The organism is Pseudomonas sp. PS01270, assembly GCF_029959775.1.
GTDB classification, from domain to species: Bacteria; Pseudomonadota; Gammaproteobacteria; order Pseudomonadales; family Pseudomonadaceae; genus Aquipseudomonas; species Aquipseudomonas atacamensis.
In genome coordinates, this window is record NZ_JASCPT010000016.1 from 1 (window position 1) to 57,671 (window position 57,671).

Here is a 57,671-nt window from a genome sequence, read left to right on the forward strand (position 1 = left end):
CCTGTTACATCGCTTTCGCGAGCAGGCTCGCTCCCACAGAAAAACGCATTCCAAATGTGGGAGCGAGCCTGCTCGCGAAGAGGGCTGCACTTGTTTCAGGCCTTCTTCTTGTAGGCAATGCAGTCAATCTCAACCTTGCAATCAACCATCATGCTCGCCTGCACACAGGCCCGCGCCGGGGCGTGTTCGGGTTTGAAATACTCGGCGAAGACCTTGTTGAAACTGCTGAAATCCCGTGGATCGTCCAGCCAGACGCCGGCGCGGACCACGTCTTCAAGACCATAACCAGCCTCTTCGAGAATGGCGATCAGGTTCTTCATGGTCTGGTGGGTCTGTTCGACGATGCCGCCAACGATGATCTCGCCATCCACCGCCGGTACCTGGCCGGACACATGCAGCCAGCCATCCGCTTCAACTGCGCGGGCGAATGGACGAGGCTGGCCGCCGGCGGCGGTGCTGCCGGTGCCGTAACGCGTAATGCTCATGGGTGTTTCTCCTGATTGCAAAAGTGCAGATTCAAAACCGCGTGCTCTTGAGAAATTCCGCCAGACGCGGCGATTGCGGGCGTTCGAACAGTTCCTTGGGAGGTCCCTGCTCTTCGATCCGCCCTTGATTCATGAAAACGATCTTGTCCGAGACCTCGAAGGCGAAACGCATTTCGTGGGTCACCAGCAACATGGTCATGCCGTCTTCGGCCAGCCCCTTGATCACGTTGAGCACCTCACCGACCAGTTCCGGGTCGAGGGCTGAGGTGACTTCGTCAAAGAGCATCAGGCTCGGGTTCATCGCAATCGCCCGCGCAATCGCTACGCGCTGTTGCTGACCGCCGGACAACTGACCGGGAAAGTGATTGCGCCGCTCCAGCAGGCCGACACGCTCCAGCCATTTTTCGGCAAGCACCACGGCTTCGTCCTTGTGCATTTTCTTCACCTTGAGCAGGCCCAAGGTGACGTTCTGCAACGCGGTCAGGTGCGGGAAGAGGTTGAATTGCTGGAAGGCCATGCCGGTCATCGCACGATGGCGGGCAATGACCTTTTCCGCATGGCGCACACGTTTACCGTTGACCTCGTCGTAGCCGATGGACTCGCCGTCGAGCAGGATCTGCCCGCCCTGGAATTCTTCGAGCATGTTCACGCAACGCAGCAGCGTGGTTTTGCCCGAACCGCTGGAGCCGATCAGCGTGACGACGTTGCCGCGCTGCATGCTCAGGTCGACACCCTTGAGCACTTCCACCGTGCCGTACTGTTTGTGCAGGCCGCGAATATCCAGCAATGCCTGATCCTGTGAAGCAACTTGAGCTTGAGTCATGGCAGGGCCACCCGCTTTTCAATGTGCCGGCCGAGTAATTCGATGCCGTAGTTGATGACGAAGAACAGAAAACCGGCGAACAGGTAGAACTCCAGGGTCATGAAGTTCCGGGCGATGATCTGTTGCGTGCTGAGCAGCAATTCGGCGACGCCGATCACCGAGAGCAAGGTCGACGCCTTAACGATTTCGGTGGACGAGTTGACCCAGGTCGGCAGGATCTGCCGCAGCGCCTGAGGTAACAGTACGTAGCCGAGGGATTGATAGAACGTCAGGCCGATGGCTTTGCCCGCCTCCATCTGCCCGCGCGGCAAGGCTTGCAGCGCACCACGAACGATTTCGGCGACGTGCGAGCCGCAAAACAGTGTCAGGCCCAGGGCTCCAGCCTGAAACGCACTGATCTGCCAACCGAGCGCCGGCGCCATATAAAAGCAGGCCAGCACCAATACAAACACCGGCGTGCCGCGAATCAGATCGACGTACAGCCGAAACGGCGCGCGCATCCAGAACTTGCCGTAAGTCAGGACCAGGCCGGCAACCACGCCGAGCATGGTGCCCAACACAATGGCCAGCGCCGAGACCTGCACACTGGTCAGAAAGCCCTGCCACAACGGCTCGCGCGCGACCCACAATTCATGCAACCAACTGGGAGATTCGTACATCGCAGCCTCCTATCGGCGGATCGCCAGACGCTGCTCGAGGTAACGCAGCAGCATGGCAATGAGGTAACAGGCCGCGACATACAACGCCGTGGTCACCAGCCAGGTTTCGATCACCCGGTAGCTTTCGACGTTGATCTTGCGCGCGTAATAGGTCAGCTCCGGCACCGCAATCGCAGCCGCCAGCGAGGTGTCCTTGAACAGCGAAATGAAGTTGTTCGACAGCGCCGGCAACACGTTGCGCAGCATCACCGGCACGGTGACGTAAGCCTTGACCTGCCATTCACCGAGACCGATTGCCAGCCCGGCTTCGCGCTGGCCTTTGGGAATGCTCAGCAAGCCGCCACGGAAGACTTCGGTCAGGTACGCGCCGGCATACAGCGACAGCGTGATGATGAACGAAGGAATCTTGTCCAGACGAATGCCAAGGCTGGGCAGTGCAAAGTAGATCAACAGAATCAACACCAGGATCGGCGTGTTACGCACTACCGTGACGTACACCGAGGCCAGCACCCGCAAGGCGCGATGCTTCGACAGCAAGGCAAACGCCATCAGCAGGCCGATCACGCAGCCGATGGCGATCGACACCAGCGCCAGTTGCAAGCCCAGACCGAGCCCCGCCAGCAAGGTGTCGAAATCGCGCCACACGGCGGCAAAGTTCAACTGATAGTTCATGGTCAGCAGTACCTTGAGCGGGGCGACGGTCATCGCCCCACTCTCACGGGATCATTTGAATTCGACTGGGAAACCGATGGCTGGAGATGGCAGATCAACACCGAACCATTGTTTGAACGAGGCGGCGTAGGTCGGGAACTCAACACCGGTCATGGCTTCATGCAGCGCGGTGTTGACGAAGTTCAGCCAGTCCTGATCGCCACGTTTGACGGCGCAGGCGTAAGTCTGCGGGCTCCAGGCATAGCTCGGGCTGCGGTAGCGGCCAGGGTTCTGCACCATCAGGTATTTGACTGAGGACTGATCGGTGGCGGCGGCATCGGCGCGGCCGGAGTTCACGGCCTGGTACATCAGGTCAACGCTGTCGTACTGATCGACCTTGGCTTTGGGCAATGCCTGATGCACCAGTTCTTCGGCGTAGACGTTCTGCAGCACCGCAACGGTGACGTCATCGCCCGCCGCCTGCAGGTCTTCGATTTCCTTGTACTTGCTGTTGTTCGGCAACAGCAGCCCAACACCTTCGCGGTAGTACGGCAGGGTGAACGCGACTTGCTGTGCGCGGCTGGCGGTAACGGTGATGAACTGGCAGCTCATGTCGACCTTGTCGGTGAGCAGATTGGGAATCCGCGCATCGGACGACTGCACCACGAACTCGACCTTGCTCGGGTCGTTGAACAGCCCTTTGGCCACGATCCTGGCGATGTCGATATCAAAACCCTGCAACTTGCCGTCCGCGCCCTGAAAGTGCCACGGCGCATTGGTGCTGCCGGTGCCCACGATCAACTTGCCACGGGCGAGAACACTGTCGAGCTTGCTGTCGGCAGCCTGGGCCAGGCCCATGACCGAGGAAGAAGCCGCAAGAACAAAAACACACGCTTTGAACAAAGAAGGACGGCGATGCATGGCAAGCACTCCAGAATTGTGTTTATTCCGCTATACCGGAACACGGTTTGTTACTACGGAATAAACAGCAGAAAGTGTGCCACAGGAATCTCGCGAAATCTGTAACTGCTTTGAACGCTATTGGAATCAACAAGATATGGTTCGTGGACCAAAGGGTTTGGCCCGACTTAGAACGAAGGAAAGACCTGACACAGCCATTAAAGGGGTAATGCGTTCCCAACTTGGGTCAGATCGCGCCGTTGTGGTGCGAATCAGGGTGACAGTTGAACAAGACCCGGTATCAGCGCTTTAGCGCCTGCCTGTAGACATCCCCACCCTGCCGTTTCCCGACGGCTATCACCGTCACGACAGCACTTCTCGTGGTTACGCAGCCCACCTGTAATTTCTGACAGTAGACCGCGACGCCCCTGCTCCTTTAACGTCAAGGTGCCTACCCGCTCGTTGAAAAGGACCCTTCGATGAACGCCACAAACACAACTTCCGCGCTGGCCCCGGTTTACCGCAAAGCCCTGAAAACCTGGCGTCCGGTCATTCTGTATTTCGCCAATGAACACTGCCCCGCCTGCGAATGGGCCGGGCCGATCTTTCGGCAGATTGCCGAGCCTTACCGACTGCGCGCCAACATTTATATGCTCAACACCAGCCAATCGCCCAAGCACCCGAATGTCACGGGCACGCCAACAGTGCTGTTCTATAAAAACGGCAGGCTGCTGAAAAAGCTCAAAGGTATCGGCACCGAGGAAACCCTGGCGAAGGATATGGCCCGGCATGTCGGCAGAACAAAGGCTCCCGCAACGCCACGCAAACCTCACCATGATCTGGCCTGGCTGAGGCGCACGCTCAAGTCGTTGCGCACCGTCACTGGTTCGCGCCACCGGCTTCTGCGCTGAACCCGACCGGGATTGGACAACCCGCGGTCTGCCTGCTTTGCTGTTGAGCGAACACATTGCGCGCCGCCCGCCGGTTCGGGTGGTTGCCAGGATCGGCGCAGACAGCGGGACAAGCATGTTCGAAACCATTGAAGCGCAAGCGTTGAAGGAAACCGCGTCTAACGAGTTGAGGGAAGAGTTTCTCCAGCGCGAATTCGAACGGCTCAAACCGTTCAGCTTGTTGATCTATGTGGTCAGCATTTTCATGTGGCTGCTGTTTGATCTGATCGTCAGTTTTCTCGGCGGCCAGGGTTTCACGTGGCGCTCGATGGCGTTTCTCGCTGGTTTCGCGCTGTTGACGGTGGTGCTCGGTTTTACGCGCAGGGCTAGCCATTTCGATGTGCTCACCCTGTTGCTGGTCCTGGGATTGACCGTCGGTGTGCGAATGATCGTCGACGGCCTCGCGCCTGCTTCGCACAGCTTGTGGCTGGTGCTGGCCGCAGCGAGCATGTTGTACAGCGTGTCGGTACTGCCGCTGCGGCGCTGGGCGTTCTTTGCGGTACAAGTTGTGATCTGGGTGATCCTCAACCCGTTTCTCGCCACCACTACCGAAATCACTGAACTGCGCGGCGTCCTGACTGCCTGCTACAGCGTGTTCCTCTGCGCGCTCACGGTGTACACCTTTTTGAAATTTCGTGAGGCCAAGCTGAACAACTACCTGATGTCGCGGCTGCTGCTGGATCAGGCCTATAACGACCCGCTGACGCAGATTCCCAACCGACGCTCGTTCATGACCCACGCAGGGCAACGGCTGCTGGCAAGCCCGCGCGAGCGCGATCATTACCTGATGATGATCGACATCGACAACTTCAAGAAGGTCAACGACACCTACGGGCATGACATCGGTGATGAGGTGCTCATTCGCGTCGCTGCCGATATCAAGACAGTGATGATTGCGTTTGACTACGCGCGTATGGGCGGTGAGGAGTTCGCGATCTATCTGGCGGGAGTGCGGCGCGAGGACGTTGAAAGCCTTGCCACGCAACTGTGCCAGTCAGTGCGTGAACAGCCCACCCAGCACCCGGTCACCATCAGCATCGGCATTACCCGGGTGGCTGAGGGTGACTCGTTGAATCAGGCGCTGATCAAGGCGGATGCGGCGTTGTACGAATCAAAGCATACGGGCAAGGACCGCTTTACGTTTCATCAGTAACAAGCGCAGCGACCGCTGCGCCATTCCGCGAATGCTCAAGCCACCTCACGCTCCAGCAACACGCGCGTCACCCGCCGCTCTTCGACCGCTTTGACGGTCAGTTGCCAGCCCTCGTATTCCAGCCGATCACCGGTCATCGGCAACCGATCCAGCAGACTCATGACCAACCCGGCCATGGTCTGATAATCCTCGGTCGGCTCGGCATCGAAGCCGGTACGCTGGCGAACGCGAGCCAAGGGCAGCGCGCCGCTGACCAGAAACCCGCCGCGCTCTTCGACCACATCAGGGCCTTCGATTTCACTGGCATCGGGCAACTCACCGGCGATCGATTCGAGGATGTCGGTCATGGTCAATACGCCGACGAAATCGCCAAACTCATTGACCACGAAGGCGATGTGCGTCGATGCCGCGCGCATCTGCTCCAGGGCATTGAGGATCGAGTAACTGTCGAGCAGATTGACGGTCTTGCGTGCCAGATGCTCAAGGTTCGGCTCGTTGCCCGCCAGATACTCCTTGAGCAGTTCCTTCTTGTGTACGAAGCCAAGCGGCTCGTCCACCGCGCCATCGCGAATCAGCGGCAAGCGTGAATACGACGAATGCATCAACTTCGTGCGAATGGTTTCGGCGTCATCGGCAAGATCAATCAGGTCAACGTCGGCGCGCACCGTCATCAGGTTGCGAATCGGCCGCTCCGCCAGTTGCAGCACACCGCTGATCATCACCCGCTCACGACGGTCGAACAGCTCGGCCACCGGCGCTTCACCGTTGTCCAGCAGGTCGGAGATTTCCTCACCAACCTCCTCCGCCGCCAGCTTGCGGCCACCGAGCAGACGCATCACCGCATGGGCCGTGCGCTCGCGCATCGGGCGCACGCCCTGCATCGAACGTTTGCGCCGAGCCCGGGCGATCTGGTTGAAGACTTCGATGAGGATCGAGAAACCGATGGCGGCGTACAGGTAACCTTTCGGGATATGGAAGCCCAGACCTTCGGCGGTCAGGGCAAAACCGATCATCATCAGGAAGCCCAGACACAGCATGATCACGGTCGGATGCGCGTTGACGAAGCGGGTCAGCGGCTTGCTGGCGACGATCATCAGGCCGATGGAAATGATCACGGCGATCATCATCACCGCCAGTTCATCGACCATGCCCACAGCGGTAATCACCGCATCGAGGGAGAACACCGCGTCGAGCACCACGATCTGCGCCACGATCGGCCAGAACAGCGCGTAGGTTGTGTTGGTCGAGCGCTCGCCGACATGGCCTTCGAGCCGTTCATGCAACTCCATCGTCGCCTTGAACAACAGGAACACGCCACCGAACAGCATGATCAGATCACGCCCGGAGAAGCTCTTGTCGAACACCTCGAACAACGGCTGCGTGAGCGTAACCAGCCAGGAAATGCTCGCCAACAGGCCCAGGCGCATGATCAACGCCAACGACAGGCCGATGATCCGCGCGCGATCGCGCTGATGCGGCGGCAGTTTGTCGGCAAGAATTGCGATGAACACCAGGTTGTCGATACCCAGCACCAGTTCCAGCACGATCAGAGTCAACAGGCCTAACCAGGCTGTGGGATCTGCTAACCATTCCATAAAACGTCTCGATCTCTCTTCAGTGAATTCAGGCGGCCGTACACGGCGAAGTGCAACGCGAAGGCTCAAGAGCCGCGTTATCAACCATAGTCGGAAGTCGGAAGACGGGATGCTGCGAAAGGATCAAGACCGCGCGAAGGCGTGCTGGAGAGTGCTGACTGGGAGGCTCCGAGAGGGTGTTCATGTAGATCCTGAATGAAAAATGGCCTTCGAGCGTACAGCGTCGACCGGCCTGTTCTACAGCGGCAAATCATTTCAAAATCTGTACGAATCAATGTAACCGAAGATTTTCAGCGTTGCTGAAGAAGCCTTCGCGAGCAGGCTCGCTCCCACAGGGTTTGAGCAGCGCGGCGGATTTCAGCGCAAACCCAGCTCATCGATATGCTGATACTGCGCTTGCAGCGCGGTCGCAAGATCCTTCGCCCGGCCCAGTCGAATCGGCCCGCGCTCAATGTCGATCAGCAATCCCGGACACGCCAGCACCGGCAACGCCGACAGTTCTTTCACGCGACCATCGGTCACGATCAGGCAGCGTTGCTGTTCGGCGGGAAAGCGCTTGCGTCTAACCGTCAGCCATTGCTGCGCCTGGTCCAGCGCCGCGAGCAACGGCGTGCCGCCACCGGCGCCCAGACCGTCGAGCCAAGCGCTCAGGCCGCTTGAGGCCTTCAAGCCTTGCACCTGCCATTTCGGCGCAGAACCACTGGCAGTCAGCAACGCCAGCCGCGCCCGCTGGTGGTAAGCATCGTCGAACAACTGCGCGAGCAGGCCCTTGGCATCGCTCAAGGCCTGATGGCGACGGGTCGAAGCCGACGCGTCGACGATCACCAGCCAAATTTCATGGGGCGAACGGGTGCGCTGTTGAAACAGCAAATCGGCGCGGCGCTGCGGGCGGCCATTGAGCAGCGTGCCCGGCCAGTTCACCGAACCGCTGCTGGCGCTCTGGCGTTGGCCCTGGCGGCCATTGTCGAGTTGTCCGGCACGGGGTCTGGCATTCGCCCCCGCGTCGGATCGAGGGCGAATGCCTAGGGCTTTTTTGCCAGTGGCGGCCAACTCGGAAGTTCGCGGCGGGCACCGGTGGCTTGCGCCGTTGCCGGCATCTCGCCCCACTGGCCCTGGCCTTCGCCGGATTTGCTGTCTGTGCCTGACGGAGATTGCGCTTGTGATTGGGCGCTGGATGAAGGGTGTTCGCGACGGCGATGGCGCAGGGCAAATTCGGCCACCGCGTCGATGTCCTCTTCAGCAATCGCATCCGCCCCACGCCACGCCGCATGGGCGCGGGCCGCGCGCAACCAGACCAGATCGGCGCGCAAGCCATCGACGCCAGCAGCGAAACAACGCTCGGTAATCAACGCCAATGCCGCGTCATCCAGCGGGATGGCTGCCAAGCGCTCGCGGGCGCTTTCACAGCGCGAACGCAGGATGTGTTGCTCGCTCGCCCACTGCGCGCAGAACCCTTGTGGATCGCTGTCGAAATCCAGCCGCCGGCGAATGATCTGTCCGCGTTCGGCGGGCGCGGTGTGGCCGCTCAGGGCAACGTTCAAGCCGAAGCGGTCAAGCAGTTGCGGCCGCAGCTCGCCCTCTTCCGGGTTCATGGTGCCGATCAGGACGAATTTGGCCGAATGCCGATGGGAAATGCCGTCACGCTCGATCAGATTGGTACCGCTGGCGGCGACATCGAGCAGCAGGTCGACCAAGTGATCGGGCAGCAGATTGACCTCATCGACATAGAGCACGCCACCGTCAGCCTTGGCCAGAACACCGGGCGAAAACTGCGCGCGACCGTCGCTGAGGGCAGCATCGAGATCGAGGGTGCCGACCAGCCGCTCTTCGGTAGCGCCCAACGGCAAAGTGACGAACTGGCCGCTGGCGAGCAGGTCCGCCAGGCCCCGGGCCAGCGTCGACTTGGCCATGCCGCGCGGACCTTCGATGAGTACGCCGCCGATTTTCGGGTCGATGGCGGTCAGGCACAGGGCGAGCTTCAGGTCATCGGCGCCGACCACGGCGGAGAGTGGGAAATGCGGGGTGTCGGTCATTTGGGTTTTCCCTTTCGTGGTCTTTGGTGTGCTTGAGTTTTAGTGGCGTGTCAGTTGGGTGGCCCTCACCCTAACCCTCTCCCAGAGGGAGAGGGAACTGATCTGGGTGCTCTTGCAAGTTGCGCCGACCTGAATTATCGAGTTGAACTCAGGCCTCAAAACCAACACAAATCGGCTCCCTCTCCCTCCGGGAGAGGGCTGGGGTGAGGGTAGCTTTTTAGCGGCTACATATCTTCCTCGATATCCAACAGCAAATTCTCCAGCGCCTCTTTATAAGCCCCAGGCTCCTGCCACATCCCGCGCTGCTGCGCTTCGAGCATGCGTTCGGTCATGTCGCGCAGAGCATGCGGATTATGTTCACGAACAAAATCCCGGGTCGCCGGATCGAGCAAATATGCCTCCGCCAGCAACGCGTACTGATGGTCATCGATCAACTGCGTGGTCGCATCGAAAGCGAACAGATTATCAACCGTCGCCGCCAGTTCGAACGCGCCTTTGTAGCCGTGACGCTTGACCCCGTCGATCCACTTCGGATTCGCCGCGCGCGAGCGCACCACACGGTTCAACTCTTCCTTCAGGGTACGAATCTTCGGCAGATCCGGCTGGCTGTGATCACCGTGATAACTGGCCGCCGCTTCGCCGCGCAGCGTCTCCACCGCCGCGAGCATGCCGCCATGGAACTGGTAGTAATCGTTGGAATCGAGCAAGTCATGCTCGCGGTTGTCCTGGTTCTGCAGAACTGCCTGGACTTGGCTCAGACGCTGGCTGAACTGCTCGCGGGCAGCCGTGCCCTCGTCGGCGCCGCCGTAAGCGTAGGCGCCCCAGTTCAGGTAAACCTCGGCGAGGTCTTCGCGGGTCTGCCACAGACGCCCATCGATGGCGCCTTGCACCCCGGCGCCGTAAGCTCCCGGTTTTGCGCCGAAGATGCGCCACCCGGCCTGACGCAGCGCGGTATCTTCATCGACGCCCGACTGCAACAGCGCTTGGCGTTCGGCGCGCACCTTGGCGGCCAATGGGTTCAAGTCATCCGGCTCATCCAGCGCGGCCACCGCTTGCACGGCGGCGTCGAACAGGCGGATGAGATTGGCAAACGCATCACGGAAAAAGCCCGAAACCCGCAGCGTCACGTCGACCCGGGGACGATCGAGCAGACTCAGCGGCAGAATCTCGAAATCATCCACGCGCTGACTGCCCGTGGCCCAGACCGGACGCACGCCCATCAACGCCATGGCCTGAGCGATGTCATCGCCGCCGGTGCGCATGGTTGCGGTGCCCCACACGGACAAGCCGAGTTGGCGCAAGTGATCGCCGTGGTCCTGCAAGTGTCGTTCAAGGATGAGCGTCGCCGACTGGAATCCGATGCGCCACGCGGTGGTAGTCGGCAGATTGCGCACGTCCACCGAATAGAAGTTGCGCCCGGTGGGCAGCACGTCGAGACGACCACGGCTCGGAGCACCGCTGGGGCCGGCGGGGACGAAACGACCGCTGAGGGCGTCAAGCAGACCGCGCATTTCGGCCGGGCCACAAGCGTCGAGCCGTGGGGCGACGACTTCGCGCAGATGCTCGAGTATCGAATTAACCTCCGCGTACCCCGACCCTTGTGGGAGCGAGCCTGCTCGCGAACTCGGTGTGTCATTCAACAATGATTTACCTGACGCACCGCTTTCGCGAGCATGCTCGCTCGCACAGGGGACATTCAGTGTTTGGGAGATCAGGTCTGCGGCAAATAACTCGAGGCGTTCGCGGGTGTCGCCGGCGGTGCGCCAGACTTCTGCGCTGAGGGTCTGCAACTCGGTCGGACGCGGGCCGTTCCAAGGATCGGCCAAGGCGCAATCCAGCGGATCAAAACCGAGATCAAACGCTTTGGCCAGTGCTCGCAGCAGACTCGACTGCGAGCCTTTGCCGTCACCGCGCGGGATGCGCAGCAACGCCAGCAAGGTATCGATACGCAAGCGCCCGCTCGGCGATTCGCCAAAAATGTGCAACCCGTCGCGAATCTGCGATTCCTTCAGGTCGCACAGATAAGTGTCCAGACGCGGCAACCAGATCGCCGCATCGGCATCGCTGTCCAGCGCGGCATCCAGTTGCAATTCGCGGTCGATTTGCGTGTCCCGCACCAGTTGCAGAATGTCGCGTTGCAACTCACGGGCGCGGCGCGGATCGAGCAGTTGCGCCTCGTAATACTCGTCGGCGAGCAGCTCCAGATTGCGCAGCGGCCCGTAGGTTTCGGCGCGGGTCAGTGGCGGCATCAGGTGGTCGATGATCACCGCTTGCGTGCGCCGTTTGGCCTGGGCGCCCTCGCCCGGATCGTTGACGATAAACGGATAGATATTTGGCAGCGGGCCGAGCAACGCATCCGGCCAGCAGTTTTCCGATAGCCCAACGCCCTTGCCCGGCAGCCATTCGAGATTGCCATGCTTGCCGACGTGGATCACGCCGTGGGCACCGTAGGTGTTGCGCAACCAGAAATAGAACGCCAGATAGCCGTGCGGCGGAACCAGATCCGGGTCGTGGTACACCGCGCTCGGATCGACCTGATAACCGCGTGCAGGCTGAATGCCGACAAAGGTCAGACCGAAGCGCAGACCGGCGATCATCAGCCGGCCGTCGCGACACATCGGATCGTTGTGTGGCGATCCCCAACGCTCGACTACCGCAGCGCGATTCGCCTCCGGCAACGCGTTGAACATTGCCAGGTAATCGTCCATCGCCAGGCTTTGCTGGCACGGGCGCAGGTCGAGACTGTCGAGGTCGTTGCTGACACCGCCGAGCAATTGCTGGATCAGCTCGGTGCCGCTATCGGGCAACTCGGCCGTGATCGGATAACCTTCAGCACGCAATGCGCGGAGGATATTCAGCGCCGCCGCCGGCGTATCGAGGCCGACGCCATTGCCGATGCGGCCGTCGCGGGTCGGGTAGTTGGCGAGGATCAACGCGATGCGTTTTTCGCCGTTCGGCACGTGTGCCAAAGCAACCCAGCGCCGCGCCAGTTCGGCGACGAAATCCATGCGTTCGGGCTGGGCGCGATAGCAGACCACATCGGACTGACTGCGCTCGCTGCGCCACGCCAGATCCTTGAAGCTGATCGGTCGGCTGATGATGCGCCCGTCAAGCTCCGGCAAAGCAATGTGCATCGCCAGATCGCGCGGCCCAAGGCCCTGTTCGCTGTCGCGCCAGCCGGGCTCATTGTCCTGGGCGCAGATCGCTTGAATCACCGGAATGTTGCGGCGAAACGGGCGCAGATGCGGCGCTTCGGGGCTGGACTGGGCAAAACCGGTGGTGTTGAGAATCACCCCCGCCTCGACTTCATCCAGCCAGTCCTCGACAACCGACAGACAACCGGGTTCTTTCAGACTGGCCACCGCGATCGGCAGCGGATTGAGCCCGGCTGCCTGCAAACGCTGACAGAACACATCGATGAACGCGGTGTTCGCCGCCTGCAAATGCGAGCGATAAAACAACAGCGCCGCCACCGGTTGACCGGGCAGCCATTCGGCTTGCCAGTCGCTCAGGGCAGCGCTGTTTTTCTGTGGGTGATAAATCGCCGTGCGCGGCAGGGTTTGCGGCTCGTTCCACGGGTAATCGCGGGCGAACCATTGGTTGCCCAGGCAACGGAAGAAATCCAGCGCATTGCCCATGCCGCCCTGACGCAGAAATTGCCAGAGTCGATCGCGTACTTCGGCGCTGACCGTGCTCAAGTCACTGAGCTCGGGGTCCGGGCGGTCATCGCCGGGCACCAGAATCAGTTGCACGCCGCGTTCGGACAACTCGACCAGCCGCTCGACACCGTAGCGCCAATAGGCAATGCCGCCATGCAGGGAGATCAGAATGACCTTGGCGTGGCGCAGGACTTCGTCGACATACAGATCGACCGAGGCATGATTCTGCACCTGCATCGGGTTGGCCAGACGCAGGCTCGGATAGTCATCCGGCAATTGCTGCGCAGCCTCGGCAAGCAGCGCCAGGCTGGAATCGCCGCTGCACAGGATCACCAGCTCGGCGGGGGTTTGTCCGAGGTCGGCAATGTTGTCGTCCGAGACGAATCCGCCGGGCTGGGTCCTGAGCAGGTGCATGGCTTAAACGCTGAGCGCAGCGCGCAATTGCGCTTCGAGTTGTGCGGCATCGAGTTCCTGACCGATCAGCACCAGACGCGTGACGCGCGCTTCTTCGGCGCCCCACTGACGGTCGAAATGCTTGTCGAAACGCGTGCCCACACCCTGGATCAACAGGCGCATCGGCTTGTTCGGAATCGCCGCGAAGCCTTTCACGCGCAGAATGCCGTGTTGCACCACGAGTTGCGTCAGCGCATCGAGCAGCAGGCTTTCGTCGGCTTGCGGCAGTTCGATGGAGATCGAATCGAAGGCGTCGTGATCGTGGTCGTCGTCATCACCGTCGTGATGGTGATCGTGGTGACTGTGGCGGCTGTCGATGTGTTCCTCGGAGCCGGCACCGAGGCCGATCAACACGTCGAGCGGCAGGCGGCCATTGCTGGCTTCGATGATTTTCACTGCTGGCGGCAGCTCTTCGGCGACTTCAGCGCGCACCCGAGCCAGATCTTCCGCGCTGGTCTGGTCGGCCTTGTTGAGGATGACCAGGTCAGCACTGGCCAGTTGATCGGCGAACAATTCGTGCAGCGGCGACTCGTGATCAAGGTTCGGATCGAGTTTGCGCTGGGCATCGACCTGATCCGGGAACGCGGCGAAGGTGCCAGCAGCGACGGCCGGGCTGTCGACCACGGTAATGACTGCATCGACGGTGCAGGCACTGCGAATTTCCGGCCACTGGAAGGCTTGCACCAACGGCTTGGGCAGGGCCAGGCCGGAGGTTTCGATGAGAATGTGATCGAGGTCACCTCGACGGGCGACCAGTTCGCGCATCACCGGGAAGAATTCTTCCTGCACGGTGCAGCACAGGCAGCCGTTGGCCAGCTCATAAACGCGGCCGCTGGCCTCTTCTTCGGTGCAGCCGATGGTGCATTGCTTGAGGATTTCACCGTCGATGCCGAGCTCGCCAAACTCGTTGACGATCACCGCGATGCGCCGGCCCTGAGCGTTATCGAGCATGTGCCGCAGCAGCGTGGTTTTGCCCGAACCGAGGAAACCGGTGACGATGGTGACGGGGAGTTTGGCCAGTGTTTTCATCGGTATGCCCTTTGGCAAGCGGCGGGCATACGGGACGAGAACCGGCAGCGCGCATGCACGCCGGAAGCATTCGCCACCGGATCACCCCGCCCGGTTGTAGTGAGAATCTGTGACGAGGCAGGTCTCCTGGCTGACGGCGTTCAGGCGCTGGGCCTGGCGTCCATTGCGCCTTCCCGCTGGCTCATCGGTTGAGCTGGCAGTGGCGTGGCAACGAACATCACCGTTCACAGTTGCGGGGGCAGCCGCGGCTTTGACCGCGTTCCCTTCTTAGCTTCGGCGAGTGCCGAAGAACCTCGAAAGCGCAAGGCTACGCATGGGTCCGTCGTGGGTCAATGGTCGGTGAGTCTGAAACTGGGGGTATATCCGTTGCTGCGGTAACGGCTTCTTAAGGTTTTGCTCTTACAGCGAGTCCCTTTTTCAAACGCCGGAGTGCCGGCACAGCAAAAAGGAACCAAAAGGCTTTGCCCCGGCGTACGGCCCGCTCGCTGGGGCTCGGGGTACCTTCGTTACGGGACCGATCCGGGCGCAGCCTGCTGAAGGGGCAAAAGATCAAAGCCAAAGCAAAAGCCAGATCTAGAGCCCCTCACCCTAGCCCTCTCCCCGAGGGAGAGGGGACTGACCGAGGTGTTTAGGCGAAATACGCCGACTTGCGATATCGAGTCGAATGCAGATTCTGAAAAGCCCGCAAATCGGCTCCCTCTCCCTCGGGAGAGGGCTGGGGTGAGGGGAGAATCCAACACAGATCCAAAGCAGACCACACGCTTTTCACCACTCAACAATGAGCGTTAGCTCGAGTGCTCTTGATCTTGATCCACCGGCGACGTCGGAAGGCTGAGCGGAGGGATTGATCCGGGCGTGGGAGCGCAGCGACCGTACGACGCAGTCGTACACAGCGGAAGGAGGTGCAGCGAAGCAAACCGTAGCCGCTGCGCCCGGATCAGTCCCGCAGCGAAGGAACCCGAGCCTGCGAGGGCCGAACGTAGGAGCAAGCCTTTTTGGGTACTTTTTCGGCGTTTGGAAAAAGTGCCTCGCCGTAAGGGCGAAACCGTAATCAGCAACACCCGCAGCAACGGATATACACACAAAAACATCAGAAAAATACCCCCACTGCAGCACCGAAAACTCCCCGAAAATTGACTAAAAACCCAAACCCATGTTCTCCTGCCCACCTTGTTACGGGTGCCCTTCACAGGGTGAAACGGGAAACCGGTGAATCATGTGCTTTACTCAAAGCCATGTCAGTCCGGTGCTGCCCCCGCAACGGTAAGCGAGCGAAGCGTCAGACCACTGTGCCCCGGCATGGGAAGGTGACGCTTGCAGGTCGGCCTCGTGCCAACCCCTCGCAAGCCCGGAGACCGGCCCGCAACACCCAGCACGCGCAAGCGCCGCTGACCACAAACAAACCCGCGGTGGGCGGGCGCTGTTCGAAATCCCTGCGTGCCCGGCTCGCAGGGATTTTCATGCGCTCTGTTTACCCGCTGACATTTCAGAGGGAAGCGCTATGTCGATCATCAGCAATACCGTCAGCCACACTGACCACATCTCCAGCAGCACCACACTCGGCCAACGCGTGGCCGCCGCCCTCTTCGCCTCGATCCTCGGTGCCAGCCTGGTCTGGTTCGCCGGTTTCTCGCACATCGAAGCGGTGCACAACGCCGCCCACGATACCCGCCACAGCGCCGCGTTCCCGTGCCACTGAGGCTTGCCGAGATGATCAAGCGTATCGCGCAAACCGCAGGCTTCACCGGCTTGCTGGCCGCCCTGCTGCTGACCCTGCTGCAGAGTTTCTGGGTATCGCCACTGATTCTGCAGGCCGAAACCTTCGAGAAATCCGAACCGGTCGCGCAAGTTCACGAACACGCCGCCGGCACCGCCGCCCACAGCCATGATGGCGAAGCCTGGGAGCCGGAAGACGGCTGGCAGCGCGTGGTATCGACCACTGGCGGCAATCTGGTGGTGGCGGTGGGTTTCGCCCTGATGCTCGCCGGCCTGTACACCTTGCGCGCGCCGACCAAGACCTCGCAAGGGCTGCTCTGGGGTCTGGCCGGTTACGCGACGTTCGTTCTCGCGCCGACCTTGGGCCTGCCACCTGAATTGCCGGGCACTGCGGCCGCCGATCTGGCATCGCGGCAGATCTGGTGGATCGGCACTGCCGCTTCGACCGCCGTCGGCCTGGCACTGATCGCCTTCAGCCGCCACTGGCTGATGAAGCTTCTCGGTGTGGCGATTCTCGCCGTGCCGCATGTGATCGGCGCGCCGCAACCGCAGGTGCATTCGATGCTTGCCCCAGAGGCACTGGAAACCCAGTTCAAAATCGCTTCGCAGCTGACCAACGTCGCGTTCTGGCTGGCCTTGGGCCTGATCAGTGCATGGTTGTTCCGCCGCAAAAGCGCAGGCCCATATCAGGCATGACCGATGACCGCGCAGCGCCGACCCTGGTGGTCGGCCTCGGCTGCCAGCGGGGCTGCCCGGCCAGTACGTTGCGTGCGTTACTCGATCAAGCGTTGCAGGCGCACCGCATCGAGCTGCGAGCGGTCAAGGCTTTGGCGAGTATCGACCTCAAGCGCGACGAACCGGGGTTGCTGGAACTGGCCACACAATTGAACCTGCCGCTGCAGTATTTCAACAGTGCCGAACTGGCGCCCTATCAGCAGCGCCTCAGCCATCAATCGCAGATCGCCTTTGAGCGCACCGGCTGCTACGGCGTGGCGGAAAGCGCCGCGCTGGCTCTCGCCGAGCAACTGATTCAGGCGCCGGCGAAACTGCTGATCCACCGGCAGAAATATGCGCAGGCCACGCTGGCATTGGCCGGCGCTGCATAAAATCCCGATAATCCCCGCCATTGATCATGAGCACGCTTCATCTGCAGTGGGGCTGCGCCTCTTCACAAGGATTCAACGATGACCGTCTACTTCATCGGCGCCGGCCCCGGCGACCCGGAACTCATCACCGTCAAAGGCCAACGGCTGATTCGCAGCTGCCCGGTGATCATTTATGCCGGTTCGCTGGTACCCGCAGCGGTGCTGGAAGGTCATCAGGCCGAAACCGTGGTCAACAGCGCTGAACTGCATCTGGAACAGATCATCGACCTGATCAGGACGGCCCATGCCAAAGGCCAGGATGTTGCCCGCGTGCATTCGGGGGATCCAGGTCTGTACGGCGCGATTGGTGAGCAGATCCGCTACTTGCGTGAGCTGAGCATTCCTTTCGAGATCATTCCGGGCGTGACCGCCACGGCTGCATGCGCAGCGCTGCTGGGCGCCGAGTTGACCCTGCCGGACATTTCGCAAAGCGTGATCCTGACCCGTTACGCCGACAAGACCGCGATGCCCGTTGGCGAGGAGCTGGCCAGCCTGGCGCAGCATGGCGCGACCATGGCCATTCATTTGGGGGTCAATCATCTGGAAAAGATTTTGGTTGAATTGCTGCCGCATTACGGCGCGGACTGCCCGATTGCCGTGATTCACCGCGCGACATGGCCGGATCAGAACTGGGTCGTCGGTACACTGGCGGACATTGCCGCAAAGGTCGAGGCCAAAGGGTTTCGGCGTACGGCGCTGATTCTGGTCGGGCGGGTGCTGGGCAGCGAGGTGTTCAGCGAGTCTTCGTTGTATCGCGCCGGGCATGCGCATTTGTACCGACCGTGAGTGGAACGCGGAGCGTCCCGGGCTGCATGCCCACGCGGAGCGTGGGCATGATCAAGCCACAGGCATAAAAAACGGCGCTCACGGGCGCCGTTTTTCATGTTCGCAGCGAACGCCTTAGTAGTAGGCGTTTTCTTTCTGCGTGTGGTCGGTCACATCGCGAACGCCCTTGAGCTCCGGGATGCGCTCGAGCAGAGTGCGCTCGATGCCTTCCTTCAAGGTCACGTCGGCCTGGCCGCAGCCCTGGCAACCGCCACCGAACTGCAACACGGCAATGCCGTCCTCGACCACATCGATCAGGCTGACCTGACCGCCGTGGCTGGCCAGCCCCGGGTTGATCTCGGTTTGCAGGTAGTAGTTGATGCGCTCGTTGACCGGGCTGTCGGCATTGACCATCGGCACCTTGGCATTTGGCGCCTTGATGGTCAGCTGGCCGCCCATACGGTCGGTGGCATAGTCGACAACGGCGTCGTCAAGAAACGCTTCGCTGAAGGAATCGATGTAGGCGGTGAAGCTTTTCAGCCCCAGCGCGGTATCTTCGGGTTTCTCTTCGCCTGGCTTGCAGTAGGCAATGCAGGTTTCGGCGTACTGGGTACCAGGCTGGGTGATGAAGACACGGATGCCGATGCCCGGGGTGTTCTGCTTGGAGAGCAGATCGGCCAGGTAATCATGGGCGGCGTCGGTAATGGTAATAGCGGTCATAAAAACTCCTCGCAGGCTTGGGCGCAGTTTACGCCAATCGGCGCGGCTGACAAAGTCCTAGTATTTTTGTCGGGAAAGAATCCCGGCATATGCCTGCGAATGCTCAAAGGTTCTCGTACCGGTTCATATCCAGCACACCCTCTTCCACCGGATCGGTTTCGTGGATGTACTGGCTCAGATCGTGGAAATACAGCCAGAACTGCGGATGACTGCGACGAATGCCCCAGCGTTCGACGATTTTTTCGAACCGATTGGCATCCCTGGCATTCTCCATGGCATCGACAAACGCTGGCACCTGCTCGGCCGGTACGTTGAACATGAAGTTCGGGTAACTGCTGAGTACGCCCGGATAGATCGTCAAGGTGTCGAGACCCGGTTGATAGCGCAGCGACTCACCGAGCAGAAACGCCACGTTGCTGTGCGCGCGGTTGCGCAGCACGCTGTAGACCTCGCGCTTGCCGCTGGCGGTTTCGACACGCAGCAAGGTCGCTTCGGGCATCTGGTCGATGACTTTCAACCCTGCGGCCGGTCGCGAGGCCAGACGGCTCAGGGCCTGCTCGGCGCTCTGCAACGCCGGATCAATATTCGGTCGCGAGCAATAAGCGCCGTCGCAGCGATTGATCGGGTCTGGCCGCGCGTTCAGATCACCGTAGCGCGCCAGCAACTGCATGGCGAAATCATGTTTCGGGTCTTTTTCGTCGAGTTTGAGCGCGGTCGGTTTGTCGTCATCGATGGCCTCGTAATCGAGCCACATCTTGAACTGGCCGCCGTCCTGGTACCAATCGTTGAGGTAATCCTCGCGCGAGTCAGCGGGCATCAGGCGCAGGAAGTTCTGCTCGGCGCCGTTACGGATCAGGTCGAAATACAGACGGGTCTGCGCCTGATGGGAGACGTTTCCGAACACGTCGAAATTGACCGCGAGCTGATAGTAGGTGCGCTCGAGCAGTGGATAGTCGAACAGCCACATGGTTTGCGGCACCTCACCGATCAGCCCCTTGGTCACCGAAGCGCTGTCGAAGTGGCGGAAAATGCTCAGCAAGGCGTTGTCGTTGCCGGCCCACAGCGTCGACCAGCTCGGCGCCGGCAGATCGGCGTAGCTGTCGCGGCGCAAGGCTTCGTATTCGTTGCGCTTGTCGCGGTAGTTGCGCCACAGGCTCAGCACGCTGCCGACATCGTCGTTCTGCCCCGGCATCGCCAGCAGCGGCGTGGCCTGGCCACGGTAGTTCGGGTCGGTGATGTAGAGGTCATGCTCCGGGGCCTGGAACAGCGCCCAGAAGTTGTCGCGGATCACGTCGGTCGCGATCTGCCCACGGCACACCGGGCCGCGAATGAAGGTGCGGACGAAGTATTCGGCGTTATCGAGCATGAATTGATAGCGCGCCTGCGCCGGAATCGCCTCGAAGGTGGCAAACGGATTGGCGCGGCTTTGCGGCCCGTAACCCGGCAGCGCATTGACCTGCCAGTTGCCGTTGTAGAACAGGCTCTTGATCCGCGCCATTTTCGCCGCGCTCAGCGGATAAGTGATGTGCGTCTTGTGCACGATCACCCCCTGCACCGGCCACAAGCGGTAATACACCTGCGTGCCCGGGTCGTCGTTGGGGCGGCGCGTGGCGATCAGGTCGATCGGCTGGCCGCTCGGAGTACGCGACCGCACCCACTGGAAATAATGCCCCGGCTCGCCGTCCTTGAAATAGATGTGCGCCAGATACCAGTGTTCGAACAACCAGCGCCCCACCAGACTCTGCCGCGCACCGGGAGCATTGAGCAGGTTTTCCCACTGCAGGATCTGCATGGCCTCTTTGGCACTCGGCGCCAGGCTCTGCTCGTCGATCGGCGCGCCAGACGCCAGCCAGCGCTGCAGGGTCTGGTATTGCTGGTCGGTCAGGCCAGTGACCGCCAGCGGCATGCCCTCTTTCGGGTGCGCGCCGGCATATCCGTCGAACTCCGCAGGCATTGCGCATAGATTGTTGCGATTGAGCCCCAGGACAATGTCTTCGGGCAGCTTGGCATTCGGCGTCAGCGGCGTCTTGTGGCCGAGTTCAAGCATGCGTGCCATCAGCGCAGCCTGACTGCCTTGGGCGTCGAGCACCGAATAGAAGTCTTTCTGCTGCCAGGCGCGCTTGCCGAAGGCGTCGTAAAACAAGCGCGTGGTCGGTGCAGCCTGGGTGCGTTCGCCGTCGTACACCGGCATCTTGCTCGCGCCACGGGCGGCGCCTTCACCACTGCCGAGATTGAGCTGACAGGCCGAGTCATAGCAGGCATGGCAGGCTACGCACTTCTCGGTAAAGATCGGTTGGATATCGCGGGTGTAGGAGATGGAAGAAGAAATGGCAGGATCTTGCGCCGCAACGCTCCCGCTCAGGACCAGCAACCATAAACTGATGAAGCGGTGCGGCATGCTGCTGATCTCGATGATAAAAAAGGCTGCGATTCTACCGTTATGACGCTCGTACCAACATGAGCGATATTCATGCAAAAGCTGCACATGCTCCAAAAGCGCACAGGTTTGCTATGATCCCGCTCCTTCGTAATGGTCTTTCCGAGTAGTCCACATGTCCGATCGCAGCGTCCGCCTTCAAGCTCTCAAGCAAGCCCTCAAAGAGCGCATCCTGATTCTCGACGGCGGGATGGGCACGATGATCCAGAGCTACAAGCTCGAAGAACAGGATTATCGCGGCAAGCGCTTCGCGGACTGGCCGAGCGACGTCAAGGGCAACAACGACCTGCTGGTGATCACCCGTCCGGACGTGATCGGCGGCATCGAAAAAGCCTATCTGGACGCCGGCGCCGACATTCTCGAAACCAACACTTTCAACGCCACGCGCATTTCCATGGCCGATTACGGCATGGAAGAGCTGGCGTACGAGTTAAACGTAGAAGGCGCACGTCTGGCGCGCAAGATTGCCGACGCCAAGACCGCCGAAAACCCGGCCAAGCCGCGCTTCGTTGCCGGCGTGCTCGGCCCGACCAGCCGCACCTGCTCGCTGTCGCCCGACGTCAATAACCCCGGCTACCGCAACGTCACCTTCGATGAGCTGGTGGAAAACTACACCGAAGCCACCAAAGGTCTGATCGAGGGCGGCGCCGACCTGATCCTGATCGAAACGATCTTCGACACCCTCAACGCCAAAGCGGCGATCTTTGCCGTACAAGGTGTATTCGAAGAGCTGCACATCGAATTGCCGATCATGATTTCCGGGACCATCACCGACGCCTCCGGTCGTACCCTGTCCGGCCAGACCACCGAAGCGTTCTGGAACTCGGTGGCCCACGCCAAGCCGATTTCCGTAGGTCTGAACTGCGCCCTCGGCGCCAGCGAACTGCGTCCGTACCTGGAAGAGCTGTCGAACAAGGCCAGCACCCACGTTTCCGCGCACCCGAACGCCGGCCTGCCGAATGAATTCGGCGAGTACGACGAACTGCCCTCGCAAACCGCCAAAGTCATCGAGGAATTCGCCCAGAGCGGTTTTCTCAACATCGTCGGCGGTTGCTGCGGCACCACGCCGGGCCACATCGAAGCCATCGCCAAAGCCGTGGCCGGTTACGCGCCACGTCAGATTCCGGACATTCCCAAGGCCTGCCGCCTCTCCGGTCTGGAGCCGTTCACCATCGATCGCAGCTCGCTGTTCGTCAACGTTGGCGAGCGCACCAACATCACCGGTTCGGCAAAATTCGCCCGCCTGATCCGTGAAGACAACTACACCGAAGCCCTCGAGGTCGCTCTGCAGCAGGTCGAGGCCGGCGCGCAGATCATCGACATCAACATGGACGAGGGCATGCTCGATTCGAAGAAGGCCATGGTCACCTTCCTCAATCTGATCGCCGGCGAACCGGATATCTCGCGCGTGCCGATCATGATCGACTCGTCGAAATGGGAAGTCATCGAAGCCGGCCTCAAGTGCATCCAGGGCAAGGGCATCGTCAACTCGATCAGCATGAAAGAAGGCGTCGAGCAGTTCATCCATCACGCCAAGCTATGCAAGCGCTACGGCGCTGCGGTGGTGGTGATGGCCTTCGACGAAGCCGGCCAGGCCGACACCGAAGCGCGCAAGAAAGAGATCTGCAAACGCTCCTACGACATTCTGGTCAACGAAGTCGGCTTCCCGCCGGAAGACATCATCTTCGACCCGAACATTTTCGCCGTCGCCACCGGCATCGAAGAGCACAACAACTACGCCGTCGACTTCATCAATGCCTGCGCCTACATCCGCGATGAGCTGCCGTACGCGCTGAGCTCCGGCGGTGTGTCGAACGTGTCGTTCTCGTTCCGTGGCAACAACCCGGTGCGTGAGGCGATTCACTCGGTGTTCCTGCTCTACGCGATCCGCGCCGGGCTGACCATGGGCATCGTCAACGCCGGCCAGCTGGAGATCTACGATCAGATCCCGGTCGAGCTGCGCGACGCGGTCGAAGACGTGATCCTCAACCGCACCCCGGACGGCACCGACGCCCTCCTCGCCATCGCCGACAAGTACAAGGGCGACGGCAGCGTCAAGGAAGCCGAGACCGAAGAGTGGCGTAACTGGGACGTCAACAAACGTCTGGAACACGCGCTGGTCAAGGGCATCACCACGCACATCGTTGAAGACACCGAAGAATCCCGCCAGTCGTTCGCGCGGCCGATCGAAGTGATCGAAGGCCCGTTGATGTCCGGCATGAACATCGTCGGCGACCTGTTCGGCGCGGGCAAAATGTTCCTCCCGCAGGTGGTGAAATCCGCGCGCGTGATGAAGCAGGCCGTGGCGCACTTGATTCCGTTCATCGAACTCGAGAAAGGCGACAAGCCGGAAGCCAAGGGCAAGATCCTCATGGCTACGGTCAAGGGCGACGTGCACGACATCGGCAAGAACATCGTCGGCGTGGTGCTCGGTTGCAACGGCTATGACATTGTCGACTTAGGCGTGATGGTTCCGGCCGAAAAGATTCTGCAGGTTGCCAAAGAACAAAAGTGCGACATCATCGGCCTCTCCGGCCTGATCACTCCGTCGCTGGACGAGATGGTCCACGTTGCCCGCGAAATGCAGCGTCAGGATTTCCATCTGCCACTGATGATCGGTGGCGCGACCACGTCGAAAGCGCACACCGCGGTGAAGATCGAACCGAAGTACAGCAACGATGCCGTGGTCTACGTGACCGACGCCTCGCGCGCCGTCGGCGTGGCGACTCAGTTGTTGTCCAAGGAACTCAAGGCCGGTTTCGTCGAGAAGACCCGCCTGGAATACATCGACGTGCGCGAGCGTACGTCGAATCGCAGCGCCCGTACCGAACGCCTGAGCTACGCCGCCGCGATCGCGAAGAAGCCGCAATTCGACTGGGCCAATTATCAGCCAGTCAAACCGACCTTCACCGGCAGCAAGGTGCTCGACAATATCGATTTGAAAGTGCTGGCCGAATACATCGACTGGACACCGTTCTTCATTTCTTGGGATCTGGCCGGCAAGTTCCCGCGCATCCTCGAAGACGAAGTGGTCGGTGAAGCCGCCACTGCGCTGTACAAGGACGCGCAGGAAATGCTTGCCAAGCTCATCGACGAAAAACTGATCAGCGCCCGTGCGGTGTTCGGTTTCTGGCCGGCCAATCAGGTCAACGAAGACGACATCGAGCTGTACGACGACAACAGCAAGCCGCTGGCCAAGCTGCATCACCTGCGTCAGCAGATCATCAAGACCGACGGCAAGCCGAACTTCTGCCTCGCCGACTTCGTTGCGCCCAAAGACAGCGAAGTCACCGACTACGTCGGCGGCTTTATCACCACCGCCGGCATCGGCGCCGAAGAAGTGGCCAAGGCTTATCAGGACGCTGGCGACGACTACAACTCGATCATGGTCAAGGCCCTCGCCGACCGCTTGGCCGAAGCCTGCGCCGAATGGCTGCACCAGCAAGTGCGAAAAGAGCACTGGGGTTATGCCAAGGATGAAACCCTCGACAACGATGCGCTGATCAAAGAGCAATACCGTGGCATCCGCCCTGCTCCCGGCTACCCGGCCTGCCCGGATCACACCGAGAAAGCCGCGCTGTTCACCCTGCTCGATCCAGAGGCTGCGGAAATGCGCGCCGGGCGCAGTGGCGTGTTCCTCACCGAACACTACGCAATGTTCCCCGCCGCAGCGGTCAGCGGCTGGTACTTCGCCCATCCGCAGGCGCAGTACTTTGCCGTGGGCAAGATCGACAAGGATCAGGTGCAGAGTTACACCGCGCGCAAAGGCCAGGACCTGAGCGTGACCGAGCGTTGGCTGGCGCCGAATCTGGGTTACGACAGCTGAGTCGAGCCGACCTGGGAGTGCCCTGCTCCCAGGTCCGCTCGATCACTCAGTCGCGGCGCCACGAAGGCCCGGGTTTCGGTGACGACGGGGGCGCTGGCGACGCTCCCGCATCCTGCGACGCCAGGCTCTCCAGCTCTGTGCGAGTCAAAGCCTTGAGTTTCTCGATACGCGCATCCGCCAGTTCGATTTCAAGCACCCTCATCGCGTCCAGATAATCGCTGTTTTCTCTGTCCGGGTAGGCATCCTCGACCGCTTCGTGCCGCCTGGTAGCGTCGCGTTCAAGTGCCTCGAACGCCTCGGCGTGGCGATCCTGCAGATAGCGGATCCAGTAGTCCCGCGCAATCAGATCTTCCAGAAACATGGGTGATGCCTCGTCCGCGAGAACCGAGGCACGCGCATCGAGCAATCGTCGCCCGCGAATCGGTGAGGCGTACAACATGTGTTCGGGTTGCGCCGGCAACTCCAGGTCGTCCGGCCAGCCGCGTGTCATGGCGATGCGGTATTGCAGGCGGACTTCCGCGCGATCCTTGTTCCTGGCGGCGGCTTCGGCCAGTCGGTCCACCCTTTCCAGGCGAAACAGCCGTCGAGTCAGATCAAGCAGCGCTCTGCCGCGTTGCAGCTGACGATGCCGCGGAATGTCGCGCAGAGCGTTGTATTCATAGACGCGGGTCTCCAGTTCGCTGAACGACAGGATCCGGCCATCGGGGCACGTGCCGTGGGTTTCGGCGTTGAAAAACAACAGCTCGCGCAGTTCAGCGTTTTCCGTGGCAGCCTGGATCACTTGCCAGACCCGGTGGGTCAGATCGGCACCGGCAAACCTGAATTCCAGGGTGTCGGGCAAGGTCGAGAGCAAATGAAAGAACGCCTCATGGTTGGCCTGTCGAGCCAATTGCAGCCATAGCGCTTGCCGCGCTGCACGCGCATCTGCATGCGTATAGGTCATCCATATATCCATCGCCGGCGCCGCCACGTCCTGCGCCGGATTGGCAATCACCTCCGCAGCCTCCACACCGGCATGCATATCCACGGGCCTGCTACTGCTACCGCCTCCGCCTCCGCCACGCGGATCATCACCATCGTCGCTATCGGAGTCGGGGTCCGAACCCCGATCCGAATCCGATTCGGATCCGCTATCGCTTTCCGAGTCGCTCATACGCTCGGCGATCAAGCGCTGCAAGGACTCCGGCGTGTAGCCCAGCACGTCACTGCCGCCATGCGCGACGCTGTAGTCCCTGATCTGCTCCAATGCGTTAAGCGACAGCGAGTTCTCCGACAGATCGGTGCCTGCCACGAGCGCCTCATGATTGCCGCCCAACAGCCGGTCCGGGAAAATCATGATGTTGTTGCCCGACAGGTCCAGCCTTTGCAGATGCGCCAGTTCAAGCACGCCTTCAGGCCAGAAATCCAGGCCGTTCTGGCCGAGGTTGAGGGTTTGCAGACTGCTGAAGGTTGCGGCGTTGAATTCTTCCAGCTGATTGTGACTGAGGTCGAGCCAGCGCAGCCGCGCCCCGCTCGCGTGCTGATACACCGATTGCGCCACGGCCAGGCGATTGCCGCTCAATTCCAGCCGTTCGAGCCGGCTCAGACTGCCGACAGCTTCCGGCAGGCGTGCCAGGCCCGTGCCATTGAGCATCAGCGTGGTCAACTCAGGAAACGCCGGGCAGAAGAGGTTGAAACTCTCGACGGAAAATTTGGCCCCGGTCAGGTCCAGCGTCCGCACATGGGAAAACACGTTCGACAGCGCAGGCAAATCACCCAAGCCGCCCGCTGACAGGCTCAGCGTCCGTCCGGCGGATTCGGTATGGCCGGTGAGCCCGTCCCGCCAGCAAGCGCGGATCCTGGAGGCATCAAAGAATCTTGTTGACGACGCCCCTTCACCAGCCCCTTGCGCCGGGTTGAAGATCCAGCCGTTCAACTCACGCGTCAACGCCTCGTTACTTGCTCGCCACTGATTCAGTCTGCCGACGACTTGCTCAGGGGACAGGCCTTCAGTGCGCAAACGCTCAACGCTGGCCTGGGCCTTTTCAAGCGACAATGACGGAAAGATTTCCAGCACTGCGCGATGCATGTCGGTGCCTTGCTGAATGACCGAGACAGATGGCAGTGGCAAGAGATGAGCGGCGCGATTGAGTGCCGTGTCAGGCGTGGCACCGCTGGAACCGGCGGGTATCGATGGCGCTTGCGATTCGAACCGTTGCAGCGCCCCTTCGGGCAAACCCAAGGTCATTTCGATACGTCGCTGCGCCGCCATTAGGCTCGCTTCGCCGCCGACACTGAAGCGGTTGTTCAGCAGCCTGGTCTTGAGCAGCACAGCGTTGTCGGCAAGCACGTGATCGGGGAGCGAACCGATGGTGTTATGCCGCAAATCCATTGCTTGCAAATGCGCCAGGTTCTCCGCCCCCTTCGGCCACACATTGAGCCCGTTTGAGCTGAGGTTCAGCGTCCTGAGGCCGGTCAGGCGAGAAACGTCCAGTGTGTCCAGCCGATTGAGGCGGGCATTGAGATGTTCGAGATTGCTCAGCGCGTCGAATTGACCTTGCACCTCAGGGGTCACGGCGATTCGGTTGAAAGACAGGTCCAGCTGTGTGAGCCGGGGCAAATCGGCTGGCCGCACCGGCACTTCGGTCAATCCGCAGGCGGTGACCTCCAGGCTTGTGGCGCCACTGAACGCCTGGAGAAAGCCGCGGATCTGTTCGACCGGCACAGTCAAGCGGTCCAGCCGAACCCGCTGTACATGAGCAAACGTACCGGCCGGCAATTGCGGCAGCTCACTCACCGACTCCGCGCCCAGCGCCCAGGCGGTGTCAACCAGTTCAAACATGCTGGCGTCGTCCAGATCGCTGGCGGATATCCAGTCCTCAGCATTGAAGGGACGAACGTCATCGTTCAAGCGATAGCGCCGGCGTATGGCCGCGCGCCAGTTTTTTTCCAGTGCACGAACCACCCGGGCATTGGGCGGCGCTTGCCAGCGCGCTGCCGGCGTCGCCGTACGCAACTCTGCGGATGCGCTGGCCTCGTAGAACTGGCGGAAAATTGCGCTGTGCTCCACGCGCAGAATCTCCACGGCTCCAAGTCGGGTCTCCGGTGTGTTCCACAGACTCATGATGCGCTGAGGTAACGGGTTGAGACGGCCGGCCTCACCCGTCAGAAACTGCAGTTCCCCGGCGCAGTAGCGGCGGACCATCAAGTCCAGATCAACCAGATGCCCCCATTCGCCCATGTAGTTTTTCACATAGTCGTAAGCCGGTTTGAACGCTCCGTGGGAGAACCTCGACCAGTCCAGGGACAAACCGGCCCAGAGTCTCTCGTGCCCGACATAAAGGGTCTGTGGAAGGGATGCGATGGCGGTTTGCGTCAGATCCAGACGCTCCAGCTCAGGCAGTTGTTCCACATAAGCCGGCCACTGCGTCAGGCCCGGCGCTTCAATCTTGAGTTTCTTCAGTCGTTCAAGGGGAGCCAGGTCCAGCTCGGGCGGGCTGCCTGCGCCGCCGGGAAAATCGAGATGAAGCTCCTCAACCGCGGTCAGGCTACGCAATCTTGTCGACAGATCGGCAGCCATCACCCGCGCTGGCGTTCGGAACTTGAGCTTTTTCAATGCGGACATGCGGGTCACGCTCAGGGGCAAGGTCGTCAGTGACTGCTCGTGCTCCATGTAGGTGCCGAACAGACTGCCCCGCTCCCCCAGCGACAACTTTTCGATATTGGCAAATCGCGTCAGGAAGGCATCGGCGTTGGCGTCGGTCAAACCTCCGCCGCCAATCGACAGTTCACGCACGTGAGCAAAGTCGACGGTCATCTCTGGCAGAGGATCGTAGGTGAGAATCGACAGTTGATCGGCACCCGCGACCCCAGTGGACAAAGCGTTGCGCCAGCAGGTTTTCAGCGCTTGCGCGGTGCGAAACTTGTAATTTGTTCCGGAGCGTTCCCAGGGCGCCGCCGTCGCTGTCCCCGCCCATTCATCCAGCGTCGCATTGAGCTGTTCCCACTCACGCCGACGTGATTGCAACAGCTCGAAAATGGCCCGGTCGTTTTTTCCTGCCCGATACTGGTCAAGGAGGAAGCCACGAGCCTGTTCGTCGCTTAATTGCGGGTAGATATCCTGCACGTGAGCCAGCAGGTTCGGTGCCAATCCGGCGCCGCGTCCACTGGCGGGATAACCGATCATGGTAGCGTTCACCCGCACCGGCGGTTTTATCCACTTGACCTGAGGCGCCAGCAACGCGGGTGCATCAGCCTGGTGCTGGTCGGCGTGATCGATGATCTTTGCTTGCAACTCTGCGGACTGCCCGACCTCAGGGACACCGAGGCTGCGGCGCGCATCATCAGGCAGGGCATGCATGATCGACGAGTAAAAATTGTCGCCGTCGCGAGGCAGGCTGTTGAGTGCCTCACCGCGCTCGTTGTATGCCTGAAACTGAACGCCTGTTTTGATCAGGTATTTTTTCTCGCCGGCGGTTTCACTGCCGATGCTGTCGAGCAGCATGCCGGCGTCGTGGCCTTCGCGAACTTCAATGCGAAGGCTGTCGGGCCAACCCGCCAATTGCTCCAGCGTGTGCAACGCCAGGCGCCGGCTGTCCGCAGAAGCGACGTTTTCGCTGCGCAGACCGGCATATGCCGCTACCTGTCGACTTTGCCGCGCGTACCAGCGTGCCTCCTCCAACAGGCGCAGCGGTACTCGTTGCCCTGAGCCGAGTCGCTGAAGATCATCAAGTCGACCATGTGCCAGCACCGTTTGCGCCGCCGGTTCACTGAGTCCCGGGCAGGCCTTCTGCAAGCGCGCAACCTGCGGATCGACGGGGTCGGTCCCCGAATGAATGCTGTCGTAAATCGCCGGCTGGCGGGTGTTGGCGTAGTCGGCGATCTGCTTGCCAAACTCTGCCGGTCGGCCATCGCGCACGCGTGCCCCCTGCTCGCCGAGGAGCCGAGTGATTTCTGACTCGTCCAGTCCTGCGAGAATACGTGCTGGCAGTTCACCGCTGAAGATATCGGCCCGCGATATCTGAATGGGTGGCTTGACGCCGACATCGCGAAACCGCCGCGCGGAGCCATACCTGACGAACTTGCCGGACAATTGCTCGCCGTCGAAGACTTCCAGCACCCGGTTCTCTGGCCAGCGCGGCATTTCGGTGATCAGCGGCAACGCGTAGAGGTACAGTTCATCGATCGGTTTTGTCCCGCGCAACTGCTCGACAACCAGTGCCGCGTTGCCGTCTGCTTGCATCATGCGCATGGCCTGGGTCAGTTCCGGTGGCGGCAGCGAAGAATCAATGTGCATCTTGCGCAGCGCGGCTTCACTGACACCGCTGATATCGGCAGCCTTGATCAGCTGTGCATCGGAAAACGCTTCGGTTGCATGGCCGATGCGCCGCAACAGGGTCAGACGATCCCAATCCTGCGGACGTTCCAGAGTATGCCGCCAGGCACCGCTTCCATTGCTGTGGAGCACCGGCTGCCAGGCGTTGATGTCGGTCGGATGGCTGATCCGCCATTTGCCGATCGATTCATCGAAAAACTGCTCATAGACCTTGCCGCTCTGGCGAATATAGGTTTTACCCTCAAGCACGTGCTGGCCGGCACTGTTTGGCCCGGGACTGACAGGCAGTGCGACAGCCGACTCGTAAGCGCTCAGGTCGGGTTTCCACAGCCGGGTTTCGCCGTTGGGCAACTTCACCGGATGCAGACTTTCAATGACCGGCACGGCTTTGGCGCTTGAGATTTTCCTTACTGCGGCGCCCACACCGGCCATCAGCGCAATCTGCGCAAGGTTTTCCGCCACATCGATCAAATGATCCTTCGCCGCACGCCGATCGCCCTCGGCCCATTCGATTGCGCCCTCAAGCGTTTCATAGAGCAGTTGCCCGGCCATCACCACCATCATCACTTCGCCCAACACAGGCACGAACATCGAGACCATGTTCAGACCGAGCATGCCAAGTTGCATCAGATGGGCCAGTTTGGCGTCCCTTGCTCGCGCGTCTACCTCGGCAGTCGGTACCGCATGGCTTCGGGCATCATCGATCAGCTTGGTGCGGTTCTGGCTATAGAGGTATTGCCACAGATCCTCGTTGGGAGCCCAAAGTCCCTGCCCCTTGCGTCCCAGGGTGGACGGTGCGATGTAAGGGTCCGCCACTGGCTCCCATTTGATCTGGCGTTCGGGCGGTACCTGCTGAATGCGGGTGAACGCCGAGCCGGCGGTGAAGCCTTGCAGCACCGACAGCCATGGCGAGCGCAGCAGATCCCAGCCATCGCCGGGTGAGTCAGGCGCCTTCTGCCTGAACTGGCTGAAATACTCTGGACGCTGTTCATAAGGCAGGAACTGGCTGAGAAAGCGCTGGTAGGCGGTGGGCTCTGCGCCCGTCTGTTGCAGAGCGTCGCGTGCAGTGAGCAAGCGTTTGAGCTCGTCGCGCATCTGCTGGAACGTGTAGCGCTTGAGCGGATGTTCGGGATCGTGCGGGATGTAAAGAATCAGTTCGTCGGTGTAGCGGTATTTCTCGCAGATGACGAACGCGACGCAGCCGGTGAGTCTTTTTTTCATCAACCCCAGGTCCTTGAACCAGACCTGTTTTTTCCCCATCCAGGGATGCATCTCGCCGTCAATCACCGAGACGATCATCGCGTGATCCGCCGCCTCGATATCCTTTTGCAACAGCGCCTGCTCGGCCGCAGCGCGCAGCGTCGCCTTCTGCGCGGCGATGAAGCGTTCGGCAAGCACTGCCTCTGCCACCGTTTCCTGAGGATGAAAGAATCCTTGCAGGTAAGTCTGGTATTGCTGGCCGATATCCAGATCGCGGCAAAGGTGCAGAAACTGGCTGACCGAAATACCGATGCTCACATGGTCGAACGTCTGCGCCGTGGACCCTGCCACCACAAAACCTGAGCTCGAATGGTAGGTCCCTTCGCATTCGCCAGCTTCGAAGTTGTGCAGTGCGGCTTCCAGCAGCGTTAGCTTGAGCACCTCGAATGAGGCCAGTTCGATTTGCTGGATACCCATCTCCACCGGGCGGCGCAGACACAGCAGCGTTTTGTCGACATCGATATCCAGCGAATGTTTGTCTTTCAGCGCTTTGATGACTAATGGCCGGGCAAACGTCTCGACGTCCTGAAGTTGCGCCATGCGCTTGTCGAGACTGTTCTGGGCGATGACACTGGCCTTGAACGTGTCGTCCACGGTTTTGCGCTGGGCCGGCGTCGCATCCTGATACCAGGCTGGCAATGCTGTCGCAACCGCCTTGAAGGCTTCGCGCCGTTGCGGCGAAGCGTCGGTCAACCATTGCGGGATCGAAGCTTCGAGAAACTCGCCGTGCAGGCTTTGCGTTGCAACGAGCTTTACTGACCGACTGGCGTCTGCCGGCTGATCGGTCGACGCAGGCTGCGTCGACACGGGTTTTGGGGAAATAGCGCTCATGGTCACTCCTTGTTGATGGAGCGCTCAGCAAACCATGTCGCGTTATCGCTTCTGCGTTATCCGGGTATTGCGCAACCAGCAGTGGTAAGCGGATGTGACTTGGCCTGCCTCGGACCGCCTCAGCAAGGTGCCCTCAGGAACCGGATGTTGGTGGCAGGCGGCCGGGTTGTTCGGATTCCGCAGCGAAGCTGTTCAGCTCGCTGATCACCCGGCATGTCAGCTCGGCGCGTTTCTGTGTGCGCAGCACGTCCATGGCCTTGCCCAACCTGTTCAGCTCAAGGTCGTATTCTTCGGAACTCAGTTCATTGCGGGCGAGACGCTGATTGAGCTGGTCCCACAGTTGCTGGCGTCGCTCGTCAACCGCAACGTCCAGCGCGGCCATCTCTTGTGGGTGGAGATCTTGCAGGTAAGAGATCCAGTAGTCGCGCTCTGCCATGCTTACGGACAGCGCATCGGTGCCCTCTGCCTCAAGAATCGAGGCGCGGGTGTACTCGAGCAGTTCATCACTCAGCGGAACGTCATAAATCATCGACGCGGGCTGGCCCGGTAAATCGACACCGTCGCCCCAGCCGCCCGTCAAACCGATACGATATTTAAGGCGCACTTCAGCACGATCCATACCCAGACCGGCGGCTTCAGCCAGCGTCTCGACGCGATCCAGGCGAAACAGTTGCCGCGACAGACGCAGCAGCGCCCGACCTCTGGACGCCATTCGATTCAACGGAATGTCACGCAACTGGTGATAGACCGCGACCCGCACTTCCAAATCACTGAATGTCAGAATCCGCCCGTCCGGACAGGTGCCGTGGGTCTCGGCGCCCTGAAACAACAGCTGCCGCAGTTCGGAATTTTCCTCAGCGGCCTCCATGACACGCCAGACTCTTTGCGTCAGATCGCCTCGCACCTGCCTGTAGTCCTGCGTATCGAGCAACAAGCGCAGCAACTGGAAAAACCGCTCGTGATTCGGCTCTTGCGCCAATTGCGCCCAGAGCTCGGTTCTTCGCGCAACCCACTGCGGATCGCTGTCCACAAGCCACGGATCGCGTGAGCGTGGCGCAACATCGTAGGCTGGATCAAAAACTTTCTCGGCAGGAAATACCTGCGCATGGGGATCGTCGACAACGCCACCAGCGTGATCGGTTGGAGCACCGTCTTCGGGAGTCCCGAACAGATCACCGAACACCTGACGGTTGATCATCGTCTCAATCTGCGCGCGCGTCATGCCCAGCACATGCGGTATGGCGCGCTCGCGGCTGTAACGCCTGAGGTCTTGCAATGCAGAAAGCGACAAATTGCGGTTTTCTGACAGATCCGAGCCTGCGATCAGACCCGAATGATCACCATCGAAAAGCGCCGTGGGGATTTCCGCGATTGCGTTACCGCTAAGGTTCAGGGCCTGCAACCCGGGCGCCCGCAACACTCCGTCAGGCCATTCGCTCAGTTGGTTGTAGCGCAGATCCAGAGACTCGATCACGCCATAATCGGGCGGATTGAAAACACGAAGTTCGTTGTAACTCAAATCCAGCGTGCGCAGCCGCGAGTTGCCCAGCAAAGGGTAAACACTCGTCGCACTGCGCAAGCTGCAATACTGCATGTCCAGGCGGGAGAGATGACGCATGTGCAGCACCGGCGCGGGCACCGCGCCCAATTCGTTACCACTCAGATACAAGGTCTCGATGTCGGGAAAACCGTCGAGAAAACCCGCGCTCCCCCGCGCCGTGATCCCTGCACCGCTCAGATCGAGCGTCGTCACGCCCGGAAACTGCACCACAAGCGCCGGCAGTTCTCCGGTCTGCAATCCTGCCAATTCGAGCTCTACGCCATCGCCGCCGGGGTGTCGGGTCAGGGTGTCGCGCCAGGTCTCGCTGATTCGCCGGGCCACCAGCGAACGCACTTGCGCACTGACCAGGACAGTGTTCGTTCGTACTTCCCTGGTATAGAGCCAATCGTTCAACTGACGGGTCAGCGCCTCGCAGCTCAAATGCCATTGGCTGATCTGCGCATCGATCTGAGCGTCATTCAAGGCCCGTGTTCGCAGCACCAGCAGACTGCGTTGCGCCCGTTCGCGATTGAGGATCACCGCCAACCGCTGCAAATGCCCCGAAGCGCCTGAACTGACAGGCGCCGGCTGCGGGAGTGGCAGGAGCAGATCACTGAACGAACCGCCGGTTTCCAACGGCGGAAAATGCTCAGGCACCGGCTCTGCGGCGAAGCGTGACAACGTGCCCTGGCCCAACCCCCGCTGCTGCTCGATGCGCTGCAGCGCCGCGTGAAAGGCTGCTTCACCGTCAGCACTGAAGGCGTTGCCCGACAGATTCGTCCTCATCAATGCGTCAGGATGCGCCAGCGCATGCGGCGACAGGTACGCGATCCGGTTGTCTCGTAAATCGAGCCATGACAGCCGTGGCAGAGTTTCCGCCCCGGTGGGCCAGGCCAGCAAATCCGTCGATCTCAGATTCAAGGCCTCGAGCCCGCTCAAAGCCGTGGCATCGAGTCGCCCCAGCGGGTTATGACTCAGGTTCAGTCGTACCAGTTGTGGCAGCGCATTGAGTTGGCGCTGGACCATTGCCGTCACCGTGATTCTGTTACCCGACACGTCGAGCCGACGCAGCGCGGGCAACGCCTGCGCTGCAAAAGGTAGCTCGGTGAACATGCATCCCCCCAGTTCAAGGGTTTCGATATGACTGAAGGCGCGAATAAAATCCCGCGCCTGGCCGGAGGGCACGTTCAGCCCTCCCAGACGCAGCGTGCGCACATGGGCGAAACTGCCGGCCGGCAACGAAGGAAGCTCGACACGGGTGGTGGCACCGGGCAGCTCGACGAAGCTAAAGCGCTCAACGTCGGCTGCCAGGCCATAGCGCTGACGAATCGCACCGTGCCAGCTGCTTTTCAACGTATGTAACAGGTCCGCGCTGGCCCCTGTCGACCAGCGCCGCGCGGGCGCTGCATAGCGTGATCCCTGGCGCGGGGATGGCGGATAAAACGCGGCGAAGATGGCCTCATGTTCGGCCCGAAGCTGCTCGATCGCCGCCACCCTTGCCGACGGTGTTGACCAGGCCGCATTGAATGCCTGCGGCAAAGGGTCGGCGCTATCCGGTGCGACGGCCATGCTATCGAGTTCGGCGCGGCAATAGTCACTGACCATCTGATGCACATCGAGCAGGTGACCGCGCGGGCCGGAGTGGCGGCTGACAAATTCATAGGCCCGACGGAACGTCGCTGGGGTGACACGTGACCAATCCAGCGATAACCCGGCCCAGAGTCTGTGGTGGCCGCTGTAGAGCGAGTCGGGCAAGGTTTCAATCAAGGTGTGTGTCAGGTCAAGGCGTCTGAGCTGCTCAAGTCGTTCAACGTATGCCGGCCATCGCCATAACGCGTGGGGCGCATCGATGCGTAATCTGCGCAGTCGTGTCAGCGATTGCAGGTCAAGACCATGCAAAGTGGTGGAATCGAATCCGTGATAGTCGATGCGCAGTTCCTCCAGTGAAGTCAGTCCACCCAGCCTTCGCGCAAAGCTTTCCGCCAGCAATGGCGCATCGGTAGAGAAACGCAGACGTCTCAGCCCGGGCAGCCGCTCAACCGCCTCTGGCAATGTGCTAAGCGGTCGGGTGACAGGTGTCTGGCCATAGCGCCTCAATTCACCGAGCCATAAATCAGTGACATTCGGGAACGCCGCCAGAAACCCGTCCGCATTGGCGTCGGTTATGCCGATGCCGGTGATGGCCAGTTCGCGCACGTGGGGAAAGCCTGTACTCAGCTCGGGCAATGGCGTGTCGCAATGGATTGTCAGGCGGGCCGCCTCCGCCGCCTGCCCGTCCAGCGGACCATTACGCCATGTCTCTCGCAGTGTCTGTGCCAGTTGCGCCCTGTGCGTTGCAGTGCGGCTGTCACTCGGGGCTGCCTGCCATCGCTCAAGTGCAACGTTCAACGCGTCCCAATCCTGGCGGCGATATTCCAGTTCGAGCTGAATCTGCGCCTCACTCTGGCCGTGTTGCCGGGCGAGAAATGCCCGTGCCTGGCGCGATTCTGGGTATAGATGCGCAATGCGTGATTCGAGGGATGGATTGAGGCCTGTACCACGGCCACTGGCGTAATAACCCAGCAGTCGCGCGCCCACGCGTACCGGCGGTTTGAACCACTTTGCAGCTGGCGACAGCAATCGCGCAGCTTCGGCTCGATGACGGTGGGCCGATTCGATGATTTTCTGTTGCAGCTCACCATGGGCGTTGCCGACAGACAATCCGATTGATGAACGTGTGTCCTCAGGTAACGCGTGCATGAGCGAACTGTAAAAGCTGTCCTGGACCCTCGAGACTCTGTTCAATGCCTGGGCGTGATCATTGAACGCTTGATAGAAAGGTCCGTTTTTCACCAGATAGCGTCTAACCGGCGCCATCGGCTCGCCGATGCTGTCGAGCAAGGTGCCAGTCACGCTCCCCTCGCGAATTTCCACACGCAGCGAGTGCGGCCAGCCAGACAATTGTTCCAGCGCGTGCAAAGCCAGTCGCCGACTGTCCGCCGACGCCAGGTTTTCGCTGTGCAAACCGGCAAATGCGCGGGCCTGGCGACCATGGCGGACATGCCAGCGAGCCTCTTCCAGCATTCTCAAAGGGGAACGCCCGGTCGCATCCATTCGGGCCAGCTCGTGCGTCGAAGCATGCTCGATCACATCCTGGGCAGCCACGTCGCTGAGACCGGGACATTCACGCTGCAACAGGCGCACGGGCGCACTCGGCGATTCGGTACCCCGATAAAGACTGTCAAAAATCGCCGGTTGACGCGTATAGGCGAACTCGGCGAGTTGTTTGCCGAACTCATCGGGCCGTGCCGGGCGAAATTGGGCAGCCGTTCGTCCCAGCAGATAGTTGATTTCCTGCTCTTGCAACGCAGCCAGAATCCGCGCCGGCATTTCCCCGTTCAACACTTGCGAACGTGTCAGGCTGATAGCGGGCTTGTGGCCCAAACCGGGCAGCGTATTCTGCGCACCATAGCGGATGGACGGCCCTGCTCCGTGCGGATCAGCTGTCATCTCCAGAACCCGATCGGCAGGCCAACGGGGCATCTCGGTGACCAACGGGACTGCATACAGGTAGTGCTCGTCGATGGGCCTGGCTCCGCGCAATTGCTCGACCATTTGCCTCGCCTGTGCATCGGCATCGAACAGGCGCATGGCGTCTCGCAGTTCAGGGGGCGGGGGCAACTGATTCAGATGCATCTTGCGCAGGGCGCCATCGCTGATACCGCTGATATCGGCCAGCGCCAGCAAGGTGTCATCGGAGTAACCATCGGTGAGGTGCCCGATGCGTCGCAGCAGGGTCAAGCGATCCCACGCCATGGGCTGTTCCAGGCTCAGGCGCCAGGCACCGTGGCCGTTATGGCTGAGCAACGGTTGGTAAGCCAGAGAATCGGTGGGATGTTTCAACCGCCAGTGCCCGCTGGAGCGGTCAAACGTCTGCTCATAGAGCCTGCCGCCGTGGCGCATCCAAGTTGTGCCGGCGACGCGGTACTGCCCCGCCGCGTCGGGCCGCGACAACTTGCCGGGCATGAGCGCTTGTTCATAGCCGCGCAAGGTCGGCCGCCACAGGCGCCTCTTGCCATCAGGCAGCGTCACCGGGTGCAGATCTTCGATCACCGGCTCCGGTTTAACGGCTGTCACCCGATTGAATGTTGCTCCTGCGGCGGCCATCGCGCCGATCTGCGCAAGGTTTTCAGCAACGTCGACAAGATGCGCCCTGGCGGCGTGTTTGTCCCCCTCGCCCCACTCGATCACGCCTTCGACAGTCTCGTAGAGCAACTGGGCCGTCATGACAACCAGCATGATTTCGCCCAATACCGGAACGAACATGGACGCCATGTTCAGCGCCAGCAGACCGAATTGCAGCAGCCCGGACAGCTTGGCATCGCGCGCCTTGGCGTCGACGTCGGCGGTAGGTACCGCGTGACCACGAGCGTCGTTGATGACCTTGTCACGATGTTTTTCGTACAAGTACGCCCAGAGGTCGCTATTCCTCGCCCACGGATATACCTGAAGGTGCGGCATCAACGAAACTGCCACGTAAGGATCGGTATCCGGGATCATTTTTTGATATTTCGGTGAAGTCTTCCAGATCTCTACAAAAATCAACGTTGTCTGCAGAATTTTGCGCCACGGTGACGACAGCCAATCCGATGCGCCGTCTGCAGACTTTACGAATTGGCTGAAGTAATACGCACGCTTCTCATAAGGGAAGAACTGACTGAAGAATCGTTGATAGGACGTAGGGGCCGTGCTGTCCGCCTGTTGCGCATCGCGAGCACTCAGCAGGCGTTTGAAGGTGTCCTGCATTTGCGTGCCGGTATAACGCTTGAGCGGGTGTTCCGGATCGTTGGGGACGTACAGAATTACCGCGTCCACCGGGCCATACTTTTGTGCGATCTTGAACACCACACATCCGACCAGCCGGTGCCGCATCAAGCCCAGGTCTTGAAACCACACCTGCTTGTCGCCGATTCGCGGGTGCCTTTCGCCGTTGATCACCGTGAGGATCATCGCGTGATCTTCAGGTTGAATATCCTTGGTCAACAGTGCGCGTTCGGCTGCCGCGCGCATGGCCGTTTTCTGACTGGCGATGAAGTGCCGGCGCAACTTCGCTTCCGCGGCCGGATCGACCGGATGGAAAAACCTTGTCAGATAAGCCTGGTACCGGGCACCGATATCCAGTTCGCGGCACAGGTTCAGGTAGTTCCTGACCGACACATTCACCGGAACAGCCTTGAGGGCACCTTTTACGGCGGTCGCGGTTGCGAAGCCAGAGCTGCTGTGAAAGGCGCCATAAGCACACTCATCACTTTCGAAGTTGTGCAAAGCGGCCTGGAGCATCGGCAGCGTCAATGCCTCGAATGAACCGATTTCCTCGCCGAGAATGCCAGCGCGTATTGGCCGCCTGAGGCACAACAGCGTGTTATCCAGATCCACGGCGACCTGATAGCGGTGTTTCAGCGCCTGCGCCAGGAGCGGCCGGGCGAAGGTTTCGATGTCTTTGAAGGTGGACATGGAGCGGTCCAGCCTCGTCTGAGCAATAAAACTCATCCTGTAGCTGGTATTGACCACCTGACGCTGGGCCGGCGTCGCTTGCGTGTACCAGCGCGGGAACACTGTCTGCGCCTGCTTGAGCTCGGTTTTCCTGTGCACCGGCGCCTGAATCAGCCAATGCGGCATCACGGACTCGAGCCAGGGTGCGTGAAGGCTCTCGGACGCCGCAGGTTTGAGGGGGCGCTCGGTTACGGTCGAAACGTCTGAATCGGTGGACATACATCGCTCCTGTAAATGGAGCGACAGCACATCACTGACGCCGCGCTGTCCGGCGGTACATGGCTATATCCCGTGCGCAAAAGTTGTAACGCGGCATCCGTGACCACAGCGATTGACTATGCTTCGGGGGACGATTTTTCGCAGAGGGATTTATGGACGATCCAGTCGACAACAAACCGCCGAGTTTCTGGCAGATGCTGCACAGCGTCATGGCAGCGGCGTTCGGCGTGCAAAGCGGCAAGAACCGGGAAAGGGACTTTACCCACGGCAAACCCAGCCACTTCGTGATTCTCGGCGTTTTGTTTACAGCCGTGTTTGGCCTGACGCTGTTTGCCATCGTCAAACTGGTGTTGTATCTGGCAGGGGTGTGATGGCGCCAGGCCGGGTACCGACTCGAGCTATCCGGGCCCTGAAAGAAAGGCCCGGAACGCTGATTTATTGATGGCTGACCCAGAAGACCGCTGTTCCTACAACGAGAATGATCAGGAACAAAATGGCCCACGCATCGACGCTACTGTCGCTTTTCCTGGCTTTGGTCGGGTTGCTCATTGCATCGCCTCTTGTCGGTTTTATCGGTGATTGCACAAAGACTCGATCACAGTTAAGACGATGATTGTCCGCACGACAAATGTGGATTAGATGACCGGCATTCGCGTTAGGCGATTTGGTTCTTTACATATACTCAAACATCACTTTTGCGCATAACTGCAAACGGGTATATTGCCCCGGCTCCGTGACGGAGTGCGCGGCCGTGCGCGCAGAATTGCAGAGGCAACATCGGACTCCAGCAAGCGAAAACGCAGCGTTTTCCGAGTAGCCCAAGCCTGAGAACAGGACTTATATGTACGTATACGACGAGTACGATCAGCGGATCATCGAGGACCGCGTCAAGCAGTTCCGTGATCAGACCCGACGCTATCTGGCAGGTGAGCTGAGCGAAGAAGAATTCCGCCCCCTGCGCCTGCAAAATGGCCTGTACATCCAGCGTTTCGCGCCGATGCTGCGCGTGGCCGTGCCTTACGGCCAGCTGACTTCGCGCCAGGTGCGCATGATGGCCAAAATCGCCCGCGACTACGACAAGGGCTACGCCCACATCAGTACGCGGCAGAACGTGCAGTTCAACTGGCCTGCGGTGGAAGACATCCCGGACATCCTCGCTGAACTCGCGACCGTGCAGATGCATGCGATCCAGACCAGCGGCAACTGCCTGCGCAACGTCACCACCGACCAGTTCGCCGGTGTCGCTGCCGACGAAGTGATCGACCCGCGCCCATGGTGCGAGATCGTCCGCCAGTGGACCACGTTCCACCCGGAATTCGCCTACCTGCCGCGCAAATTCAAGATCGCCGTCAACGGCTCGACCAGTGACCGCGCTGCCATTGAAGTCCACGACATCGGCCTGGAACCTGTCTACAACGCTGCTGGCGAGCTGGGTTTCCGCGTGCTGGTTGGCGGCGGCCTCGGGCGTACGCCGGTGGTGGGCGCATTCATCAATGAATTCCTGCCTTGGCAAGACCTGCTGAGCTATCTCGACGCCATCCTGCGTGTGTACAACCGCTACGGCCGTCGCGACAACAAATACAAGGCGCGGATCAAGATCCTCGTCAAGGCGCTCACGCCTGAAGTGTTCGCGCAGAAAGTCGATGCGGAAATGGAGCACCTGCGCGGTGGCCAGACCACGCTGACCGAAGCCGAACTGCATCGCGTCGCCAAGCATTTCGTCGACCCGGACTACAAAACCCTCGACAACCAGACTGCGCAACTGGCCGATCTGGACCAAGAGCATCCCGGTTTCGCCCGCTGGCGCAGCCGCAACACCCTGGCGCACAAGAAGCCGGGCTATGTGGCTGTGACGCTGTCGTTGAAGCCGACCGGCGTTGCCCCTGGCGACATCACCGACAAGCAACTCGACGCCGTCGCCGATCTGGCCGAGCGCTACAGTTTCGGTCAACTGCGCACCTCCCACGAGCAGAACATCATTCTTGCCGATGTCGAGCAGAGCCAGTTGTTCACCCTGTGGGGCGAGTTGCGTGAAGGCGGTTTCGCCACGCCGAACATCGGCCTGCTGACCGACATCATCTGCTGCCCAGGCGGTGACTTCTGCTCGCTGGCCAACGCCAAGTCGATCCCGATTGCCGAATCGATCCAGCGTCGCTTCGATGATCTGGACTACCTGTTCGACATCGGCGAGCTGGACCTGAACATCTCCGGTTGCATGAACGCCTGTGGTCACCACCACGTTGGCCACATCGGCATTCTCGGCGTGGACAAGAAAGGCGAAGAGTTCTATCAGGTCTCCCTCGGCGGCAGCGCCAGCCGTGATGCGAGCCTGGGCAAGATCCTCGGCCCGTCCTTCGCACAGGAAGCCATGCCTGACGTGATCTCCAAGCTGATCGACGTGTACGTTGAACAACGCACCGAAGACGAGCGCTTTATCGACACCTATCAGCGTATTGGCATCGACCTCTTCAAGGAACGCGTCTATGCAGCGAATCATTAAGAACAACGAAGTCGTCGACGAAACCTGGCACCTGTTGCCGAAGGATTTCAACATCGATGAAATCAGCAACTGCGACGATCTGATCGTTCCTCTGCAGTTGTGGCGCGAGCACAGCCGCATGCTCCTGGCCCGCGATGGTGGCCTGGGTGTGTGGCTGGATGCTGATGAAGAGGCCGAGGAAATCGGTGAGGACGTCGCCAAGTTTCAGGTGATCGCCTTGAACTTCCCGGCGTTTACCGACGGCCGTAACTACTCCAATGCCCGCCTGCTGCGTGACCGTTATGGTTTCAAAGGCGAGCTGCGTGCGATCGGCGATGTATTGCGGGACCAATTGTTCTACATGCATCGCTGCGGTTTCGACGCCTTTGCCATTCGCGCGGACAAAGACCCATACGAAGCACTGGAAGGCCTCAAGGACTTCTCGGTGACTTACCAGGCTGCCGCTGACGAACCACTGCCGCTGTTCCGTCGCCGCTAAGCGTCGGAAGTTGTTGCAGACACAAAAACGCCGGTCATGTGACCGGCGTTTTTTTATGCCTGCGGTTTACCAGAAGCGTTGCTGGGTAAGACGGCTCCACCAGCTCAACAGCACGCGGTCCACCGAGCCACTGGCAGCCATGCCGATGCGTTCCTGCAGGCTTTTGCGCTCGGCGTAGTGCAGGTGATAGACCTCGGCCTGTTTGGCCTTCTGTGCCAGGTATTCATCGCTGGTCTTCAGTTCATCCACCAGTTGGTTTTCCAGCGCAGCGATTCCGAGCCACACCTCACCGGTAGCCACCTCATCGATCGCCAGTTGCGGGCGATAACGGGCGACGAAGTTTTTGAACAAGCGATGGGTGATGTCGAGGTCTTCCTGAAATTTCTCGCGGCCCTTCTCGGTGTTTTCGCCAAACACGGTCAGAGTGCGCTTGTACTCACCGGCGGTCAGCACTTCAAAGTCGATGTCATGCTTCTTCAAAAGGCGATTGACGTTGGGCAATTGCGCGACTACGCCGATCGAACCGAGAATGGCAAACGGAGCGCTGATGATCTTATCGCCGATACACGCCATCATGTAGCCGCCGCTGGCCGCGACCTTGTCGATGCACACGGTCAGTGGCACGCCCGCATCACGGATTCGAGCCAGCTGCGACGATGCCAGACCGTAGCTGTGCACCATGCCGCCGCCACTTTCCAGACGCAGAACCACTTCGTCTTTCGGCGTGGCCAGGGTCAGCAGCGCGGTGATCTCGTGGCGCAAGCTCTCGGTGGCGGAAGCCTTGATATCGCCGTCGAAGTCGAGCACGAACACCCGGGATTTGGTCTCAGGCTTGTTCTTTTGCTTCTTCGCACTTTTTTCTGTTTTCGCTTCGCCCTTGCGCAATGCCTTGAGCTGATCCTTGTCGAGCAGGGTCTGCTCCAGGCGTTCACGCAGGCCCTTGTAGAAATCGTTGAGTTTGCTGACCTGCAACTGGCCCGCCGATTTGCGTCGGCCCTTGCTGCGCAATGCAGCAAAACTGGCAAGCACCACCAGAATGGCGATCACCAGCGTGACGGTCTTGGCCAGGAAGCTGGCGTATTCGGTGAAAAAATCCACAGAGACTCCTCAAAGCAATGCGTGACGGTGTATTACACGCGGAATGGCTCCAGCATACCCATGCGCTGGCTCATCGGCCAGCCGTGAAACCTCTGGCAACACGCCTGTAACGGGCATTTCAAACAAGCGTATGTTTTTTCATTGACAGCCTTACGCCATCCTCATAACCTCGCCTGACCTTCAACGTACCGGGACGACGCGGACGTGGGCAGCATCTACTTGATACGACATGGCCAGGCCTCCTTTGGTGCAGACGATTACGACGTGCTGTCGCCGACCGGTGTGCGTCAGGCAGAAATCCTCGGCCAGCACCTCGCCGACCTCGGTATCAGCTTCGATCGTTGCCTTGCCGGTGACCTGCGTCGTCAACAGCACACCGCCACCAGCGCACTGGAGCAATTCAGCGCCAGAGGCCTGCCGGTTCCAGTCCTCGAAACCGATTCCGCCTTCAACGAATTCGATGCCGATGCGGTGATCCGCGCTCTGCTCCCGGCCATGCTGCCGGAAGAGCCGGAAGCCCTCGACATACTGCGCAACGCCGCGCAGAACCGCGGTGAATTCCAGCGCATCTTCGCCTTGATCGTCGAGCGCTGGCTTGCCGGCACCTACGACACACCCGGACTGGAAAGCTGGCTGGGTTTCGTCGAACGGGTTCAGGCCGGGCTGCACCGCATCCTCGACCTGGCGGAAAAGAACCAGAAAATCGCCGTGTTCACCTCCGGCGGCACCATCACTGCCCTGCTCCATCTGATTACGCAAATGCCTGCCAGACAGGCCTTTGAATTGAACTGGCAAATCGTCAACACCTCGCTCAACCAATTGAAGTTTCGTGGTCGCGAGGTGGCTCTGGCTTCCTTCAACAGTCACGCACACCTGCAACTGCTGAAGGCCCCGGAACTCATCACTTTTCGCTGAGTCCGGCTTACTGTGACCCTGGCTGTAACCACCCAGCTCCCATGACCAAGAAAGGATCGAACCATGACCTCCGTAGCTGATGCCGTAAAAGCAATGCAAGCCAAGTTCAACCCAGCCGCCGCTGCCGGTCTGGACCTGGTCTTCGGTTTCAACATCACCGACGAAGACAAGCAATACGCGCTGATCGTCAAAGACGGCACCTGCGACATCCAGGAAGGTGAAAACCCGGACGCCAACTGCACGCTGGTGCTGGACAGCCAGACCCTGAAAGACATCGTCAGCGGCGAAACCGACGGCATGCAGGCCTTCATGGGCGGCAAGCTGCGCGTTGAAGGCGACATGATGCTGTCGATGAAACTGTCCGAGCTGTTCCCTTCGTAAGAAGCTTCTTGGTAAAACACAAATCCCGCTTATTGGCGGGATTTGTCGTTTCAACCATTGAAGACATGGCAACGTGAGTTAACGCTTGGCTGAAGCCGTCCCATCAAGCTCTTTTTTTACCTGGAGGTATGCCGCCTCTTCATCACTTTTTTCGATCAGATTCGAAGCCATCGAGCGGGGCAGGAGTTTCTTTTCTGTCACGTCCCAATCGATCGTAACGACCACGGTCTTGTTTGCAAACGTGATGAAAAGCCAATAGGAATCCACCGGCCTGTCAGGCTCGGCAAATGAACTATAGGCATACCGTATCTGGCGGTGCAGGTCCGGCGTATTCAGAATGAGGTCTTCGGTGTCCAACTTCGGAAACTGCCGCCCTACAGCGAATAACGCTTCTGTCAAGAGAACATCATTCTCAATATGTCGCAAACTTTCAGGCCTATTGCGCAGCATGGTCACTGGGCTCTCTTCAGGCGGAGTACCCATGAGACGCGGGCGATACATACCTGAACTGAACCACCGGCTGGCGTCGAAACGGTTTTCTTCCGGACTCCACGGGCCGTAATACATCATTACTTTGGCTGGCATCTGGGCTTCCTTGGCGTAAATAAATAGTCCTGCAAAGCTGACAGCAATCAACAAGACACATAAGACGTGACGTTTGCCTATAAACTTCAGGAGCGTCATAGCGGTTTATAGGCAAGCAGGTGTTTGGGTACGCCGTCCGGTGTATCACCTGATCGAACGTCACGATGTGCGCCTAAGGCATCCAGCGGAAATCCAATCTTTCGTTCATACAATGCTCGGCTGTCATCGTGCGCCAGCAAATTGCGCTCTTCTTCAGAGACTGTTGGCGTCGGCGCCTGCGGCGCCTGTTCATCAGGTAATTGCGCCGTTGGGTCTTTGAGGGTCTTGCGATGTTCGATCAGCTTTCGTTCATAAGCGGTTTTTCGACTCAAATAATTCCGCATCGCTCGCCCATCAGCTGCTTCCCTTTCACGAATTCCCGGCACAGATCCCCGTTCCGCGGCAGTACCATAAGTCGTGTCGTAGTTGCTGCGTCTTGGAAATGCCCACACGGTGGTCCGGGTAGCATTAGCAAGAATCTGCGCTAGGCTGCGCTCGTAATGAGGATCTTCTGTTTCATTGACCTTGAAGTCGGCATCGATACCCAAACCTGTGCGACAAGCGTAGGAGTGAATTTTCGCACCATAGGCAAACGCTTCGGGCTTGAACATACTCGCTTGTGCATCACGCAGACGGTAGCTATCGTTTTTATCCAGCTCGTAGCCCAACTCGATACTGCCCACCACACCATGAGAAAAAAAGTCGAGCTGTTTGATCTCGCGCCCGCGGCGTTGCCGAGCTGCGATGAAATCCACAAGACCGGATATCGAGTCCATCTCCCGGTACTGTGCTCCGTGCTGATTTTCGACAACGTCCTTCAAAGCCGCCAGCAAGTTCTCCGGATAGTCATTTTTGAAAATCAGAAATACACGCTGGATTGTGAAGTTTGGAGTGCCGATTGGATACTTTGTGAGTTGGCGGATACCCTGATTGATAAAGCGCATCTTGTTGCCCTTCTGGCCACGAACCTTTTCATAAAGGGACATGTAAGACGCACCCACAACCGTTACGTAATCCTGTGCCAGCGTACCTTTCACTTGGGTCGTTGTATGTTGATCGCTTGTTCGAGCTTGATTCTTTTTGGGGGCTGCCACCTGCCACCTCCCTTAGTAATCTAGGCCGAGCGCGTCGAGATGGGCGGCGGCTTCCTTACCCCACTGCACAACTATCGAAGTCGGGTTGGCCGTAAACACTCGCGCGGCGTTACCATGACTATCGGTATGGCCGACGAGACGCTGCCCGTCACCCGTTTCGATGCAATAGAGCATGTCGGGAATAGCTTCGCCAGTGGCCTCATCAACCAGTTGGAAGCGCTCGCTGTGTTTAGGAACAGTGATAATCGGGGAGAAAGGTGCGGAACCGACCTGGGTGCCGACAAAAACGTCGCCAGAGCCCGTGATTATCATGCCTCCGTGGGCCGTTGCACTGCCCAAGAAAGCAATAGGCTTGCCATTGATCAAAATATTGCTGATGCCTTCGGTGACAGTATCTCCGCACGCGGTGGTGTCTCCGACACGCAAAACTGGCATTCCATTGATGTTTACATCACCGGAACCGCTGTTACTGGGATTGGTGCCATGGCCTGTGATCGGGCATGCATTAAGATCGCTGAGTCGAGCGGCAGGCTTTGCCATCTTTAACTTCCTTGTAGTAAGCGTGGGCGCGAAATGTACCGGATCTTTATATTGGTTGAAAGCCTCAATCCAGACGTAGAATGCGAGCCGCCGCGAATGTAGCTGGCAGCGACTCATCGGCCCTTGATCGCTCCCGGAACCTGGAAATTGTCATGTCGGATTCGCAGGCCCACACAAATCCGATCAACCCTCCTGCAACAACCGCGTATCCAGCCCAAACCGCTCTTGCGAAACCATCCTGAACTGACCCTCCGCCAGATCGCAACTCACCAGCAAATTCCACGAGTGTCGGGTGGCCACCGAAGGCACCAGAACAAATGGATGTTCGGCCAACAGTGCATCGGCAAACTTTCGCTGGTTGGGTGAGGTTTTGATCGGGGTGAGCCAATGCGGATTGGGCACATCTTCCGGTTGCACGATTCTGACGCTGGCGTCGTGGGTGATTTCAAAACAGGTCAATACATAGGGCTCCTGATCAAGCGCATCGAAGCTGCCATGGGCGGCCACCTCCAGTATCGCCGTGGAGGGGTCGACCGACGCATAAACGACTCTGCGGCCGGGCGTATTCCAGCGGCCGCCGTCCCGTTTCGATCCGAGGCCGCTGTCCCAGGTCTCGCTGTACACCTCGCGATCCAGCCGCCACGCGTACCAGCGATCATCCCAGGGCAAGGGATTCATTGATAAACCCCGTATTTGATCTGGTTCAGATACTCCTCCACCATCCTGAAGCCCAGCGCATTTCCAACCAGATCGAGCGGCACATAACCGTAGAAGTAAGTGGCGCGTTGCTCCAGCCATGATTCGGCCTTGGCCTGTCGCCCGAACACCTCGATGGCCAGCTCCAGCGCTGCCGCATATTGGTAGGCGATGATGCTCTGCGGCGTGTCGAGGCGCACCGACGCGCCTTCCTTGAGCAGGCGTCGCACGGTTCTCACAGATTTGCCGGTGATACGTTTGACCATCTCTCCCTGTTGGTACAGCTCGGAGGTTGCGATCATGTTCACCACATCAAGCAGCTCAAATCCTTCGCTTGTGCAGCGCAGGATGAGCATCGGATCGTCGCCGGTATCCTGCCCACGCAACAGCAACTCCAGAGGTTTGCCCTCGAGCTTCTTCAAGCCCGTGAGCCGGGGCACTTTGGTGCTCGGCATGGCAACGTCCTCCGAGGGACACCTGGCGCGATCGTCGCGCCAATAATGGCGAGGCGAGTAAGCAGGCGTATGGCTTTCAATCAGTGGGATTCGCATAGTCCATCCTTTGTCCGGGTCCAGAGCGATCTGTGCGCTCGATGACTTCAATGTCAGGACTGATCCTATAGACCCGGCGTCCGACGACCAACCTGAAAAAGTCGTCAGAAATATCCCCAAATCTGATCAAAACGCTCCTGTTTCCGTAGGACCCAAACGCAATTTTCAGCGGTTCAATCCGTTGTTGCTTTCAGGTTGGGGAGAGGGACTTTTGACTTACAATGCGCCCCACCTCCAGATACCGGCCCCGCCCCATGGACATCGACCTCGCTCGCACTTTCCTCGAAATCGTCCGTCACGGCAGCCTTGCCGCCGCCGCGCAGAAGCTGTTCGTCACGCAGACCGCGATCACCGCAAGGGTGCAGAAGCTTGAAAGCCAGTTGGGCAGTACGCTGTTCGTGCGCAATCGCGCCGGGGCGAAGTTGACGGCCAATGGCGAAGCGTTCGTGATCTACGCCAATCAACTGGTGCAGACCTGGGAAGCCGCGCGCCGCGACTTGCCGCTGCCCGAGGGTTATCACAACGTTCTGCATATCGGTGGCGAGGTCAGCCTGTGCAATCCGTTGATGCTCAGTTGGGCGGCGGAACTGCGCGAGAAAATCCCCGGCCACGCACTGCGCATGGAAATTCGCGATGGCGAAAATCTGCTGCGTCAGCTCGAACTCGGTGTGCTCGATGCCGCGCTGGTTTATCAGCCGGAATACTGGCCGGGTCTGCAGGTCGAGCAAGTGCTGGAGGAAAAACTGATTCTGGTACGCGCGCCCGAGCGTCCGGAGCCTTACGTCTACATCGATTGGGGTCCGGATTTCCGCCGTCAGCACGACGCCGCCCTGCCGGAAAAAGCCAAAGCCGCGCTTAGCTTCAACCTTGGCCCGCTGGCCCTGCAATACATCCTCGAACATGGCGGCAGCGGCTATTTCCGCACTCGCGTTGTGCGCACTTACCTGGAGACCGGCGCCCTGGAAGCCGTCACCAAAGCGCCGGAATTCGGTTATCCGACCTATCTGGTGTATTCCCGTGATCGCGACTCGGCAGTGCTGCAACAGGCCTTCGATCTGTTGCGCGAAGTGATCCGCACCGATGACGACTGGTCGCAGCGCTGGAATCCGTTGAGCTGACGGACAGCTTCAGTCCAGAGCATGGCGCTTAAGGCCGCAAGGTTCGCCCTGCACAAGTCAGCGGATCGGCTAATCTGCCGGGTATAACAACAATACCCGCAGGTGAAACGCATTGAGGCAGACCACCGAGGCATTCCGCTGCCGCTACCGGGCGGCCATTCATCCTTTGTACAACCCGTGGTTGCATGGCGCGTTCGTGTTGCTGTTCGGCATTTTCGCGATCGCTGCGTTCTGGCGCACGGTGCATTCAGTGAGCTGGCTGGAATGGCTGACGGTGCCGCTGAGCCTGTTGTTGTTCAACTTCGGCGTATACATGGTCCATCGCCATCTGGGCCATCACAAAAAAGCCTTCGCGAAGATGTTCTACGCACGGCATGCCGGCGACCATCACAGCTTTTTCACCCCCGGGCACATGACCTACGACAGCGCGCGGGACTGGCGAGTGATTCTGTTTCCAGCCTGGCTGATCGTCATTCATACGCTGGTGATCACGCTGCCACTGTGGTGGCTGCTCGCGCAGGTCAACGCCAATGTCGCCGGGCTTTTCGCCGGATGCATGGTGCTCGGTTATCTGCTCTATGAGGTGTTCCATGCCTGCGAACATCTGCCGCCGCAAAATCCGTTGGCCCGTTTGCCGTGGATCCGCCAGATGCGCCGTCTGCATGAACTGCATCACCGCCGCGAGCGCATGCAGGAGCGTAATTTCAACATCGTTCTGCCCTTGATGGACTACCTGTTCGGCACGCTGTACCTCGAGCCGGAACCCGCCCCTTTGAGTGATTCGCAAATGCCCATGACGCGCATGCAGCACCAGATCGATATCGCCGGCGAGCCGGTCGCCGTGCTGGCCTATGCCGCCAGCGTCAGTCACTGGCCGGACTGGCATCCCTCCTCATTGAAGATTGACGGTCCGCACGGTCCACTGCATGCCGGTGCGCGTTTCGAGGAGGACATCCATGCCGGCGGACGTGCCGGTCACTTGCGCTGGGAAGTCACTGAATATCTGCCGGGCCGGCGCTGGTGCGCACGCGCGCAAAGTGATCAGGGCCTGTCCCTGCGTTTGACTTACGAGTGCTCGGCGGAGGCTGGCGGCACGCGTTTCGTGCGTACGCTGGAATATCGCTTTGACGGCTTGCTTATGCGTCTGGCCAATCGCCTGTTGCTCAAGCGGCGCATTGAGCGCGAGTCTGCCGCGTCCATGCTTGCCCTGCGCGACACGACCGCGCAGTACATCGGCGCGGCGAGGGCCAGCGCGTGAAATTACGTTATGTGCTGTGCCTGCTGATCGCTCTGGTCATCGCCTTCTTGTTGTTGCTGCCAACCAAAGTCGTACCAGTGGCCTGGACACCGCCACCGGCGCCCTCGTTGAAAGACGGGATCTACGCGGACAATCAGCGCCTCAAAGCTGTTGCAAAGGTCGGGCCGAGCGACATCGAAGGGCCTGAGGCGCTGCTGCTGGAAGACGAATTCCTCATCACCGGATTGCATGACGGCAGGCTCATCCGTAGCAGCCTCGACGGTACGCAGCGCAAGGTCCTGGCCGACACCGGTGGCCGTCCACTGGGCCTGGCCCGTCATCCGAACGGCATGCTGGTAGTTGCCGATGCGGTCAAAGGCTTGCTGTCGCTGGATGCGCAGGGCCGCGTGATTCCGTTGACCACCGAGGCCAACGGGGTGCCATTTGGATTTACCGATGATGTAGCGGTCGACAAGTCAGGCCACTACGCCTACTTCAGCGATGCCTCGAGCCGCTGGGGCTATGGCCATGACGGTGAGGCGATCATTGAACACGGCGCCGACGGCCGTTTGCTGCGTTACGACTTTCAGAGCGGCAAGACCAGCGTCTTGCTCGACAAGTTGCAGTTCGCCAACGGCGTCACCCTTGGCCCCGACGAAGCCTATGTGCTGGTCAATGAAACCGGTGCTTATCGCATCAGCCGCTACTGGCTGAGCGGGCCGAAGGCCGGTACCCATGATGTGTTCATCGACAACTTGCCGGGGCTTCCGGACAACCTCTCGTTCAATGGCAGCAATCGCTTTTGGGTAGCGTTGTACGCGCCGCGCAACGCGTTACTCGATGGCACCGCGCAGCACCCGTTCGTACGCAAGATGATCGTGCGGGCGTTGACGGTTTTGCCCAAGCCTGTCGAAAAGCGTGGGTTTGTGCTGGGACTGGATCTGGACGGCAAGATGATTGCCAATCTGCAGGACGCGAGCGATGGCAATTATTCGCCGATTACCACGGTGCGCGAGTATGGGCAGTGGCTGTATTTCGGATCGTTGAAGGCCATGCATATGGGGCGAATGGGGTTGGATGCGGCGCTTAAGTAAAACAGAAAAAATTTTCACCGTATGGACCGACGCTATCGCTGGCAAGCCAGCTCCCACAGTGTCCGTGTGAACTCCAAATATGTGTTCACCAGATGAACCTGTGGGAGCTGGCTTGCCAGCGATAGCGGTCTGTCAGTTGCCGGACCGGTCGAACTTCTCCGGATCTTCATCCTCCGGCAGTTCTTTCACGGTTTTTTCCGGATGCGCTGTGGTATGCGCCGGGCTGTTGGGTTCAGGGCGGGTCGGAATCGGGTCGAAGCCGCCCTGCTCTTCACTGGGGAATTTCGGATCGTTCATGAGGCACCTCGCAACGAGTCGATGGTTTGCGGACTCTGCACATTGGAGGTGCCGTGGGGGTCGCCGTTCCCTTCGGATGGCGACCACGGGTCAGGTAATTACTGACCGGTCAGCGGCTGCCCGGCCAACCGGGCGACGATCTGCTCCTTGACGATCACGCGCTTCTCTTTGAGCTTCTTCAATTCGTCGTCACTGGGGGCGTCTGACTGGGCGTTCTCGGCCTCGACCACTTCAGCATCCACCTCGAAATACTTGTTGAGCAGCGAATCCAGCTTCGCATCCTCGGAGCGTTTTTGCTCGATCTCTTCCTTTTTGCAGCCCAGGTCCTGATACAGATCATGTGAAACCGGCATGAAACACCTCCATCAAATTGATCGACAACCAGCGCGACCGATGCGCTGACTCGTTATCAGCATGGCCTTGCGAAATGGCTTCTGTCGACACCCTGTCAGACCAGCGGTTGCCGTTCGTCGCCCTGTCGTAAATGCGATAAAACCTTTGGCTTATGCGTTCGCTCCATTGAATAACGCTCACAAAAACCTGCGTGGAGATACCCAATGGACGGATTCAACCTGCGTCATCTCGCTCTGGCTGTTGCACTGTCTGCCGGCATGGGCAGCGCCTTTGCCGCGACCGACAATGACTTTGTCGATAACGCCGCCGCCGGTGGCATCGCTGAAATCGAAACCAGCCGTCTGGCTCTGGAAAAAAGCCAGTCCGCTGATATCAAAGCCTTTGCCAACCAGATGATCACCGATCACAGCAAAGCCAACGATGAGCTGGCAGCAATTGCCAAGGCCAACGACATCGAAGTCCCGGACACCACCACCCTGGTCAAACAGGCCAAGGAAAAGATTCTCGACATGCGTGATGAATCCTTCGATGCGGCCTACGCCAACAACCAGGTCAAGGCTCACGAAGAAACCATCGAGCTGTTCAAGAAACAGGCGAACACCGTGACCGATGACAAGGCCAAAGGCGCCACTGAACTGAAAGCGTTCGCGCAGAAGATGCTGCCAGCGCTGGAAAAACACCTGGCCCACGCCAAAGAGCTGCAAGCCAAACATCCGAGCAAGTAACCGCCCGGCAATAAAAAGGCCGCATCCTTCGATGCGGCCTTTTTGCGTTTCAGCGATCAACCGCCATCGGTGTCGATATCGGCGTCGGTGCTCTCGCCCGGTTCAGGACGGTCAGGGTCAGGCTTGAAACCAGGGCTGAAGTCGTTGCTGTTGTCATTGTGATGCTGCTTCTGATCAACCTCGGCAGCCGCGCTGTCCGCCTGTCCTTCTTCAGCCGGCGCGGGGGTGTTTTGCCCCGGTGTCTGCGGATCGATGGCCGGGTCGTTGCGGTTAATTGACTCTGAGGACTGATTTTGCTGTTGCGGCGCTTGCTCGTTCATATCCACCTCATTCATAGTCCTGCCTCCTTCTTCCAGCACGACTGGAAAACGTCGGGCATGCAGATTCGAAGCCTGACGCCGTAGATTCGTTCAAAAGATCGCTGCCTGTTGCCACGCCGACTAGAGTTACCGGGGCCTTCGACGCGGCAGGCAGAAAAATTCGCTTCTTAATGAACAACTATTTCAAGCGGCAAATGTCAGTCAATTCGCGCCGGTCATTTCACTGAGCCGGCACCATTACGTAACGGAGCGACACGCACATGGCAGCACTGCAGAACAGCACAGTTGAAGCAATCAGGAACAACCAGGCTCAACTGCTGAGCGAATGGACCAAACGCCTCGAAGCCAGCGGCGCCACGCGCAACCTCAAGGAACATGACCTCGCTCAGCAAACCCGCGACTTGCTCGGCCTGCTGCTGGCCGGTCTGGAAAACGGCAACGGCAGCAAGATTGCCGCCGCAGGCTGGGAAGACACCCGTCAGTTCCTTGAAAAGCTGTCGCAGAGCCGCGCCCTGCTCGGCCAGGATTCCCAGCAAACCGCCAACTTCATCTTCGCCTTGAAAGGTCCGCTGTTCGCCCTGCTGCAAAACCATTATCAGGACCAGCCGGCACTGCTCGCCGAGCAACTGCTGGAAGTTTCCGAACTGCTCGACACGGTCGGCATGCACACCATCGGCACCTTCCAGAAATCCCGTGAAGCGGTGATCAAGCGTCAGCAGGAAGAATTGCTGGAACTGTCGACGCCGGTGGTCAAGCTGTGGGATGGCGTCCTCGCCCTGCCAATGATTGGCACACTCGATTCGCAACGCACCCAGGTAGTCATGGAATCGCTGCTGCAACGCATCGTCGACACCGGTTCCGAGATCGCCATCATCGACATCACCGGCGTGCCGACCGTCGACACTCTGGTTGCCCAGCACCTGCTGAAAACCGTGACCGCGATTCGCCTGATGGGCGCTGATTGCATCATCAGCGGCGTGCGTCCGCAGATCGCCCAGACCATCGTTCACCTCGGTCTGGATCTGCAAGGCGTTGTGACCAAGGCCAACCTGGCCGACGCCTTGAAACTGGCCCTGACTCGCCTGGGCATCAGCCTCGGCAAAGCGGTCTGAGCCGATGGAACGTATTCCGATTCTTCAAATGGGCGATTTGCTGCTGGTGACCATTCAGGTCGACATGCACGACCAGCTCGCCATGACCCTGCAGGACGATCTGTCCGAGCGCATCAGCCGGACCTCGGCCCGTGGGGTGCTGATCGACATCTCGGCGCTGGACATGGTCGACTCGTTCATCGGGCGCATGATCGGCACCATCTCGGGGTTGTCGAAAATCATGGACGCCGAAACCGTGCTGGTCGGCATGCAGCCGGCGGTGGCGATCACGCTCGTTGAGCTGGGCATGACCTTGCCGGGCGTCAGCACCGCCCTCAACGTCGAACGCGGAATGAAACTGCTGCAGGATCGAGTACGCCTGCAATGACCGTGCGCAGCAGTGGTACTCAACCCATCCTGATCGAACAGGACGTGGTACTGGCCCGCCAGACCACGCGCAAGCTCGCCACCGAATGCGGCATGCGCCTGATCGACCTGACCAAACTGGTCACCGCCGTCAGCGAGCTGGCGCGTAACACCATGGTCTATGGCGGCGGCGGCGACATGGATTGGCAGATCCTCGAGGAAAACGGCCGGGTCGGTTTGCGCATCACCTTCCGCGACGAAGGCCCGGGCATCCCCGACATCAAACTGGCGATGACCGACGGCTGGACTTCCGGCAGCGGACTAGGCCTCGGCCTGACCGGCGCCAAACGTCTGGTCAATGAATTCGAACTCGACACTGAGCCCGGCAAAGGCACGCGCATTACGATCACACGATGGACATGAATATCACCGGGTCGTTGACCCAGGTTCTGCCGATCGAGGACAGCAGCCAGATCGGCCACGCCCGGCGCACCGCGCAGAAACTCGCCGAGCAGCATGGCTTCGACGAAAACGATGCCGGCCGCGTGGCACTGGTCGCGACGGAACTGGCAAGCAACGTGCTCAAGCATGCCCAGCGCGGCGAGTTTCATCTGCGTGTGCTGACTCGTCCGGATAACGGTTTCGGCATCGAAATGCAGACCGTGGATCGGGCGCAGGGCTTTGATCTGGATGCCTGTCTGGCGGATGGCTTTTCCACTGGCGGCACACAAGGCATCGGCCTCGGCGCCGTATCGCGGCAGACCAATGTCTTCGATGTCTACGCAGACCACCGTGGCGCGGTGTTGCTGGCGCGAATTTTTCCGCGCAGCGATCGTCAGGCCGATATCCGCTTCGGCGTCAGCCAGCATTCGCTGCATGCCGATCCAGCCTGCGGCGATGTCTGGCATCTGACGTATGAAGGCTCGCGGATCAGCGCGCTGGTGGTCGATGGCCTCGGTCATGGCGAAGACGCCGAGCGCGCAGGCCTGGCCGGGGCGCAGGCATTCGCCCGGGCACCGTTTGCCGATCCAGTGGTATTGATGGAAGACCTGCATCAGGAAATGCTCGGCACCCGCGGCGGCGCCGTCGCTTTCGCGCAGTTCGACAGCCAGCGCGATGGCCTGACGTTCGCCGGTGTCGGTAACATTGGCGCCAGCTTGCTGGACCCGGCAAAGTCACGCGGGCTGGCCTCGCACCCCGGCATCGTTGGCGGCCAGTACCGTAAAGCCAAACCCTTTGACTATGCTCACGTGAACGGACATTTATTGATCATGTACAGCGACGGCTTACAGTCCCGTTGGAATCTCAAAGACTACCCCGGCCTGGTGCATCGCCATCCGTCCGTGATAGCCAGCGTCCTGCACCGCGACTTCTGTCGTGGTCGCGATGACGTGACGGTACTGGTCGTTGCTCTGGAGGCCGCCCATGGCTGAATCGACTACCTTGAGCCATGCCGAACAGGCGGCGCTCATCGCTCAGTTGCAGCGCGAAACCACTGCCCTGCGCGAAGAGCTCGATGAAACCAACCAGGGCGTGCTGGCGCTGTACGCCGAGCTCGACACCCAAGCTGAAGAACTGCGTCAGGCATCGGATCTCAAGAGCCGTTTCCTGTCGTACATGAGCCACGAATTTCGTACGCCATTGGGCTCGATCCTGAGCATCAACAGTCTGCTCGCTGACGAACTGGACGGCCCGCTCAGCCCTGAACAGCACAAGCAGGTAGCCTTCGTCAGCACCGCTGCCCGCGAGCTCAGCGACATGGTTGATGACCTGCTCGATCTGGCGAAGATCGAAGCCGGGCGCATCAGTATCTCGCCAGCCTGGTTCGACATGTTCGACCTGTTTTCGGCCCTGCGCGGGATGTTCCGGCCAATCGTCGATGCTTCGGCGGTGGATCTGATCTTCGAAGAGCCGCTGGGTCTGCCGCGCCTGTATACCGATGACAAGAAGCTCGGGCAGATCCTGCGCAACTTCATTTCCAACTCGCTGAAATTCACCACCCGTGGCGAAGTTCGCGTGTCGGCGCGACTGGAAGGTGAAGACAAGGTGCGCTTTGCCGTCAGCGACACCGGCATCGGCATCGCGGCCGAGTTGCATGACACGCTGTTCGAAGACTTCTCCCAAGTCGATTCGCCATTGCAGAAACGTCTGCGCGGCACCGGTCTGGGTCTGTCACTATGCAAGCGTTTTGCCGCCCTGCTCGGCGGTGAAGTCGGGGTAGACAGTACGCCGGGCGTGGGCTCGACGTTCTTTGTCATCATCCCGCTGGCAATCGCTCTGGAGAACGTCGATGAATCGTGACATCCGCCTGTTGATCGTCGATGACAACGTCGCCACCCGTTACGCACTGCGTCGGCGCCTGGAGCGCCACGGCTACACAGTGCTCGAAGCCGGCACCGGCAGCGACGGCCTGGCCCTGATCGAGAGCGAAGCCCTCGATGCGTTGATCCTCGACGTCAACCTGCCGGACATGAGCGGTTTCGACATCGTCCGCTTG

General features: G+C 60.0%; 45 protein-coding genes and 2 riboswitches (1 of these 47 running past the window's edge). Of the genes, 22 read left to right on the forward strand and 23 right to left on the reverse strand.

Annotated elements, in window-relative coordinates; all coding sequences use genetic code 11:
- Positions 1 to 95: 95 nt before the first annotated feature.
- Genes QMX86_RS07820 through QMX86_RS07840 form a run of 5 tightly spaced genes read right to left on the reverse strand, consistent with a single transcriptional unit; the run spans position 96 to position 3,539 of the window.
- The gene (locus tag QMX86_RS07820; RefSeq protein ID WP_016774497.1) at positions 96 to 485 is read right to left on the reverse strand and encodes a RidA family protein; all 390 of its coding nucleotides are present in this window, start codon (positions 483 to 485) and stop codon (positions 96 to 98) included.
- 31 nt (positions 486 to 516) lie between these two features.
- On the reverse strand, positions 517 to 1,308 hold the full coding sequence (locus QMX86_RS07825) for an amino acid ABC transporter ATP-binding protein (RefSeq protein WP_130887818.1): 792 nt from the start codon (positions 1,306 to 1,308) through the stop codon (positions 517 to 519).
- A complete protein-coding gene (locus QMX86_RS07830; RefSeq protein ID WP_133338115.1) occupies positions 1,305 to 1,967 on the reverse strand; it encodes an amino acid ABC transporter permease in 663 nt (220 codons plus the stop codon). The genes QMX86_RS07825 and QMX86_RS07830 overlap by 4 nt, the downstream gene beginning before the upstream one ends.
- Before the next feature lie 9 nt (positions 1,968 to 1,976).
- The gene (locus QMX86_RS07835) at positions 1,977 to 2,639 is read right to left on the reverse strand and encodes an amino acid ABC transporter permease (protein WP_024012746.1); all 663 of its coding nucleotides are present in this window, start codon (positions 2,637 to 2,639) and stop codon (positions 1,977 to 1,979) included.
- Between the two features lie 51 nt (positions 2,640 to 2,690).
- The gene (locus tag QMX86_RS07840; RefSeq protein ID WP_016774493.1) at positions 2,691 to 3,539 is read right to left on the reverse strand and encodes a transporter substrate-binding domain-containing protein; all 849 of its coding nucleotides are present in this window, start codon (positions 3,537 to 3,539) and stop codon (positions 2,691 to 2,693) included.
- Positions 3,540 to 3,997: 458 nt separating this feature from the next.
- Between QMX86_RS07840 and QMX86_RS07845 the strand changes: the two genes are divergently transcribed.
- Together QMX86_RS07845 and QMX86_RS07850 are read left to right on the forward strand one after the other, a co-directional pair.
- Positions 3,998 to 4,429: a thioredoxin family protein gene (locus QMX86_RS07845; RefSeq protein WP_282383326.1), complete on the forward strand. Its 432-nt coding sequence runs from the start codon at positions 3,998 to 4,000 to the stop codon at positions 4,427 to 4,429.
- A gap of 115 nt (positions 4,430 to 4,544) precedes the next feature.
- Entirely contained in the window at positions 4,545 to 5,621 is a 1,077-nt protein-coding gene (locus tag QMX86_RS07850; RefSeq protein WP_122699207.1) for a GGDEF domain-containing protein, read from the forward strand.
- A 35-nt stretch (positions 5,622 to 5,656) separates the two neighbouring features.
- Here QMX86_RS07850 and QMX86_RS07855 read toward each other — a convergent pair whose 3' ends face one another.
- The 5 genes from QMX86_RS07855 to cobW all read right to left on the reverse strand — a co-directional run bounded on the left by QMX86_RS07855 (position 5,657) and on the right by cobW (position 14,390).
- On the reverse strand, positions 5,657 to 7,216 hold the full coding sequence (locus QMX86_RS07855; protein WP_016774490.1) for a TerC family protein: 1,560 nt from the start codon (positions 7,214 to 7,216) through the stop codon (positions 5,657 to 5,659).
- A gap of 357 nt (positions 7,217 to 7,573) precedes the next feature.
- Entirely contained in the window at positions 7,574 to 8,266 is a 693-nt protein-coding gene (locus tag QMX86_RS07860; RefSeq protein WP_282383380.1) for a VWA domain-containing protein, read from the reverse strand.
- A complete protein-coding gene (locus QMX86_RS07865) occupies positions 8,239 to 9,249 on the reverse strand; it encodes an AAA family ATPase (RefSeq protein WP_282383383.1) in 1,011 nt (336 codons plus the stop codon). The genes QMX86_RS07860 and QMX86_RS07865 overlap by 28 nt, the downstream gene beginning before the upstream one ends.
- 224 nt (positions 9,250 to 9,473) lie before the next feature.
- A complete protein-coding gene (gene cobN / locus QMX86_RS07870; RefSeq protein WP_282383386.1) occupies positions 9,474 to 13,322 on the reverse strand; it encodes a cobaltochelatase subunit CobN in 3,849 nt (1,282 codons plus the stop codon).
- Between the two features lie 3 nt (positions 13,323 to 13,325).
- Positions 13,326 to 14,390: a cobalamin biosynthesis protein CobW gene (gene cobW / locus QMX86_RS07875; RefSeq protein ID WP_024012737.1), complete on the reverse strand. Its 1,065-nt coding sequence runs from the start codon at positions 14,388 to 14,390 to the stop codon at positions 13,326 to 13,328.
- Between the two features lie 98 nt (positions 14,391 to 14,488).
- Positions 14,489 to 14,701, reverse strand: a riboswitch (cobalamin riboswitch).
- Between the two features lie 849 nt (positions 14,702 to 15,550).
- Positions 15,551 to 15,769: riboswitch (cobalamin riboswitch) on the forward strand.
- A gap of 122 nt (positions 15,770 to 15,891) precedes the next feature.
- Here cobW and QMX86_RS07880 point away from each other — a divergent pair.
- From QMX86_RS07880 to cobM, 4 genes are all read left to right on the forward strand, one after another.
- Positions 15,892 to 16,089: a CbtB domain-containing protein gene (locus QMX86_RS07880; protein WP_016774486.1), complete on the forward strand. Its 198-nt coding sequence runs from the start codon at positions 15,892 to 15,894 to the stop codon at positions 16,087 to 16,089.
- Positions 16,090 to 16,100: 11 nt separating this feature from the next.
- On the forward strand, positions 16,101 to 16,802 hold the full coding sequence (locus tag QMX86_RS07885) for a CbtA family protein (RefSeq protein ID WP_056785224.1): 702 nt from the start codon (positions 16,101 to 16,103) through the stop codon (positions 16,800 to 16,802).
- A complete protein-coding gene (locus QMX86_RS07890; protein WP_122507089.1) occupies positions 16,799 to 17,212 on the forward strand; it encodes a cobalamin biosynthesis protein in 414 nt (137 codons plus the stop codon). The genes QMX86_RS07885 and QMX86_RS07890 overlap by 4 nt, the downstream gene beginning before the upstream one ends.
- A 78-nt stretch (positions 17,213 to 17,290) precedes the next feature.
- On the forward strand, positions 17,291 to 18,037 hold the full coding sequence (gene cobM / locus QMX86_RS07895) for a precorrin-4 C(11)-methyltransferase (protein WP_282383399.1): 747 nt from the start codon (positions 17,291 to 17,293) through the stop codon (positions 18,035 to 18,037).
- A gap of 114 nt (positions 18,038 to 18,151) precedes the next feature.
- Here cobM and nfuA read toward each other — a convergent pair whose 3' ends face one another.
- Both nfuA and QMX86_RS07905 read right to left on the reverse strand, forming a co-directional pair.
- Positions 18,152 to 18,736, reverse strand: a complete 585-nt coding sequence (gene nfuA / locus QMX86_RS07900) for a Fe-S biogenesis protein NfuA (protein ID WP_003225494.1) — start codon at positions 18,734 to 18,736, stop codon at positions 18,152 to 18,154.
- A gap of 103 nt (positions 18,737 to 18,839) precedes the next feature.
- Entirely contained in the window at positions 18,840 to 21,134 is a 2,295-nt protein-coding gene (locus QMX86_RS07905; protein WP_282383402.1) for a fatty acid cis/trans isomerase, read from the reverse strand.
- A gap of 154 nt (positions 21,135 to 21,288) precedes the next feature.
- On the opposite strand from QMX86_RS07905, the gene metH reads away from it, so the two are divergent.
- Entirely contained in the window at positions 21,289 to 24,999 is a 3,711-nt protein-coding gene (metH, locus tag QMX86_RS07910; RefSeq protein ID WP_282383405.1) for a methionine synthase, read from the forward strand.
- A gap of 46 nt (positions 25,000 to 25,045) precedes the next feature.
- On the opposite strand, the gene QMX86_RS07915 is transcribed toward metH, so the two are convergent.
- Both QMX86_RS07915 and QMX86_RS07920 read right to left on the reverse strand, forming a co-directional pair.
- Positions 25,046 to 32,404 carry a DUF6543 domain-containing protein gene (locus tag QMX86_RS07915; protein WP_282383408.1) on the reverse strand — a complete coding sequence of 2,453 codons (7,359 nt, stop codon included), beginning with the start codon at positions 32,402 to 32,404 and terminating at the stop codon, positions 25,046 to 25,048.
- A 133-nt stretch (positions 32,405 to 32,537) separates the two neighbouring features.
- Positions 32,538 to 39,695: an NEL-type E3 ubiquitin ligase domain-containing protein gene (locus tag QMX86_RS07920; protein ID WP_282383413.1), complete on the reverse strand. Its 7,158-nt coding sequence runs from the start codon at positions 39,693 to 39,695 to the stop codon at positions 32,538 to 32,540.
- A 152-nt stretch (positions 39,696 to 39,847) separates the two neighbouring features.
- On the opposite strand from QMX86_RS07920, the gene QMX86_RS07925 reads away from it, so the two are divergent.
- The 3 genes from QMX86_RS07925 (at position 39,848) to QMX86_RS07935 (ending at position 42,673) form a co-directional block, all read left to right on the forward strand.
- A complete protein-coding gene (locus QMX86_RS07925; RefSeq protein WP_016774481.1) occupies positions 39,848 to 40,066 on the forward strand; it encodes a DUF2970 domain-containing protein in 219 nt (72 codons plus the stop codon).
- A 470-nt stretch (positions 40,067 to 40,536) separates the two neighbouring features.
- Positions 40,537 to 42,195, forward strand: coding sequence for a nitrite/sulfite reductase (locus QMX86_RS07930; protein ID WP_024012729.1), 1,659 nt, complete (start codon positions 40,537 to 40,539; stop codon positions 42,193 to 42,195).
- Positions 42,179 to 42,673 (forward strand): DUF934 domain-containing protein, encoded by a 495-nt coding sequence (locus QMX86_RS07935; RefSeq protein WP_016774480.1) that lies wholly within the window; start codon positions 42,179 to 42,181, stop codon positions 42,671 to 42,673. Before QMX86_RS07930 ends, QMX86_RS07935 begins: the two co-directional genes overlap by 17 nt.
- 66 nt (positions 42,674 to 42,739) lie before the next feature.
- Here the strand turns inward: QMX86_RS07935 and sohB are convergent, their stop codons facing one another.
- Entirely contained in the window at positions 42,740 to 43,771 is a 1,032-nt protein-coding gene (gene sohB, locus QMX86_RS07940) for a protease SohB (protein ID WP_016774479.1), read from the reverse strand.
- A gap of 204 nt (positions 43,772 to 43,975) precedes the next feature.
- Here sohB and QMX86_RS07945 point away from each other — a divergent pair, with 204 nt between their 5' ends.
- Together QMX86_RS07945 and QMX86_RS07950 are read left to right on the forward strand one after the other, a co-directional pair.
- Positions 43,976 to 44,686 carry a histidine phosphatase family protein gene (locus tag QMX86_RS07945; protein ID WP_016774478.1) on the forward strand — a complete coding sequence of 237 codons (711 nt, stop codon included), beginning with the start codon at positions 43,976 to 43,978 and terminating at the stop codon, positions 44,684 to 44,686.
- Positions 44,687 to 44,749: 63 nt separating this feature from the next.
- Positions 44,750 to 45,067, forward strand: coding sequence for an SCP2 sterol-binding domain-containing protein (locus QMX86_RS07950; protein WP_016774477.1), 318 nt, complete (start codon positions 44,750 to 44,752; stop codon positions 45,065 to 45,067).
- A 78-nt stretch (positions 45,068 to 45,145) separates the two neighbouring features.
- Here QMX86_RS07950 and QMX86_RS07955 read toward each other — a convergent pair whose 3' ends face one another.
- The 5 genes from QMX86_RS07955 to QMX86_RS07975 all read right to left on the reverse strand — a co-directional run bounded on the left by QMX86_RS07955 (position 45,146) and on the right by QMX86_RS07975 (position 48,476).
- Positions 45,146 to 45,652, reverse strand: coding sequence for a hypothetical protein (locus QMX86_RS07955; RefSeq protein WP_130929838.1), 507 nt, complete (start codon positions 45,650 to 45,652; stop codon positions 45,146 to 45,148).
- 95 nt (positions 45,653 to 45,747) lie between these two features.
- Positions 45,748 to 46,785 carry a hypothetical protein gene (locus tag QMX86_RS07960; RefSeq protein WP_130929837.1) on the reverse strand — a complete coding sequence of 346 codons (1,038 nt, stop codon included), beginning with the start codon at positions 46,783 to 46,785 and terminating at the stop codon, positions 45,748 to 45,750.
- Positions 46,786 to 46,797: 12 nt separating this feature from the next.
- Positions 46,798 to 47,325, reverse strand: a complete 528-nt coding sequence (locus tag QMX86_RS07965) for a PAAR domain-containing protein (RefSeq protein WP_041478692.1) — start codon at positions 47,323 to 47,325, stop codon at positions 46,798 to 46,800.
- Between the two features lie 183 nt (positions 47,326 to 47,508).
- Positions 47,509 to 48,003, reverse strand: coding sequence for an RES domain-containing protein (locus QMX86_RS07970; RefSeq protein ID WP_016774476.1), 495 nt, complete (start codon positions 48,001 to 48,003; stop codon positions 47,509 to 47,511).
- On the reverse strand, positions 48,000 to 48,476 hold the full coding sequence (locus tag QMX86_RS07975) for an MbcA/ParS/Xre antitoxin family protein (protein WP_073474805.1): 477 nt from the start codon (positions 48,474 to 48,476) through the stop codon (positions 48,000 to 48,002). Before QMX86_RS07975 ends, QMX86_RS07970 begins: the two co-directional genes overlap by 4 nt.
- A gap of 350 nt (positions 48,477 to 48,826) precedes the next feature.
- Between QMX86_RS07975 and QMX86_RS07980 the strand changes: the two genes are divergently transcribed.
- The 3 genes from QMX86_RS07980 to QMX86_RS07990 all read left to right on the forward strand — a co-directional run bounded on the left by QMX86_RS07980 (position 48,827) and on the right by QMX86_RS07990 (position 52,021).
- The gene (locus QMX86_RS07980) at positions 48,827 to 49,690 is read left to right on the forward strand and encodes a LysR family transcriptional regulator (protein ID WP_024012724.1); all 864 of its coding nucleotides are present in this window, start codon (positions 48,827 to 48,829) and stop codon (positions 49,688 to 49,690) included.
- A gap of 112 nt (positions 49,691 to 49,802) precedes the next feature.
- Positions 49,803 to 50,948 carry an SRPBCC family protein gene (locus tag QMX86_RS07985; RefSeq protein WP_073474807.1) on the forward strand — a complete coding sequence of 382 codons (1,146 nt, stop codon included), beginning with the start codon at positions 49,803 to 49,805 and terminating at the stop codon, positions 50,946 to 50,948.
- Positions 50,945 to 52,021, forward strand: coding sequence for an SMP-30/gluconolactonase/LRE family protein (locus tag QMX86_RS07990; RefSeq protein WP_282383433.1), 1,077 nt, complete (start codon positions 50,945 to 50,947; stop codon positions 52,019 to 52,021). Before QMX86_RS07985 ends, QMX86_RS07990 begins: the two co-directional genes overlap by 4 nt.
- A 132-nt stretch (positions 52,022 to 52,153) precedes the next feature.
- Here the strand turns inward: QMX86_RS07990 and QMX86_RS07995 are convergent, their stop codons facing one another.
- Positions 52,154 to 52,318, reverse strand: a complete 165-nt coding sequence (locus QMX86_RS07995) for a hypothetical protein (protein WP_016774471.1) — start codon at positions 52,316 to 52,318, stop codon at positions 52,154 to 52,156.
- A 98-nt stretch (positions 52,319 to 52,416) separates the two neighbouring features.
- On the reverse strand, positions 52,417 to 52,671 hold the full coding sequence (locus QMX86_RS08000) for a DUF465 domain-containing protein (RefSeq protein ID WP_016774470.1): 255 nt from the start codon (positions 52,669 to 52,671) through the stop codon (positions 52,417 to 52,419).
- Positions 52,672 to 52,875: 204 nt separating this feature from the next.
- Between QMX86_RS08000 and QMX86_RS08005 the strand changes: the two genes are divergently transcribed.
- Positions 52,876 to 53,397 (forward strand): DUF4142 domain-containing protein, encoded by a 522-nt coding sequence (locus QMX86_RS08005; protein ID WP_016774469.1) that lies wholly within the window; start codon positions 52,876 to 52,878, stop codon positions 53,395 to 53,397.
- Positions 53,398 to 53,453: 56 nt separating this feature from the next.
- Here QMX86_RS08005 and QMX86_RS08010 read toward each other — a convergent pair whose 3' ends face one another.
- Positions 53,454 to 53,717 (reverse strand): hypothetical protein, encoded by a 264-nt coding sequence (locus QMX86_RS08010; RefSeq protein ID WP_041478793.1) that lies wholly within the window; start codon positions 53,715 to 53,717, stop codon positions 53,454 to 53,456.
- A gap of 260 nt (positions 53,718 to 53,977) precedes the next feature.
- Between QMX86_RS08010 and QMX86_RS08015 the strand changes: the two genes are divergently transcribed.
- The 6 genes in view from QMX86_RS08015 to QMX86_RS08040 are tightly spaced (at most 4 nt apart) and all read left to right on the forward strand, a layout consistent with a single transcriptional unit that may run on beyond the window.
- The gene (locus tag QMX86_RS08015; protein ID WP_122692734.1) at positions 53,978 to 54,829 is read left to right on the forward strand and encodes an STAS domain-containing protein; all 852 of its coding nucleotides are present in this window, start codon (positions 53,978 to 53,980) and stop codon (positions 54,827 to 54,829) included.
- 4 nt (positions 54,830 to 54,833) lie between these two features.
- Entirely contained in the window at positions 54,834 to 55,196 is a 363-nt protein-coding gene (locus tag QMX86_RS08020; RefSeq protein ID WP_016774466.1) for an STAS domain-containing protein, read from the forward strand.
- Positions 55,193 to 55,597 carry an anti-sigma regulatory factor gene (locus QMX86_RS08025; protein ID WP_016774465.1) on the forward strand — a complete coding sequence of 135 codons (405 nt, stop codon included), beginning with the start codon at positions 55,193 to 55,195 and terminating at the stop codon, positions 55,595 to 55,597. Before QMX86_RS08020 ends, QMX86_RS08025 begins: the two co-directional genes overlap by 4 nt.
- Entirely contained in the window at positions 55,594 to 56,607 is a 1,014-nt protein-coding gene (locus QMX86_RS08030; RefSeq protein ID WP_071172075.1) for an ATP-binding protein, read from the forward strand. Before QMX86_RS08025 ends, QMX86_RS08030 begins: the two co-directional genes overlap by 4 nt.
- Positions 56,600 to 57,475: an ATP-binding protein gene (locus QMX86_RS08035; protein ID WP_024012718.1), complete on the forward strand. Its 876-nt coding sequence runs from the start codon at positions 56,600 to 56,602 to the stop codon at positions 57,473 to 57,475. Before QMX86_RS08030 ends, QMX86_RS08035 begins: the two co-directional genes overlap by 8 nt.
- On the forward strand, positions 57,465 to 57,671 hold the start of the coding sequence (locus tag QMX86_RS08040; protein WP_122751408.1) for a response regulator. Its footprint extends 1,737 nt past the window's final position; 207 of the gene's 1,944 nt are visible here — the first part of the coding sequence; the start codon lies at positions 57,465 to 57,467; its stop codon lies off the right edge, out of view. Before QMX86_RS08035 ends, QMX86_RS08040 begins: the two co-directional genes overlap by 11 nt.

What these genes read in the sequence shown, in the direction of transcription:
- QMX86_RS07930 (WP_024012729.1), top strand. Translation starts at nt 40,537, where the DNA reads ATGTACGTATACGACGAGTACGATCAGCGGATCATCGAGGACCGCGTC.
- QMX86_RS07840 (WP_016774493.1), bottom strand. Translation starts at nt 3,539, where the DNA reads ATGCATCGCCGTCCTTCTTTGTTCAAAGCGTGTGTTTTTGTTCTTGCG.
- QMX86_RS08000 (WP_016774470.1), bottom strand. Translation starts at nt 52,671, where the DNA reads ATGCCGGTTTCACATGATCTGTATCAGGACCTGGGCTGCAAAAAGGAA.
- QMX86_RS08015 (WP_122692734.1), top strand. Translation starts at nt 53,978, where the DNA reads ATGGCAGCACTGCAGAACAGCACAGTTGAAGCAATCAGGAACAACCAG.
- QMX86_RS07955 (WP_130929838.1), bottom strand. Translation starts at nt 45,652, where the DNA reads ATGCCAGCCAAAGTAATGATGTATTACGGCCCGTGGAGTCCGGAAGAA.
- QMX86_RS07965 (WP_041478692.1), bottom strand. Translation starts at nt 47,325, where the DNA reads ATGGCAAAGCCTGCCGCTCGACTCAGCGATCTTAATGCATGCCCGATC.
- QMX86_RS07935 (WP_016774480.1), top strand. Translation starts at nt 42,179, where the DNA reads ATGCAGCGAATCATTAAGAACAACGAAGTCGTCGACGAAACCTGGCAC.
- QMX86_RS08025 (WP_016774465.1), top strand. Translation starts at nt 55,193, where the DNA reads ATGACCGTGCGCAGCAGTGGTACTCAACCCATCCTGATCGAACAGGAC.
- QMX86_RS07835 (WP_024012746.1), bottom strand. Translation starts at nt 2,639, where the DNA reads ATGAACTATCAGTTGAACTTTGCCGCCGTGTGGCGCGATTTCGACACC.
- QMX86_RS07855 (WP_016774490.1), bottom strand. Translation starts at nt 7,216, where the DNA reads ATGGAATGGTTAGCAGATCCCACAGCCTGGTTAGGCCTGTTGACTCTG.
- cobW (WP_024012737.1), bottom strand. Translation starts at nt 14,390, where the DNA reads ATGAAAACACTGGCCAAACTCCCCGTCACCATCGTCACCGGTTTCCTC.
- QMX86_RS07980 (WP_024012724.1), top strand. Translation starts at nt 48,827, where the DNA reads ATGGACATCGACCTCGCTCGCACTTTCCTCGAAATCGTCCGTCACGGC.
- QMX86_RS07975 (WP_073474805.1), bottom strand. Translation starts at nt 48,476, where the DNA reads ATGCCGAGCACCAAAGTGCCCCGGCTCACGGGCTTGAAGAAGCTCGAG.
- QMX86_RS08005 (WP_016774469.1), top strand. Translation starts at nt 52,876, where the DNA reads ATGGACGGATTCAACCTGCGTCATCTCGCTCTGGCTGTTGCACTGTCT.
- cobN (WP_282383386.1), bottom strand. Translation starts at nt 13,322, where the DNA reads ATGCACCTGCTCAGGACCCAGCCCGGCGGATTCGTCTCGGACGACAAC.
- QMX86_RS07970 (WP_016774476.1), bottom strand. Translation starts at nt 48,003, where the DNA reads ATGAATCCCTTGCCCTGGGATGATCGCTGGTACGCGTGGCGGCTGGAT.
- QMX86_RS07865 (WP_282383383.1), bottom strand. Translation starts at nt 9,249, where the DNA reads ATGACCGACACCCCGCATTTCCCACTCTCCGCCGTGGTCGGCGCCGAT.
- QMX86_RS07925 (WP_016774481.1), top strand. Translation starts at nt 39,848, where the DNA reads ATGGACGATCCAGTCGACAACAAACCGCCGAGTTTCTGGCAGATGCTG.
- QMX86_RS07845 (WP_282383326.1), top strand. Translation starts at nt 3,998, where the DNA reads ATGAACGCCACAAACACAACTTCCGCGCTGGCCCCGGTTTACCGCAAA.
- QMX86_RS07850 (WP_122699207.1), top strand. Translation starts at nt 4,545, where the DNA reads ATGTTCGAAACCATTGAAGCGCAAGCGTTGAAGGAAACCGCGTCTAAC.
- QMX86_RS08035 (WP_024012718.1), top strand. Translation starts at nt 56,600, where the DNA reads ATGGCTGAATCGACTACCTTGAGCCATGCCGAACAGGCGGCGCTCATC.
- QMX86_RS07890 (WP_122507089.1), top strand. Translation starts at nt 16,799, where the DNA reads ATGACCGATGACCGCGCAGCGCCGACCCTGGTGGTCGGCCTCGGCTGC.
- QMX86_RS07885 (WP_056785224.1), top strand. Translation starts at nt 16,101, where the DNA reads ATGATCAAGCGTATCGCGCAAACCGCAGGCTTCACCGGCTTGCTGGCC.
- QMX86_RS07950 (WP_016774477.1), top strand. Translation starts at nt 44,750, where the DNA reads ATGACCTCCGTAGCTGATGCCGTAAAAGCAATGCAAGCCAAGTTCAAC.
- QMX86_RS07915 (WP_282383408.1), bottom strand. Translation starts at nt 32,404, where the DNA reads ATGAGCGCTATTTCCCCAAAACCCGTGTCGACGCAGCCTGCGTCGACC.
- cobM (WP_282383399.1), top strand. Translation starts at nt 17,291, where the DNA reads ATGACCGTCTACTTCATCGGCGCCGGCCCCGGCGACCCGGAACTCATC.
- nfuA (WP_003225494.1), bottom strand. Translation starts at nt 18,736, where the DNA reads ATGACCGCTATTACCATTACCGACGCCGCCCATGATTACCTGGCCGAT.
- QMX86_RS08020 (WP_016774466.1), top strand. Translation starts at nt 54,834, where the DNA reads ATGGAACGTATTCCGATTCTTCAAATGGGCGATTTGCTGCTGGTGACC.
- QMX86_RS07820 (WP_016774497.1), bottom strand. Translation starts at nt 485, where the DNA reads ATGAGCATTACGCGTTACGGCACCGGCAGCACCGCCGCCGGCGGCCAG.
- QMX86_RS08010 (WP_041478793.1), bottom strand. Translation starts at nt 53,717, where the DNA reads ATGAACGAGCAAGCGCCGCAACAGCAAAATCAGTCCTCAGAGTCAATT.
- QMX86_RS07995 (WP_016774471.1), bottom strand. Translation starts at nt 52,318, where the DNA reads ATGAACGATCCGAAATTCCCCAGTGAAGAGCAGGGCGGCTTCGACCCG.
- QMX86_RS07825 (WP_130887818.1), bottom strand. Translation starts at nt 1,308, where the DNA reads ATGACTCAAGCTCAAGTTGCTTCACAGGATCAGGCATTGCTGGATATT.
- QMX86_RS08030 (WP_071172075.1), top strand. Translation starts at nt 55,594, where the DNA reads ATGAATATCACCGGGTCGTTGACCCAGGTTCTGCCGATCGAGGACAGC.
- QMX86_RS07880 (WP_016774486.1), top strand. Translation starts at nt 15,892, where the DNA reads ATGTCGATCATCAGCAATACCGTCAGCCACACTGACCACATCTCCAGC.
- metH (WP_282383405.1), top strand. Translation starts at nt 21,289, where the DNA reads ATGTCCGATCGCAGCGTCCGCCTTCAAGCTCTCAAGCAAGCCCTCAAA.
- QMX86_RS07920 (WP_282383413.1), bottom strand. Translation starts at nt 39,695, where the DNA reads ATGTCCACCGATTCAGACGTTTCGACCGTAACCGAGCGCCCCCTCAAA.
- QMX86_RS07905 (WP_282383402.1), bottom strand. Translation starts at nt 21,134, where the DNA reads ATGCCGCACCGCTTCATCAGTTTATGGTTGCTGGTCCTGAGCGGGAGC.
- QMX86_RS07830 (WP_133338115.1), bottom strand. Translation starts at nt 1,967, where the DNA reads ATGTACGAATCTCCCAGTTGGTTGCATGAATTGTGGGTCGCGCGCGAG.